This window comes from Arthrobacter sp. M2012083, assembly GCF_000281065.1.
Classification (GTDB): Bacteria; Actinomycetota; Actinomycetes; order Actinomycetales; family Micrococcaceae; genus Arthrobacter.
Genome location: NZ_AKKK01000062.1, coordinates 57,064 through 113,366 on the forward strand (window position 1 = coordinate 57,064; position 56,303 = coordinate 113,366).

At 61.9% G+C, this 56,303-nt stretch carries 55 protein-coding genes, 3 tRNA genes and 1 other RNA gene (2 of these 59 only partly in view); 24 read left to right on the forward strand and 35 right to left on the reverse strand.

What is annotated here, in order from left to right; all coding sequences use genetic code 11:
* Positions 1-138, forward strand: partial view of an OsmC family protein gene (locus tag A477_RS0119795; protein ID WP_017200598.1) — the end only. The gene continues 342 nt to the left of window position 1, outside the view; 138 of the gene's 480 nt are visible here — the last part of the coding sequence; its start codon lies beyond the left edge, outside the window; its stop codon occupies positions 136-138.
* Here A477_RS0119795 and A477_RS0119800 read toward each other — a convergent pair.
* A complete protein-coding gene (locus tag A477_RS0119800; RefSeq protein WP_017200599.1) occupies positions 135-1,127 on the reverse strand; it encodes an NAD-dependent epimerase/dehydratase family protein in 993 nt (330 codons plus the stop codon). The genes A477_RS0119795 and A477_RS0119800 overlap by 4 nt on opposite strands.
* 87 nt (positions 1,128-1,214) lie before the next feature.
* Between A477_RS0119800 and A477_RS0119805 the strand changes: the two genes are divergently transcribed.
* Both A477_RS0119805 and A477_RS0119810 read left to right on the forward strand, forming a co-directional pair.
* Positions 1,215-1,913, forward strand: coding sequence for a mechanosensitive ion channel family protein (locus tag A477_RS0119805; protein ID WP_017200600.1), 699 nt, complete (start codon positions 1,215-1,217; stop codon positions 1,911-1,913).
* Positions 1,906-2,388: a globin gene (locus A477_RS0119810; RefSeq protein ID WP_017200601.1), complete on the forward strand. Its 483-nt coding sequence runs from the start codon at positions 1,906-1,908 to the stop codon at positions 2,386-2,388. The genes A477_RS0119805 and A477_RS0119810 overlap by 8 nt, the downstream gene beginning before the upstream one ends.
* Positions 2,389-2,391: 3 nt before the next feature.
* Here the strand turns inward: A477_RS0119810 and A477_RS0119815 are convergent, their stop codons facing one another.
* Positions 2,392-3,063 carry a DUF8185 domain-containing protein gene (locus A477_RS0119815; protein WP_017200602.1) on the reverse strand — a complete coding sequence of 224 codons (672 nt, stop codon included), beginning with the start codon at positions 3,061-3,063 and terminating at the stop codon, positions 2,392-2,394.
* Between the two features lie 63 nt (positions 3,064-3,126).
* On the opposite strand from A477_RS0119815, the gene A477_RS0119820 reads away from it, so the two are divergent.
* On the forward strand, positions 3,127-4,032 hold the full coding sequence (locus A477_RS0119820; protein ID WP_017200603.1) for an acyl-CoA thioesterase: 906 nt from the start codon (positions 3,127-3,129) through the stop codon (positions 4,030-4,032).
* 63 nt (positions 4,033-4,095) lie between these two features.
* Here A477_RS0119820 and ettA read toward each other — a convergent pair whose 3' ends face one another.
* The 3 genes from ettA to A477_RS0119835 form a co-directional block, all read right to left on the reverse strand.
* Complete coding sequence (ettA, locus tag A477_RS0119825) at positions 4,096-5,778, reverse strand: energy-dependent translational throttle protein EttA (RefSeq protein WP_011775070.1); 1,683 nt, start codon at positions 5,776-5,778, stop codon at positions 4,096-4,098.
* Between the two features lie 56 nt (positions 5,779-5,834).
* Positions 5,835-6,323: a DUF6993 domain-containing protein gene (locus tag A477_RS23825; RefSeq protein ID WP_237715848.1), complete on the reverse strand. Its 489-nt coding sequence runs from the start codon at positions 6,321-6,323 to the stop codon at positions 5,835-5,837.
* A 67-nt stretch (positions 6,324-6,390) separates the two neighbouring features.
* Positions 6,391-6,463: transfer RNA gene (locus tag A477_RS0119835), tRNA-Arg, on the reverse strand.
* A gap of 207 nt (positions 6,464-6,670) precedes the next feature.
* On the opposite strand from A477_RS0119835, the gene A477_RS0119840 reads away from it, so the two are divergent.
* Positions 6,671-7,225, forward strand: coding sequence for a single-stranded DNA-binding protein (locus A477_RS0119840; protein ID WP_026005790.1), 555 nt, complete (start codon positions 6,671-6,673; stop codon positions 7,223-7,225).
* A gap of 139 nt (positions 7,226-7,364) precedes the next feature.
* On the opposite strand, the gene map is transcribed toward A477_RS0119840, so the two are convergent.
* Positions 7,365-8,132 carry a type I methionyl aminopeptidase gene (map, locus tag A477_RS0119845; RefSeq protein ID WP_017200606.1) on the reverse strand — a complete coding sequence of 256 codons (768 nt, stop codon included), beginning with the start codon at positions 8,130-8,132 and terminating at the stop codon, positions 7,365-7,367.
* Between the two features lie 181 nt (positions 8,133-8,313).
* Between map and A477_RS0119850 the strand changes: the two genes are divergently transcribed.
* The gene (locus A477_RS0119850; RefSeq protein WP_017200607.1) at positions 8,314-9,000 is read left to right on the forward strand and encodes a DNA alkylation repair protein; all 687 of its coding nucleotides are present in this window, start codon (positions 8,314-8,316) and stop codon (positions 8,998-9,000) included.
* Between the two features lie 59 nt (positions 9,001-9,059).
* Here the strand turns inward: A477_RS0119850 and mptB are convergent, their stop codons facing one another.
* Positions 9,060-10,616, reverse strand: coding sequence for a polyprenol phosphomannose-dependent alpha 1,6 mannosyltransferase MptB (mptB, locus tag A477_RS0119855; protein ID WP_026005791.1), 1,557 nt, complete (start codon positions 10,614-10,616; stop codon positions 9,060-9,062).
* Positions 10,617-10,762: 146 nt separating this feature from the next.
* Between mptB and orn the strand changes: the two genes are divergently transcribed.
* The 4 genes from orn to A477_RS0119875 all read left to right on the forward strand — a co-directional run bounded on the left by orn (position 10,763) and on the right by A477_RS0119875 (position 13,122).
* Positions 10,763-11,398, forward strand: a complete 636-nt coding sequence (gene orn, locus A477_RS0119860; RefSeq protein WP_083848079.1) for an oligoribonuclease — start codon at positions 10,763-10,765, stop codon at positions 11,396-11,398.
* Positions 11,399-11,530: 132 nt separating this feature from the next.
* A tRNA-His gene (locus A477_RS0119865) sits at positions 11,531-11,606 on the forward strand.
* A gap of 127 nt (positions 11,607-11,733) precedes the next feature.
* Entirely contained in the window at positions 11,734-12,306 is a 573-nt protein-coding gene (gene def / locus A477_RS0119870) for a peptide deformylase (RefSeq protein ID WP_017200610.1), read from the forward strand.
* Positions 12,307-12,309: 3 nt separating this feature from the next.
* Positions 12,310-13,122: an acyltransferase domain-containing protein gene (locus A477_RS0119875; RefSeq protein WP_017200611.1), complete on the forward strand. Its 813-nt coding sequence runs from the start codon at positions 12,310-12,312 to the stop codon at positions 13,120-13,122.
* Here the strand turns inward: A477_RS0119875 and A477_RS0119880 are convergent.
* The 4 genes from A477_RS0119880 to rnpB form a co-directional block, all read right to left on the reverse strand.
* The gene (locus A477_RS0119880) at positions 13,107-13,907 is read right to left on the reverse strand and encodes an HNH endonuclease family protein (protein ID WP_017200612.1); all 801 of its coding nucleotides are present in this window, start codon (positions 13,905-13,907) and stop codon (positions 13,107-13,109) included. The two genes, A477_RS0119875 and A477_RS0119880, sit on opposite strands and share 16 nt — an antisense overlap.
* 142 nt (positions 13,908-14,049) lie before the next feature.
* Complete coding sequence (locus A477_RS0119885) at positions 14,050-14,259, reverse strand: hypothetical protein (RefSeq protein WP_017200613.1); 210 nt, start codon at positions 14,257-14,259, stop codon at positions 14,050-14,052.
* A 73-nt stretch (positions 14,260-14,332) separates the two neighbouring features.
* Positions 14,333-15,820 carry a glyceraldehyde-3-phosphate dehydrogenase gene (locus tag A477_RS0119890; protein ID WP_083848080.1) on the reverse strand — a complete coding sequence of 496 codons (1,488 nt, stop codon included), beginning with the start codon at positions 15,818-15,820 and terminating at the stop codon, positions 14,333-14,335.
* A 263-nt stretch (positions 15,821-16,083) separates the two neighbouring features.
* An RNA gene (gene rnpB, locus A477_RS22815) (RNase P RNA component class A) lies at positions 16,084-16,476 on the reverse strand.
* A 57-nt stretch (positions 16,477-16,533) separates the two neighbouring features.
* Between rnpB and A477_RS0119895 the strand changes: the two genes are divergently transcribed.
* Positions 16,534-17,298, forward strand: coding sequence for a YaaA family protein (locus A477_RS0119895; RefSeq protein WP_017200615.1), 765 nt, complete (start codon positions 16,534-16,536; stop codon positions 17,296-17,298).
* 30 nt (positions 17,299-17,328) lie between these two features.
* On the opposite strand, the gene A477_RS0119900 is transcribed toward A477_RS0119895, so the two are convergent.
* The gene (locus A477_RS0119900) at positions 17,329-18,066 is read right to left on the reverse strand and encodes a zinc ribbon domain-containing protein (RefSeq protein ID WP_017200616.1); all 738 of its coding nucleotides are present in this window, start codon (positions 18,064-18,066) and stop codon (positions 17,329-17,331) included.
* An 89-nt stretch (positions 18,067-18,155) separates the two neighbouring features.
* Positions 18,156-19,067, reverse strand: a complete 912-nt coding sequence (locus A477_RS0119905; RefSeq protein ID WP_017200617.1) for a Nif3-like dinuclear metal center hexameric protein — start codon at positions 19,065-19,067, stop codon at positions 18,156-18,158.
* A gap of 145 nt (positions 19,068-19,212) precedes the next feature.
* Here A477_RS0119905 and msrA point away from each other — a divergent pair, with 145 nt between their 5' ends.
* From msrA to epsC, 3 genes are all read left to right on the forward strand, one after another.
* On the forward strand, positions 19,213-19,737 hold the full coding sequence (msrA, locus tag A477_RS0119910) for a peptide-methionine (S)-S-oxide reductase MsrA (RefSeq protein ID WP_011775087.1): 525 nt from the start codon (positions 19,213-19,215) through the stop codon (positions 19,735-19,737).
* Positions 19,738-19,803: 66 nt separating this feature from the next.
* Positions 19,804-20,739, forward strand: a complete 936-nt coding sequence (gene cysK / locus A477_RS0119915; protein ID WP_017200618.1) for a cysteine synthase A — start codon at positions 19,804-19,806, stop codon at positions 20,737-20,739.
* A gap of 41 nt (positions 20,740-20,780) precedes the next feature.
* Positions 20,781-21,365, forward strand: a complete 585-nt coding sequence (gene epsC, locus A477_RS0119920) for a serine O-acetyltransferase EpsC (RefSeq protein WP_017200619.1) — start codon at positions 20,781-20,783, stop codon at positions 21,363-21,365.
* Here the strand turns inward: epsC and A477_RS0119925 are convergent.
* Positions 21,362-22,201 (reverse strand): oxidoreductase, encoded by an 840-nt coding sequence (locus A477_RS0119925; protein ID WP_017200620.1) that lies wholly within the window; start codon positions 22,199-22,201, stop codon positions 21,362-21,364. The genes epsC and A477_RS0119925 overlap by 4 nt on opposite strands.
* A gap of 84 nt (positions 22,202-22,285) precedes the next feature.
* Positions 22,286-23,722, reverse strand: coding sequence for an NADP-dependent phosphogluconate dehydrogenase (gene gnd / locus A477_RS0119930; protein WP_014922062.1), 1,437 nt, complete (start codon positions 23,720-23,722; stop codon positions 22,286-22,288).
* A 210-nt stretch (positions 23,723-23,932) separates the two neighbouring features.
* On the opposite strand from gnd, the gene A477_RS0119935 reads away from it, so the two are divergent.
* A complete protein-coding gene (locus A477_RS0119935; RefSeq protein ID WP_026005792.1) occupies positions 23,933-24,661 on the forward strand; it encodes a FadR/GntR family transcriptional regulator in 729 nt (242 codons plus the stop codon).
* Positions 24,662-24,675: 14 nt separating this feature from the next.
* Here the strand turns inward: A477_RS0119935 and A477_RS0119940 are convergent, their stop codons facing one another.
* From A477_RS0119940 to A477_RS0119950, 3 genes are read right to left on the reverse strand one after another with little or no spacing between them, the layout of a single operon-like run.
* A complete protein-coding gene (locus A477_RS0119940) occupies positions 24,676-25,725 on the reverse strand; it encodes an L-idonate 5-dehydrogenase (RefSeq protein WP_017200621.1) in 1,050 nt (349 codons plus the stop codon).
* Positions 25,725-26,495: an SDR family oxidoreductase gene (locus A477_RS0119945; RefSeq protein ID WP_026005793.1), complete on the reverse strand. Its 771-nt coding sequence runs from the start codon at positions 26,493-26,495 to the stop codon at positions 25,725-25,727. Before A477_RS0119945 ends, A477_RS0119940 begins: the two co-directional genes overlap by 1 nt.
* A gap of 34 nt (positions 26,496-26,529) precedes the next feature.
* Positions 26,530-27,441, reverse strand: a complete 912-nt coding sequence (locus A477_RS0119950; RefSeq protein ID WP_017200623.1) for an NAD(P)-dependent oxidoreductase — start codon at positions 27,439-27,441, stop codon at positions 26,530-26,532.
* Between the two features lie 70 nt (positions 27,442-27,511).
* Between A477_RS0119950 and A477_RS0119955 the strand changes: the two genes are divergently transcribed.
* The gene (locus A477_RS0119955; protein WP_017200624.1) at positions 27,512-28,579 is read left to right on the forward strand and encodes a D-2-hydroxyacid dehydrogenase; all 1,068 of its coding nucleotides are present in this window, start codon (positions 27,512-27,514) and stop codon (positions 28,577-28,579) included.
* 8 nt (positions 28,580-28,587) lie between these two features.
* On the opposite strand, the gene A477_RS0119960 is transcribed toward A477_RS0119955, so the two are convergent.
* The 8 genes from A477_RS0119960 to A477_RS0119995 form a co-directional block, all read right to left on the reverse strand.
* A complete protein-coding gene (locus A477_RS0119960; protein ID WP_017200625.1) occupies positions 28,588-30,645 on the reverse strand; it encodes an acyltransferase family protein in 2,058 nt (685 codons plus the stop codon).
* Positions 30,646-30,816: 171 nt separating this feature from the next.
* Positions 30,817-32,175 (reverse strand): MFS transporter, encoded by a 1,359-nt coding sequence (locus A477_RS0119965; RefSeq protein WP_020372857.1) that lies wholly within the window; start codon positions 32,173-32,175, stop codon positions 30,817-30,819.
* 143 nt (positions 32,176-32,318) lie between these two features.
* On the reverse strand, positions 32,319-33,113 hold the full coding sequence (locus tag A477_RS0119970) for an IclR family transcriptional regulator (protein WP_017200627.1): 795 nt from the start codon (positions 33,111-33,113) through the stop codon (positions 32,319-32,321).
* A gap of 221 nt (positions 33,114-33,334) precedes the next feature.
* Positions 33,335-33,625 (reverse strand): hypothetical protein, encoded by a 291-nt coding sequence (locus A477_RS0119975; protein ID WP_017200628.1) that lies wholly within the window; start codon positions 33,623-33,625, stop codon positions 33,335-33,337.
* 107 nt (positions 33,626-33,732) lie between these two features.
* Positions 33,733-33,808, reverse strand: a tRNA-Val gene (locus tag A477_RS0119980).
* Between the two features lie 66 nt (positions 33,809-33,874).
* Positions 33,875-34,831 carry an NAD-dependent protein deacetylase gene (locus tag A477_RS0119985; RefSeq protein WP_017200629.1) on the reverse strand — a complete coding sequence of 319 codons (957 nt, stop codon included), beginning with the start codon at positions 34,829-34,831 and terminating at the stop codon, positions 33,875-33,877.
* On the reverse strand, positions 34,828-35,331 hold the full coding sequence (locus A477_RS0119990) for a peroxiredoxin (RefSeq protein WP_017200630.1): 504 nt from the start codon (positions 35,329-35,331) through the stop codon (positions 34,828-34,830). Before A477_RS0119990 ends, A477_RS0119985 begins: the two co-directional genes overlap by 4 nt.
* On the reverse strand, positions 35,328-35,747 hold the full coding sequence (locus A477_RS0119995) for a DUF3052 domain-containing protein (protein WP_026005795.1): 420 nt from the start codon (positions 35,745-35,747) through the stop codon (positions 35,328-35,330). The genes A477_RS0119990 and A477_RS0119995 overlap by 4 nt, the downstream gene beginning before the upstream one ends.
* Positions 35,748-36,127: 380 nt before the next feature.
* On the opposite strand from A477_RS0119995, the gene aceE reads away from it, so the two are divergent.
* Complete coding sequence (aceE, locus tag A477_RS0120000) at positions 36,128-38,905, forward strand: pyruvate dehydrogenase (acetyl-transferring), homodimeric type (RefSeq protein WP_017200631.1); 2,778 nt, start codon at positions 36,128-36,130, stop codon at positions 38,903-38,905.
* An 81-nt stretch (positions 38,906-38,986) separates the two neighbouring features.
* Here aceE and A477_RS0120005 read toward each other — a convergent pair whose 3' ends face one another.
* Complete coding sequence (locus A477_RS0120005; protein ID WP_044569301.1) at positions 38,987-39,178, reverse strand: YegP family protein; 192 nt, start codon at positions 39,176-39,178, stop codon at positions 38,987-38,989.
* Positions 39,179-39,337: 159 nt separating this feature from the next.
* Here A477_RS0120005 and nboR point away from each other — a divergent pair, with 159 nt between their 5' ends.
* Both nboR and A477_RS0120015 read left to right on the forward strand, forming a co-directional pair.
* The gene (nboR, locus tag A477_RS0120010; protein ID WP_017200633.1) at positions 39,338-39,976 is read left to right on the forward strand and encodes a nicotine blue oxidoreductase; all 639 of its coding nucleotides are present in this window, start codon (positions 39,338-39,340) and stop codon (positions 39,974-39,976) included.
* A 49-nt stretch (positions 39,977-40,025) separates the two neighbouring features.
* A complete protein-coding gene (locus tag A477_RS0120015) occupies positions 40,026-40,493 on the forward strand; it encodes a GNAT family N-acetyltransferase (protein WP_017200634.1) in 468 nt (155 codons plus the stop codon).
* 62 nt (positions 40,494-40,555) lie between these two features.
* Here the strand turns inward: A477_RS0120015 and A477_RS0120020 are convergent, their stop codons facing one another.
* From A477_RS0120020 to A477_RS0120040, 5 genes are all read right to left on the reverse strand, one after another.
* Positions 40,556-43,393 (reverse strand): molybdopterin-dependent oxidoreductase, encoded by a 2,838-nt coding sequence (locus tag A477_RS0120020; protein ID WP_017200635.1) that lies wholly within the window; start codon positions 43,391-43,393, stop codon positions 40,556-40,558.
* Positions 43,383-44,321: an FAD binding domain-containing protein gene (locus A477_RS0120025; RefSeq protein ID WP_017200636.1), complete on the reverse strand. Its 939-nt coding sequence runs from the start codon at positions 44,319-44,321 to the stop codon at positions 43,383-43,385. The genes A477_RS0120020 and A477_RS0120025 overlap by 11 nt, the downstream gene beginning before the upstream one ends.
* A complete protein-coding gene (locus A477_RS0120030) occupies positions 44,312-45,559 on the reverse strand; it encodes an XdhC family protein (protein WP_017200637.1) in 1,248 nt (415 codons plus the stop codon). Before A477_RS0120030 ends, A477_RS0120025 begins: the two co-directional genes overlap by 10 nt.
* 338 nt (positions 45,560-45,897) lie before the next feature.
* On the reverse strand, positions 45,898-47,478 hold the full coding sequence (locus A477_RS0120035) for an NCS2 family permease (protein WP_017200638.1): 1,581 nt from the start codon (positions 47,476-47,478) through the stop codon (positions 45,898-45,900).
* A 6-nt stretch (positions 47,479-47,484) separates the two neighbouring features.
* The gene (locus A477_RS0120040; protein WP_017200639.1) at positions 47,485-47,979 is read right to left on the reverse strand and encodes a nucleoside deaminase; all 495 of its coding nucleotides are present in this window, start codon (positions 47,977-47,979) and stop codon (positions 47,485-47,487) included.
* Positions 47,980-48,405: 426 nt separating this feature from the next.
* Between A477_RS0120040 and A477_RS0120045 the strand changes: the two genes are divergently transcribed.
* Positions 48,406-49,758: an 8-oxoguanine deaminase gene (locus A477_RS0120045; protein ID WP_017200640.1), complete on the forward strand. Its 1,353-nt coding sequence runs from the start codon at positions 48,406-48,408 to the stop codon at positions 49,756-49,758.
* An 81-nt stretch (positions 49,759-49,839) separates the two neighbouring features.
* Here A477_RS0120045 and A477_RS0120050 read toward each other — a convergent pair whose 3' ends face one another.
* Entirely contained in the window at positions 49,840-50,775 is a 936-nt protein-coding gene (locus A477_RS0120050; protein WP_017200641.1) for a putative endonuclease domain-containing protein, read from the reverse strand.
* Positions 50,776-51,039: 264 nt separating this feature from the next.
* Entirely contained in the window at positions 51,040-51,216 is a 177-nt protein-coding gene (locus tag A477_RS23560) for a hypothetical protein (RefSeq protein ID WP_014922716.1), read from the reverse strand.
* 370 nt (positions 51,217-51,586) lie between these two features.
* On the opposite strand from A477_RS23560, the gene pucL reads away from it, so the two are divergent.
* The 3 genes from pucL to A477_RS0120070 all read left to right on the forward strand — a co-directional run bounded on the left by pucL (position 51,587) and on the right by A477_RS0120070 (position 54,794).
* Positions 51,587-52,501, forward strand: a complete 915-nt coding sequence (gene pucL / locus A477_RS0120060; RefSeq protein ID WP_017200642.1) for a factor-independent urate hydroxylase — start codon at positions 51,587-51,589, stop codon at positions 52,499-52,501.
* 176 nt (positions 52,502-52,677) lie between these two features.
* Entirely contained in the window at positions 52,678-54,183 is a 1,506-nt protein-coding gene (locus A477_RS0120065; protein ID WP_017200643.1) for a nucleobase:cation symporter-2 family protein, read from the forward strand.
* Between the two features lie 143 nt (positions 54,184-54,326).
* Entirely contained in the window at positions 54,327-54,794 is a 468-nt protein-coding gene (locus A477_RS0120070; RefSeq protein ID WP_017200644.1) for a DUF2867 domain-containing protein, read from the forward strand.
* A gap of 60 nt (positions 54,795-54,854) precedes the next feature.
* Here the strand turns inward: A477_RS0120070 and A477_RS0120075 are convergent, their stop codons facing one another.
* Positions 54,855-55,610 carry an IclR family transcriptional regulator gene (locus A477_RS0120075; protein WP_011776026.1) on the reverse strand — a complete coding sequence of 252 codons (756 nt, stop codon included), beginning with the start codon at positions 55,608-55,610 and terminating at the stop codon, positions 54,855-54,857.
* A gap of 221 nt (positions 55,611-55,831) precedes the next feature.
* Here A477_RS0120075 and A477_RS0120080 point away from each other — a divergent pair, with 221 nt between their 5' ends.
* Positions 55,832-56,303 carry the 5' portion of an NAD-dependent malic enzyme gene (locus A477_RS0120080; RefSeq protein ID WP_017200645.1) on the forward strand. 929 nt of this gene lie beyond the right edge of the window, so 472 of the gene's 1,401 nt are visible here — the first part of the coding sequence; the start codon lies at positions 55,832-55,834; its stop codon lies off the right edge, out of view.

Sequence of the window (56,303 nt, forward strand, 5' to 3'; positions counted from 1 at the left end):
CACGTCATCATTGCCGATCCCGCCCACGAAAGCTTGGTCCCGCAGCTTCACCATGAAGCCAACCAGGTCTGCTTCATCGCCCGCAGCGTCAACTTCCCGGTACTCCACGAACCAATCACGACGGCGGCAGCAACCTAGCGCTGTTCGAACTGCCAGAGTGCCACGAGCCTTTGTTCCGTTTCACGGCTCAGGCCGGCCTTTCGGTCCCGGTCCAGGCCTCGCGCCCGTTCATCCTCGAGAGTGGCCGCCAGGGTTTCCTGCCACGGCCGCAGGATCATTCCGCGCTCACGTGCGGCGCGGTTTGTCCGCGCCTGAAAGCCGTCGTGACCAGCGGGGAGCCACAGGGGCAGGGAATCCGGCCCCGCCCAGTAATCGACGCCGTGCTGCACGAGCCAATCCTCATCAGGCCTCATAACGTCCTGGGTTCCGGCCGCCCGCTGGGACTCGGAGATGTAGTCCTCGAACCGCACTACGTCTCCCAAGGCGTTGTAAGTACCCGTCAGCCCTTCCTCCGCGGATTGCAGGATCCATGCCGCGAGGTCCCGGACATCAATGATCTGCGTGGCGGCGTCCGGGATGTCCGGGACCAGAACCGTGTCCGTGTTCGCAGCGAATCTGGCAGGCCAATAACCGTATCTATCGGTGCCGTCCCCGGGTCCGCCAATGAGTCCCGCCCGGACGATATGCGCCTTCTCCCCCACAGCGGCAAGAGTCATCTGCTCGATCGCCGATTTGGACTCTCCATAGGTTTCCGGAGTGCCTGACCGGCCTTCCGGCAAGGGCTCCACAAGGGCCGCACTCTCATCCGCGTCAGGTATCGAGTGGTCCGCATACACGGAGCAGCTTGAGACGAAGGTCCAGTGAGCGGTGGAGGGGCCCAGTACGTCCAGCGCCACACGCGCCTGTAAGGGATCCCTGGAGACATCCACCACTTCGTCCCAGCGTCCGTCGATCTCTTCGAAGGCCGCTGCACCCGCCGCGCGGTCGCTCCGTACCCAAGCGACGCCGTCGGGCGGGGTTGCTGAACTGCCGCGCGCCAGGCAGGTGACCTCATGTCCGGCTTCAACAGCCTGCCGGGCGATTTCTGCTGACAGGAAGGCGGTACCGCCCAAGACCAGGATGCGCATACCGTCACGCTACGGCGCTAGGGTTGTAGGTGGACAGAGTGTTCCGCGCCCGGCGAACACGGGCCGACGACAAGGAGCTATTCCACCTTGACCTCCATCCCCTTGGCGGAAACCATCAACATCGAACCCGAAAAAATCGACCTCATGTCGATCCTCATCACGGTAGGCGTAGGCCTGGCTGTGTGGATCGTGGCACGGTTCATCATCCTGCGCATTACGCGACGGGTCTCGGCGGGCAGTTCTTTCTTCAAGAAGCCGCACTTCAAGTGGGTGCAACCCGCAATCCGCGCATTGGACCATGAACGGCGTTCCCAGCGTGCCGAGACCATCGGCTCGCTGCTGACAAGCCTGGTAAGCGTTGTAGTGGTGGTGATCGTGATCATCTACGTCCTCAAATACATGAACGTGGACGTGGCACCGCTCCTGACCAGCGTGGGCATTCTCGGTGTTGCCATCGGTTTCGGCGCCCAGCAGTTGATCCGCGACTTCCTCGCGGGAATCTTCATCACCATCGAGGACCAATACGGTATCGGCGACGTCATCGTTACCAGCGAAGTCATTGGTACCGTTGAATCGGTGGGCCTGCGCATTACTCGGGTTCGCGCTGAAGACGGCGCCATCTGGTACCTTCGCAACGGCGAAATCCTCCGCGTGGGCAACCGATCGCAGGGCGACTACGTGCCGCTGGAAACACCTGACACCAGCGACGAACCAGGCGCTGCAGCTGCGCCCGTCACAGCAGGCGCACCGCGCGTCACCAAAGCCGAGGAGAAGTCCAATGAGTAACACTGCAGGTGGGCAACCGCCAGCGCCGCAGGCAGGCCCCCGACGCCAGCTGATGCAGAACGATCCGTTCAGCCAGCCCGCCTACACGGATAGCTTCTACGCGGCAGTCGGCGGCCATGAGACGTTCGTCAAGCTCATCGACGTTTTCTACGACGGCGTGGCCACGGACCCGTTGCTGCGGCCCATGTATCCCGAAGAGGACCTCGAGCCAGCAAAGCGCCGCTTCCTCATGTTCCTGGAGCAATACTGGGGCGGACCAACCACCTACGGCGAAGAACGCGGCCACCCACGGTTGCGCATGCGCCATATGCCGTTCCGGGTAACGCCGGAAGCCAAGGACCGCTGGTTGTTCCATATGCGCACGGCAGTGGACTCGTTGGAGCTCTCCCCGTTGCATGAGGGCACGTTGTGGGACTACATGGAGCGCGCAGCACTGACCATGGTCAATAGCCCGTCGGCCGGCCCTGAAGCCTAGGTCCTAGAAACCGAGCCCCAAGCCTGCTCCGGTTCGGACCAGCACATGGCCGCGTGGGCCGCTCAGGCGGAACCAGCGGCCATTGCGGAAGATTTTCTGCTCGGACTCACCCAGGAAACCCAAAGCGAAAGCGGCGAAAGCCGCACCTGCCGGCAGCCCGTCCAGACCGGGCAGCTCCCGGCCCCACACTGCAGCCCTGGCTGTGTTGACCACCGCGGCTCCCGCCAAAGCCGGAACGACGCCCGCCACCTCCGCAATGCCGGCCTCCGCCGCGGACTTGAGGTCGGCGTCGCGAACTGTTCCTTGGGCTTCCCAGCCGGTCCGGGGCGCGCCAACGCCCGCCCAGGATTCGGAAACGGTCGACGGCGGGATGGGCAGTTCCACATCTTCGGCACCTGATCGGGCCAAGCGGTCCATGACGGACGCGAGCGTCACGGTGACGTCGGCTTGGGCAGGCTCGGCCAGGGCCATGGTGCGCAGGCCAAGAATTGTAGGGGTTGATTCGCCCAGGATGCGGGGCCTCAGGACACACACATAGGCAGCCAGGACATTGCCCGCGGCCTGAAGGCGGATGGCGCCGTCGTCGATGCTCTTTGCTCGCGTAACGAAGGTTCGCAGGTCGGCGAGGTCACGGGGATCGGCGAAGCGGAAGGACTGGGTCAAGACGTCTGTCACATCATCGACTCTACCGGCATGTCCCCGGTTGAGAGGGGTTGGGGTGCCGTCTAAAGTCGAACCATGACTGACACGAACGCTGGCCTCGAGGTGGAAGCACCCGTAGAAGACCCCATGGAAGTGCTGATTGGCCTGCTGGATCTTGGTGACTTTGACGGAGCACGGACCAACGAGGATATTTTCCTGGGACCGTCCCAAAAGCAGCCCCGGCACCGTGTTTTTGGTGGCCAAGTGTTGGCGCAGTCCATGATGGCCGGCATGAGGACCGTTGAGCCGGACAGGGTGGCGCACTCCATGCACGGTTACTTTCTCCGTCCGGGTGACGCCAACAAGCCGATCACTTTTGGTGTGGAGAGGCTGCGGGATGGCCGGTCCTTCTCGGCCCGCCGCGTACATGCCTATCAGGACGGCGTGCCGATTCTCTCAATGATCGCGTCCTTCCAAGTGGAAGACAGCGGTTTGGACCATCAGGCACAGATGCCCGAAGGCATCCCTGATCCTGAAACCCTGCCCAGCACCGCCGAGCTGTTGTCCCACTACGATCACCCCATGGCACGGCACATGTCCTCAGAGCGGCCCTTCGACGTCCGACACATCGACCCCGCGCTCTACGTGTCCCCACCCACCGATCACGTAGCTACCAACGCTGTCTGGATGAAGACCATGGGGCCCCTTCCCGATGACCCCAACCTCCACCGGGCCGCCTTGGCGTACGCGAGCGATTACACGCTGCTGGAACCTATCCTCCGGAAGCACGGCCTGGCCTGGATGACTCCCGGCATGAGTGTTGCCAGCCTAGATCACGCCATGTGGTGGCACCGCCCCGTGCGTGTGGACGAATGGATGCTGTACGTGCAGGAATCCCCCAGCGCCCAAGGCGCCAGGGGACTCTCCACAGGACGTATCTTCAACCGCGAAGGCCAGCATGTTGCCACTGTGGCGCAAGAGGGCATGGTCCGGATTCCGTAGCCTTGCCTTAAAGCCAAGAGGCCGGTCCCTGCCGGGACCGGCCTCTTGTATTGCGTCTAACTACTAGTCGCGGGTCAGGCGGCGGTGGGTTACACGATGCGGCTTTGCGGCATCGGGGCCGAGGCGCTCCACCTTGTTCTCCTCGTAGGAGTCGAAGTTGCCCTCGAACCAGTACCACTTGGAGGGGTTCTCGTCGTCACCTTCGTAGGCGAGGATGTGGGTCGCAACCCGGTCCAGGAACCAACGGTCGTGCGATACCACTACGGCGCAGCCCGGGAATTCGAGAAGGGCGTTCTCCAGGCTGCTCAGGGTTTCGACGTCGAGGTCGTTAGTAGGTTCGTCAAGGAGCAGGAGGTTGCCACCCTGCTTGAGCGTCAGTGCCAGGTTCAGTCGGTTGCGCTCACCACCGGAGAGGACACCCGCCTTCTTCTGCTGGTCCGGTCCCTTGAAACCAAACGCCGAAACGTAGGCCCGCGAAGGCATTTCAACCTGGCCGACCTGGATGAAGTCATGGCCTTCGGAGACAACTTCCCAGAGGGACTTGTTGGGATCGATGCCGCCACGGGACTGGTCCACGTAGGAGATCTTCACGGACTCGCCGATCTTGAGCTCACCATCGTCCAAAGGTTCCATACCGACGATCGTCTTGAACAGCGTGGACTTACCCACACCGTTGGGTCCAATAACGCCGACGATGCCGTTGCGGGGCAGCGAGAAGGAAAGGTCTTCGATCAGCACTCGATCGTCGAAGCCCTTCTTCAGGTTTTTGGCCTCGATGACCAAAGAACCCAGTCGCGGTCCCGGCGGAATCTGGATCTCTTCGAAGTCCAGCTTCCGGGTGCGCTCGGCCTCGGCAGCCATTTCCTCGTAGCGGGCGAGACGAGCCTTTGACTTGGTCTGGCGGCCCTTGGCGTTGGAGCGCACCCACTCAAGCTCTTCGGTGAGGCGCTTGGACAGCTTTGCGTCCTTCTTGCCTTGGACCTCAAGGCGGGCTTTCTTCTTCTCCAGGTAGGTGGAGTAGTTGCCCTCGTACGGGTAGAGGTGGCCGCGGTCGACTTCGGCGATCCACTCAGCCACGTGGTCCAGGAAGTAACGGTCGTGAGTCACGGCAAGAACGGCGCCCGGGTATTGAGCAAGGTGCTGCTCGAGCCAAAGTACGCTCTCGGCGTCCAGGTGGTTGGTGGGCTCGTCAAGGAGCAGGAGGTCGGGCTTCTGCAGGAGAAGCTTGCACAGCGCTACGCGGCGGCGCTCACCACCGGAAAGGACTGTGACATCCGAGTCGGCCGGCGGGCAGCGCAGCGCGTCCATGGCCTGCTCAAGCTGGGAATCGATATCCCAGGCATCCGCCGCATCAATGGCTTCCTGGAGCTTGCCCATTTCGTCCAGGAGCGTCTCATAGTCAGCATCCGGGTTGGCCATTTCTTCGGAGATCTCATTGAAACGCTGGATCTTGCCGTAGATCTCGCCAACACCCTCCTGGACGTTGCCCAGGACGGTCTTTTCCTCGTTCAGCGGCGGTTCCTGCAGGAGGATGCCCACGGTGTAGCCGGGGCTCAGGCGGGCCTCGCCGTTTGACGGGGTGTCCAGTCCGGCCATGATCTTCAGGATGGTGGACTTACCAGCACCGTTCGGACCCACAACGCCGATCTTCGCGCCAGGGAAGAACGACATGCTGACGTCGTCCAGAATAAGTTTGTCGCCAACGGCCTTGCGAGCCTTGGTCATCGTGTAAATGAATTCCGCCATGCTCTTAAATCTAATGGGTAGGCGTACATAACTCACATTCGAGCCCCGCGATGGAGCTAGCGGGCGTCTCCCACGAAGCATTTTCCGGTGGCCAGCACAGGCAGCACCGTAACCACGACGCCGCCGTCGCGGATTTGCCCCATGACGCAGCTGTCCCCCGTCAGCGCTGCGGCTTCCATCGCGTCCACGTCAAGGCCCGTCGGCGTACGACTCACGGACACCTCTACGTTGGCGTTGGGGATGCCTGCAGAAACCAAGGCCGCACGCAGGGTTTCGCGGTCGGGCTTCGGGTTGCCGGCTACCAAGGTTTTAAGCGTTGACTCCACGGCCGAAGTTGTTGCGGCAACGGCGGGATCGACGGTGGATGTGGCCTGCGGACTGGCGGACGATGACGGAGTGGCCGCGGGCTGAACGGCGGATGGCGCAGGCGTTGGAGTGCAAGCGGAGACCGTCAATGCCGCGGCGATGACCAGCGACACCCCAGCTCTCCGGAAAGTCGATGCGTCTGCTGCCCTGCCATACGTCTGCGCGGTTCTCCTGCTCATCACCTAGCCATTCTGCCCTAAAAAAGTGACATCCCCCTTGGACGCTGTTCCAAGGGGGATGTTTCGGTGCCCCAGGAGGGAATCGAACCCCCGACCGGCGGATTAGAAGGCCGCTGCTCTATCCCCTGAGCTACTGGGGCGCACCCGCGTCATGGCCATATGGGCCGCTGGCGCCACAAAGAGTTTACAGTGCGATCAGCTAACTGCTTGACATCCCATGCAGCGTGCTTCTGCTCCTCCACAGCCGCCGTTATTCACATAGGCGTATGAGGCACTCCCCTCCCTGCCGTCCCTGGATGAAGCTGAAAGAGCCGGACAGGCACTTCACCAAACCGAGAAGGACCACCATGAATGACATGATCACCGTCCGGGGCTTCGTGGCCTCTGAGGTCAAGAGCTCCACCACTGCACGGGGCACGTCCACGGCATCGTTTCGCCTGGGCACCACGGAACGCCGCTACGACCGCGCCACCAACACCTGGGTGGACGGAAACACCAACTGGTACACGGTTCAGTCGTTCCGATACCTCGCCGGACACGTTGGATGCAGTGTGAAGAAGGGACAGCGCGTCCTCGTCGTTGGGAAGCTCCGGTTGCGGCAATGGGAACATGAGGGCCGTGTCTACCACGTAGCCGAAATCGACGCCGAATCAGTGGGACATGACCTCATGTGGGGCTCTGCCAACTTCACCCGGATGAGCGGCGCCTCAGCCCCTGCCGATGCAGCACCTGCTGTTGAGGTACCCGGTACACCTGACCGCAGCAATGACTGGGACTCGGACGACCATGAACAAGTTCCGCCGGAAGACGAGTCCATCGCGGCGGACGTCGACGGTCCTGATGGCACCGGTCCCCTACTCGTGAACACCACAACAGGCGAACTGGTGGGTGCCGGCGTGTAACCGTTGCACCACGATTCTGTTGAGGAATTGTTCGGAACCAAGGGCGAACCCTCCCGGTGCTGGTGCCGGTGGTTCGCCCTTCGGCAAGACTGGGCCGGAACATCGCCCGGGGGTCGGCGAAACTACGGCAAAGTGAGGATCACGGCAAAGTGAGGATCACCGGGCCGTCAGCCGTGACGGCTACAGTGTGTTCGCTGTGGGCGGCGCGTCGCCCGTTTGCCGAACGAAGAGTCCATTCGTCCTCGTCGTGGTAGTAGTCGTCCTTGCCGCCCAGGATCAACATGGGCTCAATGGCAATGACCAGGCCTTCTTCGAGCTTCATGCCCCGGCCAGGCCGTCCGAGGTTGGGGACGGGAGGTTCGGCGTGCATTGTCCGTCCTATGCCATGGCCGCCATGATCAGCCAACAGTCCGTATCCTGCACGTTTCGCCTCGCCACCAATCGCATAGGCAAGGTCACCCATCTTGTTTCCTACGCGGGCTGCTTCGATGCCGCGGGCAAGTGCGTCTTCTGTCGCCTTCACCAACTCATGGTCTGCAGGGTCTCCGGCCCCTACGACGAAGCTGACTGCCGCATCACCGCACCAGCCTTCCACGAAAGCACCACAATCGACGCTGAGCAGATCGCCGTCCTCCAGGACGTATCCATTGGGGATCCCGTGCACCACGGCGTCGTTGACGCTGGTACAAATGACGCCGGGGAACGGCACAGCCGCCCAGCGTGGGTGGTAGTCCAGGAAGGCAGGTTTCGCGCCGGCATCGGAGATTACGGCGGCAGCGACGTCGTCGAGTTCCTTAAGCGAAACACCCACTTCGGCTTGCTCCCGGACTGCGGAAAGTGCATTGGCAACTACGCGACCGGCCTCGCGCATCATCGCGATTTGGTCCGGTGATTTCAGCATTGACATCGAGATTCCTTTGTTGTGGCCGATGTGAAGTTGGTTGTTGCCGACATTTGTTAGGGAGCTGCTGGCCATGCAAGGGAACAGCGGGCCGGTACGCCCACTCTACGGTGACCGAACAGCGGGGACCACAGTTCTTGAGCAGCGGCTCACACCCCTTCGTACATCACCGACCTAGAGTTATGGCATGAGCCCCAATGTCCTCGTGGAGTCGATCCGATCAACACTCCGATCAGCCGCCGATGCGGAACGGGGTGCCGGAGCTCAGGCTTATTTGAAGTCCGACATGCCTTCTTGGGGTGTCCGGGTTCCCGCGGTTCGCAAGATAGTGAAGGAAGCAGTCAAGCAGTTCCCGGTGACCTCGCCAGCTGAGCTGCAGAAAGCGGTTCTTGAGCTGTGGCGCAACGCGGAGGCCCGTGAAGAGCGATACGCAGCCATCGACCTGACGGGCCTGCGAATGGTCAAAGGAGACCTGCGGATGCTCCCCCTATATGAGGAAATGATCCGGACGGGTGCTTGGTGGGACCTCGTTGACGGGGTTGCGCATCGGATCTGCGCGCTCCTTCTTGCGCACAGGCCCACCATGACGCCGGTGCTGCTGCAGTGGTCCACGGACCACGACATGTGGATTCGGCGGGCAGCGATCACTGCACAGCTAGGGGCCAAGTCAAAGACTGATCCCGGCCTCCTGGCAGCGGTCATCTCCGCGAACCTCGCCGACAATGAATTCTTCATCCGCAAGGCCATCGGGTGGGCGCTCCGTGAGTACAGCAAAACAGATCCCGAATCGGTCAAGGCGTTCGCTGCCAACAACGCGGCAGCTTTGAGTCCACTGTCCACCCGCGAGGCATTGCGGCTGTTGCCGTCCGACTGACGCGGGAGGCAGCGGGCCCTCAGCCACCAGTCAACAGCAGGCCCGACCCAGCGGAGACTTCAGATAATGGGACGCACACCGAATTCGTCGCGCACCCGGAACAAACCCTTTGTCTTCGGATCCACAAAAATCAGGTAGATCGCGAACAGGAGTGCAATAAGGGCTGCAGCGTAACGGGCGAGGATGAGGGCAAGTCCCAGGTCTTCGCTTTGAAGGTAAGGGAACACGTCCAACTGGTCGGAGATCGCGTAGACCATAAAGAACGACACGATGAAGTAGAGAGCCTTGACCTGCCAGTCGTTGCGGATGCCGGTCACAGCGAACAGCGGAATCAGCCACACGACGTACCACGACTGAATCATGGGCGCCAACAGGACAATGGTGGCAAAGGCCAAGGTCAACCGGCGCATCAGGCGATCGTAGTCGCCCCTGAAGATCAGCCAAGCCACCGCTACAACCATCAGTACCTTGCCGGCGTCGTAAACCCATTTCGCCAAGGCCCAGCCGTCCAGGCCAAAGGCATTGAAGATCAGGGCAACAACCATTCCGATGAGACCCACAGGCGCGTACCAGATCCAAACGCTGCCGGGGGCTGACAGGCCGTTGATCCAACCGAATCCGAAGCCGTTCACCAGGCTCAGGGCGTAGAGAAGTCCGAAGCTCAGAGCTGCTGTCAGGAACCAATAGAGGAACTTGCGCGGCCAGGAGGCATCCTTGCCGGCCCACAGAAGTCCAATGAAGGGCAGGAATACCACCGTGATCGGTTTGATCGAGATGGAGAGCGTGACCAGCACCAGTCCGCGAATGACACGGCGGGTTGCGCAGTAGTACAGGCCCGCCAATGCCAGCCCAATCATCAAGGCATCGTTATGGACACTGGCGATGAAGTTAGTGAGAAAAAGCGGGTTGGCCGCCGTCAGCCATAGCGCCCTGTGAGGATTCACACCGTGGAGTTCGGCCAGTTTCGGTACGTAGATGATGCAGAGAACTACACCCACTGCAGCGACGAGGCGGAAGAGCATGATGCTCGCTTCCGGCTGCACGTTGGTTACCCAGACAACAAACTGCTCAATCCACAAGAACAACTGACCGTAGGGAACCGGCGCTTCGGTCCACATCTTGTCCGCGCCCAGCTGGAAGTAGTTGGGCAGGGCCGAAATCCCGTTCTCATAAGGATTTATGCCTTCCACCATCAACCGGCCCTGGCCGATATACGCGTACACGTCCCTGCTGAAGAGGGGAACGGTGAACATCATGGGCAGCCCCCAGGCCGCTACAGCCTGCAGCGTCGCTTTTCGGGCTTCCAACCCCCACACGCGGACGCGCTGGCCCAGACGAAGCCAGGCGCGGACGAGCAACATGCCGCCGATGGCCAGCAAAACAATGGAAAGTCCGACACCCACACCTTCAGTGCGCATCCAGATGAAAAGCGGGAGGCGGCGAAGTTCCGAAACCGGAGCAAGCCACCCAACCCCCAGTGAGCCAAACACCATGAACATGGAACCAACGAACCCGGCGATCAGCGGCGAGCGTGCGTTATCTACCTCGCCGGCAACGGCGCCAGCCGACGGCGTCGCTGTCCCTGCCAACTGGGCGGCGGGTACTGGCACCGTCATGTAGTCGTCATCCAATCGTTCACCCGCTGTATTCGGGTCAAAATTCTGCGTCATGGGGGCTTTCGGCAACAGGAAGAAACGACACTGCCGCGCTCAAAATCGTACCATCGGAGCACTTGGAAGCCACTGAAGGATAGGCTTGGCGCGTGCCTATTACTAATGAACGCATCGTCTGGATCGACTGCGAAATGACCGGCCTGGACCTTAAGAACGACGCCTTGATCGAGGTTGCAGCGTTGGTGACGGATTCCGAGCTCAACATTCTGGGCGACGGCGTAGACGTCGTCATCAAGCCGGATGACGCAGCACTGGAACAAATGAACGACTTCGTGCGGGACATGCACACCCGCTCCAAGCTCCTGGACGAGCTCCCCCACGGGAAGACCATGGCAGAGGCAGAAGCACAGGTCCTTGAATACATTGAGAAGTGGGTCCCGGATCCCCGCAAAGCTCCCCTGGGTGGTAACTCTGTGGGAACAGACCGCATGTTCCTTGCCAGGGACATGCCCAACATCGTGGAGCACCTCCACTACCGCGTGATCGACGTCAGCACCATCAAAGAGCTCTCACGCCGCTGGTTCCCGCGCGCGTACTTCCAGTCCCCGGCCAAGCATGGCGGTCACCGCGCCTTGGGCGACATCAAGGACTCCATTGATGAGCTCCGCTACTACCGCCAGGCTGTGTTTGTTCCAGCGCCGGGACCGGACACGGCAACGGCTCAGCGCATTTCCAAGGACATCATGGCTACCGCAGAGACCCTGGGGTCCAGCGAAAAGGTGTGATCTGCACCATTTTTCGAGGTTTTTTCGCCAAAAGCGGCAAAAGTGGACTTTGCACCCCAAAACAGCAGGTAAGCTATTTGTCGTTGCCTTGAAGGAAAGCCGGTCAAACGGTTCAGCCCCAAAAGGCACATGGTGGGCTTAGCTCAGTTGGCAGAGCGCCTGGTTGTGGTCCAGGAGGTCGCGGGTTCAACCCCCGTAGCTCACCCCACCGAGATTGGCTCCAGAGCCGGTTTCCACAAAGGCCGCACCGGTTATCCGGTGCGGCCTTTGCTTTTAACCTCAAAGCGGACCAAGGCCGCTTCCGGATCACAGTGCTAGACGAAGGAAGAACTGAGATGACCGTCCTGCCAGTCACCATTTGGGGCGAACCTGTTTTGCACCGCCGGGCAAGTGAAGTCGAAGTTTTCGACGACGAACTCCGCGCCTTGATCGCGGACATGTTCGAGACCAATGACGCTGCCAACGGGGTGGGGCTCGCGGCGCCTCAGATCGGCGTGGGCAAGCGCCTTTTTGTCTACAAGTACGCCAACGATGACGACGTCCCCGAGCAGGGCGTGGTAGTCAATCCGGTGCTGACACTGTCCAAGGTCTCCGGCGCCCTTCCGGATCCCGATGAACACGTTGAGGGCTGCTTGTCCTTCCCCGGGGAGTACTACCCGCTGCAGCGCGCTGAATGGACACGGGTTCAGGGCTTTGACGGCGATGGCCATCCCCTGGACTTCGAAGCGACAGGCTGGTTCGCCAGAATCCTGCAACACGAGTTCGACCATTTGGACGGCAAACTGTACGTCAACCGCCTCGTGGACCGGTACTCAAAGAAGGCGCTCAAGCAAGCCAAGAAGAACGGCTGGGGCGTGCCGGGCCTGACCTGGATGCCCGGCGTCGATCCCGATCCGTTCGGGCACTAAGCCATGGCCGCCAGCCCCCACGCAGAGCTTTTTGAGCTCTTGGACATCACCGGCGAGGACGCCACTGAATGTGCGCACCTTCTGGGCACGCCACCGGATGAGCCTGTTCTGCAGGCCATGAAGGCGATGCAGGAGAGGCTTGGTACCTTTCCAGCAGACAGCATCCGGGCCGACGGCGCCGAGGAGACGGTCTGGATCGAAGCACTCCTCCGCTTCGCTCCCTCAGTTCACGCCTACCATCTGGAACTCGGAATCAGTCGGGCTGTTTCGGCTGCATCCTTGGCGGACGTTGGTTTGCAGCTTCGTATCAACAGGCGGGTCCACGGCCGATTTGGGCTGGACACCTGGAGCTGGCTGACGTTGCACATGGCTGGCAATCTGTTCAGGCTGGGCCGGCTGCAGTTCCATGTGGTTCCCGCCGATGGTCAGGACCCAGGCTGGGTTCTTGGTGTCCATATACCCGAAGATGGAGGCCTCTCCCCTGCGCTGGTGGATGCCAGTTTGGCGGAGGCAAGAACTTTCTTCCCCCGGTATTTTCCCGACAAGCCTGCGCTCAAAGCCACGTGTGATTCATGGATGCTGGACCCGTACCTCGTCGATCGCCTACCGGACAGCAACATTGCGTCGTTTGCACGACGTTTCACGCTCGACCGCTGCACTGATGCCCCTACGGATGCCATCTATTTCACTTTCAGGCAGCGGGGACTCCATGACTTGGATAGGCTCCCACGGGAGACCTCACTCCAGCGCGTGGTCCTGGAGCGGATCGACGACGGCGGCATCTGGCAACTGGGGCACGGTCACCTGGCACTGTAGATGGTTTGCTGTTCCGGGCACGAGGACAAAACCCGCTTCATGGCGTCCTTTTCGGCCTGCGTAATCCAAAGCTTATAGGCCGCTTTCACGGAGACCTGCCGGGCGACATAGTGGCAGCGAAAATTCTTGTTATCCGGCAGCCACGTGGCCGCGTCACCTGCACCCTTCTTAACATTGGCGGGACCGTCGGCGGCGATCAGGTTCAGCGGATCGTTTGCGAATATTTGCCGCTGCTGCACACTGAGCTGCTGGGCGCCTTTTTGCCAGGCGTCGGCGAGGGCCACCACATGATCGATTTGAACTGCAGCGCTGGTGTCCTGGCCTCGCCGAAAAGTCACCTGCGTCCCCGTGTAAGGTTCGTGAAAGCCACCACCGGCAACCCTGCACGATGAACCTTCCGTGAATTCGACCGCCGAAAGGTCCCGCCGGAGAATGTCGTTTCTGGTGTCGCACCCATTGCGGTCAGCGTCCGCCCAGGCTTGCCCGAATGCGTCCCTATCGTAGTCCGCCTTGGCCGCGCGCCCTTTGACCGGGAGTCGCTCCAAGGCGTCGCTCGCCTTTTCCGGGGCAACGGGCACCCCACCACGAAGGGGTTTCATCCAGCCTGGATTGAAGACGGGTGCTTCACTGGGGCCAGTCGCCCATGGTTCAGCGGCACTGAATTGCCCTGTAGTGAAATACCACGAAAGCCCTGCCACCGTGGTTGCGGCGGCCAGTGCCAGAATGGCCCACGCCTGACGTGACCGTCGCCGTGCGCGTTTGTAGGCAGACCAAGTGATGCTCAAGGGACTCCGTCCAGTGGGGAAATGCAATGCCCTACGAGCGTAGGACAAGGCCCCGACAGTCAGAGTCGATATCCACAGTGTGCAGGAGAAGTCACGCTGCGGAGATCACTGCGGAGGTGGGTGCCACAGTGGGCGGAGACGTTTATTGCTCACGCATTACGCGCTGCAGGTCCTCTGTGGCCAGCGCCAGGAGGCCACGTAGTTGTTCCACGCGCTGATCCGGGACGTCACCGGCGGCGTTGGCCGCTATGGCTTGGTCCAGAAGCTTCTGGGCCTGCTTGTGATTGGCCTTAGCGACGTCCAGGGCGTGTTCCAGGGTGGTCTCATGCTCCAACGTTGATTCGTTTTCCATGAACCCATTTTGGTCAGGTTTCCCGGCTGATACCAGTGACTCAGCCGGGAAACCCGTGAATACTTCGGAGTGCTTAGGCGCCAGCGCCTTCAAGCACTGCGATGGGAGCAACCACGTCGCGTGCGGGGAACGACGGCGGGTTCACGCCGGCCATTTCTTCCATCACGCGGACGACCTGGCAGGAGTAGCCGAACTCGTTGTCGTACCAGACGTAGAGCACAAGGTTCTTGTCGTTGGAGATGGTCGCAAGGCCGTCAACAATGCCGGCGCGGCGAGAGCCAACGAAGTCAGTGGAAACCACATCGGGGGAATCGATGTAGTCGATCTGCTTGCGAAGATCCGAGTGGAGTGACATTTCGCGGAGGAAGTCGTTGACTTCGTCGCGGGTGGTGCCCTTCTCGAGGTTGAGGTTCAGGATGGCCATGGAGACATCCGGTGTAGGTACGCGGATGGCGTTGCCCGTGAGCTTGCCCTGCAGTTCCGGCAGCGCCTTTGCTACAGCCTTGGCGGCACCAGTCTCCGTGATGACCATGTTCAATGCTGCCGAACGTCCGCGACGGTCACCCTTGTGGAAGTTATCGATGAGGTTCTGGTCATTCGTGAACGAGTGCACTGTTTCCACGTGGCCGTGAATGATGCCGAACTTGTCGTTGATGGCTTTCAGTACCGGCGTGATGGCGTTGGTGGTGCAGGATGCCGCGGTAACGATCTTGTCGTCGTCGGAAATGTCGCGGTGGTTGATGCCATGGACGATGTTCTTGAGCTCACCCTTCCCCGGCGCGGTGAGCAGAACGCGGGCAACACCCTTGCTCTGCAGGTGCTGGGAAAGACCGTCGGCGTCGCGCCACCGGCCGGTGTTGTCCACTACCAGGGCATCTTTGATGCCAAAGGCGGTGTAGTCCACAGTGGCGGGGTTGTCCGAGTAGATGACCTGGATTTGCACACCGTTGGCGGTGATGGTGTTAGCTTCCTCGTCCACGCGAATGGTGCCTTCGAAGGAACCGTGCACGGAGTCGCGGCGCAGCAGGCTCGCCCGCTTGACGAGGTCGTTCTCGGCGCCCTTGCGAACCACGATGGCGCGCAGCCGCAGGCCGTGTCCGCCGCCGGCCTTTTCGATGAGGATGCGGGCCAACAGGCGTCCAATGCGGCCAAAGCCGTAGAGAACGACGTCGGTGCTGGTGCGGTCGTCCGCGCCACGCTTTCCGACGATCTCGGCGAGCTCGGCACGCAGGTACTCATCCAGCGAGGCGCCATTGCCTTCGGCCCGGAACTTTTCGGTCAAACGTGCAATGTCGATGGCCGCTGCGCCGAGTTCCAACTCGGACAGGGCGTTGAGCAGCGGTGCGGTCTCTTCGAGCAGCAGCTCGTGGTTGCTCATCCGGCGCGCAAAGCGGTGGGCCTTCAGGATGTTCATGGTGGACTTGTTGATCAGGCTCCGGCCGTGGATGCTCGTGACCACGTTGTTTTCCCGGTACAACCGGCCGATCACCGGAATCATGGCCTCGGCGAGAGCCTCCCGGCCCATCCACTTATCAAGACAAGAATCTGACGTCTGGCTCACAGAACTACCTTCCTTGGGTCAACCACATACGTCCTCGTATGCAGATGGCAGCGGCCGCCCGGAGTAGTCCTGCGGCTCATGCGCCGGCGGGCTTCGGTCCACCCACAGCGCCTTGAACGAGAGCAAAGAAAATCCGCCGGCTGCGAACGCAGTCCCGGCGGCAGAACATCTACGTTCAGTAACCATTCTAGGGCGGATGGAAGGGGGGAAGGCCGTCCCGCGGCGTGAAATCACTCACACGGCGGAAATCCGGGAGTAATAAATGGATGGGTCGACCGATACGCCGGGTTCTGTCATCCCCTGCCGTTACCGGAAAGGGAGTGGCGGCCATCCATCTACGAACGCCGTTGCCGACGCCCTCCAGCAGCCTACCCGGACACTCGGGCGAGCAGCCCTCAAGCGTGTCCTGTCTGGCCTTGCTCCGGGTGGGGTTTACCTAGCCTCCCCGGTCACCCGGGGAGCTGGTGGTCTCTTACACCACCGTTTCACCCTTACCTGCTGCCCCGCGATGCATAACATCGCGACGCGCGGGCGGTCTGTTCTCTGTGGCACTGGCCTGCGGGTTACCCCGAGTGGGCGTTACCCACCACCCTGCTCTGCGGAGCCCGGACGTTCCTCGAGTCACTTTCGTGACGCGCGACCGCCTGGTCGACCCATCCGCTGACCAGTCTACCGGCGTTGGGACCGGCCAAAGTCCCCGGTAATATCGACTGGTGCTGATTCTGCTGCCGCCTTCCGAAGGCAAGACCCCTGCTGCCAACGGTCCCTCCATCGATTGGGAATCGCTCAGCTTTCCGGAACTGAACCCGTACCGGGCAAAGGTGCTCGAAGCGCTGGGTACGGTGAGCGCGCACGAGGATGCTCTCGCCCTGTTGGGGGTCGGCGCGTCGCTGCGTGATGACGTCGAACGTAATACGCGGCTGCATGCCGAACCGGCCGCCCCAGCGCATCAGGTCTATTCCGGGGTTCTGTATGACGCCCTTGGCTACAACAGCATGACGCCGACGCAGCGCCGCAAGGCGAACGAATCCATCCTGGTGGTGTCCGCCCTGTGGGGCGCCATCGGCTTTGGCGACCGTGTGCCCGCCTATCGGCTGTCCATGGGAACTGCACTGCCCGACGTCGGCCGCCTCGCCTCCTACTGGAAGCCGCAGCTCAACGCCGCCCTCGCCTCACGTGCCGGGAACGAGCTTGTGGTGGATTGCCGCTCGAGCACGTACGCCGCAGCCTGGGCTCCCCCGGCGACGCACACAGTTAACGTCAACGTCTTCAACGAGGCCAACGGCAAGCGCACAGTAGTCAGCCACTTCGCAAAACACACCCGCGGGGAACTGGCGCGACACTTGCTGACCCGGCGTGGCAAGGCGCCGGCAACCCCGGATCAGCTCCTGAAGGCCGCACGGGAGATCTGGACAACGGAACTTGTTGAGGGAACGGCCCGAAAGCCGCACGCGCTCAACATCATCCTGTCCAAGTGACTGTTCCTGCGCAGCTGAGGTCGGGCTGCGTCAGTTCCACTCCGCCGAACGGACCAGGATGACACCCGAGTCCGGGCAGAAAACAATATCGTCCTCAGCGGCTGCTTTGACTTCGGCAAGGTCGCCGGGGCTGAGCATCATGCCGGAGCCTTCGGACTTACCGTGGAACAGCCGGGCTGCACCGACTCCCCGCTTGGCAATGGTCTTCTCGTAGATGGCCAGCACTCCCGCGTCCAGGGATTCCGCGAAAACGGCACGCTGCCCGCGGACCACCGTTTCTTCGGCCGCAATTTCCGCAATGGCCTCGTCCAGCTCAGCCCGGATGCTGCCGAACGAGCCCTGGATGTCGTCCACGATCGCCTGCTGGGCAGCCTGGCGCTCCCGCAACGCATCCAAGCGCTCCAGGATTTCGAGCTCCACGTCTTCGAGGTCCGAACGGCGCTTGTTGAGTGAGGCAATGTCGCTCTGCAGCGCCACCAGGTCCTTGGACAGGCCGGTGCCGCTGTTCAGCCGGGTTTCGTCGCGTTCAATGCGGGTAGCTACCTGCTCGACGTCGGCTTCCGCCCGGCGAAGTTCGGCTTCGGCATCGTGGACGGCCACCTTGGCCGCACCAAGTTCCCCGTTGGCCACGTTCAACGCATCCGTCAGGTCGGTGATGCGTGGATCTGTTTCCAAAACCTTCCGGCGGCCGGCAAGCGACCTGAGCTTGGCGTCCAGTCCCTGCAGTTCAAGCAATTTCAATTGTTCTGCCGGTGCTGCTTTCGCCACGCTTACCTCCGCTAATTGCCACCGGCCCTGGGGATCAGGTCCGGCCGGACCGCCACTATCTGTCAGGGCTGCCCGTATCTTTCTAGACTCTAGTCCCCGCCGGGAGTGAGTATGAAGTCCCAGGGGTCGCTGTTGGTGCCGCTGACGCGGATCCCGACGTCGTAGCCCTGGTCTGCGAGCACGTTGCCCAGCGCTTCAGCCGCTGCAGGCAGCCACAGCCATTCACTGGCAAAGTGCGAAACATCAATCAGGTAGGGCCGGCCGTTAGTGGCACCTTCGCGGGCCTCCGATGCTGGGTGATGACGCATATCAGCCGTGACGTACACATCCGCATGGCTGGCGCGAACGGCGTCGAACAAGCTGTCGCCCGCACCACCGCAGACTGCGACGCGCCGGACCAGGCCGTCTTTGTCTCCAGCCACCCGGACTCCCCCGGCAACAGCGGGCAACATCTCAAACACGCGCGCTGCGAAATCACCAAGCGTCTCAAGTTCAGGGAGGTCCCCTACCCTGCCGATGCCCTCCTCCGGCAGGCCGTTGCTTGCAGCCGTCAGCGGTGTGACGTTCTCCAGTCCGAAAGCGTCGGCAAGGACATCGGAAACCCCGCCCACTGCTGAATCACCATTGGTGTGCACGGTCAAAAGGCCCGTACCGGCCTCTATCAACCGGTGGACAGCCAGGCCCTTTGCGGACGTGGCTGCCACAGAGTTCACCCCTTTGAGAAGCAAGGGGTGGTGGGTGATGAGCAGTTCGGCCCCCCACTCCACGGCTTCATCGATCACGGCCAGCGTGGGATCAACAGCAAAGAGGATTTTGGTGACGGGGGCGTTGGGCCGGCCGACAACAAGGCCCACCTCATCCCAGTCTTCAGCCAGGGACTCCGGCCAGAGTTCCTCGACAGCCAGCAACACCTGACCGAGCGTAGGATCACCGCTGGCGTCAACTGTTTCGTCTTCTTCGACGGAATCCGCATCAGAAATGTCGGTGTTTACTGCTTCCATGCTCTTATTCTTCCCTACTGGGCCCGATTTCTTTCTTACCGGGCCCGATCGGGCGGTTGCCGCACCGGCAAGACCTCCCTGGTGCCGTAATTCTCCCGTAAGGTGAAGCGGGAATCATCAGGCCCTCCGATCCATTGAAGAGAACATGAAAACTTTCGTACTTGGCGGTGGCTGCTTCTGGTGCCTTGATGCCGTATACCAGAAGACCCGCGGCGTCAGCTCGGTTGTATCCGGCTACACCGGCGGTCACGTCCGCAATCCCGATTACTACGAGGTGTGCTCCGGAACTACGGGCCACGCAGAAGTTGTCGCGGTGACATTCGATGAAACCGTGGTTCCGGAGGAAGTCATCCTGGACATGTTCTTCGCCCTGCACGACCCCACAACGCTGAACCGTCAGGGCTATGACGTAGGAACCCAGTACCGATCATCGATGTTCTACACAACGACGGAAGAGAAGGTGCTGTTCGAGGAAGCCATTGAACGAGCCCAAGCCCTCTGGTCCGATCCGATTGTGACTGAGGTCAGCCGCCTTCCAGAGTTCCATGAGGCCGAGGAAGTCCACCAGAATTACTATGCGAAGTTCCCGTACCAGGGGTACTGCCAGGTGATTATTAACCCGAAATTGGCCAAGGCCCGGAAATATTACTCTGCGTGGCTTACTGCTTAGCAGGGTTTCGATCCCGCTGGTTAGGCTGACCTCAGCATTCCCTCTTCAGAGATAGGCGTAATTTTCATGGCAAGGATCTACGACGACGTCACGCAGCTTGTCGGCCGCACCCCGCTGGTCCGTCTGAACCGGCTGACCGAAGGCCTCGACGCCACCGTGGCAGTCAAGCTTGAGTTCTACAACCCGGCCAACAGCGTCAAGGACCGCATCGGCGTGGCCATCATTGATGCTGCCGAGAAGTCCGGTGCCCTGAAGCCCGGTGGCACCATCGTCGAAGGTACCTCGGGCAACACCGGCATCGCACTGGCTCTGGTGGGTGCAGCCCGCGGTTACAAGGTCATCCTGACCATGCCTGAGACCATGTCCACTGAGCGCCGGGTCATGCTGCGTGCGTATGGTGCGGAAATTGTCCTGACCCCCGGTTCCGAGGGCATGCGTGGTGCCGTCGAGAAGGCACAGGAAATCGTCGCCAACACGGAGAACTCCATCTGGGCCCAGCAGTTCGCCAACGAGGCCAACCCGGCGATCCACCGCACCACTACCGCCGAGGAAGTCTGGGAAGACACCGATGGCGAAGTGGACATTTTTGTTGCTGGCGTAGGTACCGGCGGCACCATCACAGGTGTTGGCCAGGTCCTCAAGGAACGCAAGCCCGGCGTGCAGATTGTCGCCATCGAACCCAAGGACTCCGCGATCCTCAACGGTGGAGCGCCCGGTCCGCACAAGATCCAGGGAATCGGTGCCAACTTTGTTCCGGAAATCCTGGACACCAACGTTTACGACGAAGTCCTGGACGCCACGCTGGAAGATTCAGTCCGCGTAGCCCGTGAACTCGGCGCGCGTGAAGGCATCCTCGGCGGCATCTCCTCCGGCGCCATCGTGTGGGGTGCACTGGAACTGGCCAAGCGTCCCGAGAACGCAGGCAAACTGATCGTCGCCGTCGTCTGTGACTTTGGAGAGCGTTACATCTCCACGGTGCTGTTCGACGACATCCGCGGCTAAGACTTCGCCCGCACGCCTTCATTTCCTGTAGAAAGGTCTTTGTGAGCTTCTTCGCAAGGCTTAAGGAAGACCTCGATGCCGCCCGGTCCCATGACCCGGCGGCTCGAGGCTCTTTTGAGAACTTTTTCGCATACTCCGGCCTGCACGCCATCTGGGCACACCGCGTGACGCACCGGCTGTGGCAGAATCCGGCGCTCCGTTTTCCTGCGCGCCTGATCTCCCAGCTGGCCAGGTTCCTTACCGGAATCGAAATCCATCCCGGTGCCACCATAGGCCGCCGCTTCTTCATCGACCACGGCATGGGGGTGGTGATCGGTGAGACCGCGGAAATCGGCGAGGACGTGATGATTTATCACGGAGTGACGCTCGGCGGACGTTCGCTGGCCAAGGTCAAGCGGCACCCCACTATCGGCGACGGCGTGACCATCGGCGCAGGTGCAAAGGTCCTAGGGCCCATCACCATCGGCGCCGGCAGCGCCATCGGTGCCAATGCCGTGGTAGTAAAGGACGCGCCCCCGGAATCCATCATCACCGGCATTCCGGCCACGTGGCGACACCGCGACGCCAGGTCCGAAACGAAGCCCGCGGTGGACCCTGCTGAGTACTACATCGAGTACCGGATCTAGCCGGCGAGCCTTCTGTAGAAATTCCAGAAGACAGCGTCGAAGGCGCGGTCCGGAAGAACCCTTCGCAGTGCCAGAACGCTCCAGGCTCCCCTACCCACCGGGTAGCGGGTCCTGGGGCGTTTTGCCGTTGCGGCCCGGACTATGGTTTTTGCCACAACCCGCGCCGGCGTCGACACCACGTGACCGGTTCCGGATGTTGATGCCAGTGCGGCAGCGACAATGTGCGCTTGCCCGCTGTAGGGCCCTCCGCCGGAGGCAGCCAACAGGCCCTCGCCCGCGATGGTGCCCCATTCACTGTCCGTTCCCGACGGCTCAATAATGACGACGTCGATGCCGTGCGGCCCCAGCTCCAGGCGCAGGCAATCACTCATTCCCTCAACCGCAAATTTAGTGCCGTGGTACCAAGCGCCCAAGGGCTCATGGATCTTGCCGCCAATGGACGCCACATTGATGATCCGGCCTGACCGCGAACGGCGCATGCCGGGAATGACGAGTTGGGTCATCCTCGCCAGGCCCATGACGTTGACTTCGAACTGGCGCCTGCCTTCAGCCAGCGGCACTTCCTCGAGTGAGCCATAGGAACCGTAGCCGGCATTGTTGACCAGCAGGTCGATCCGCCCATGGGCCGCTTCAACCAACCTCACCGCGGACTCCATCGATTCCTCCGAAGTGACGTCCAAGGACAGAACGGTGATGCCGTGCTGCTTCAACGGCTCCATCTTGTCCACACGGCGTGCCCCTGCGTAGACAGTGAAGCCGGCTGCCCGGAGGGCAATGGCGGTATCGAAGCCGATTCCGGTGGAAGCACCGGTGACAAACGCGATACGGGATGCCATGGCTGGTCTCCTTCAGTTGGGTACGGCAAAGGCCGGTCCCCACAGCGTAACTGGGAGGAACCGGCCTCTGACGGGAAGCTGCTGCTAGTGGGTGTCGACGGCCGAGATCTCGGACTTGTCTTCGCCCCACAGGGTGTGGAATGTACCCTCGGTGTCCACGCGACCGTAGGTGTGGGCACCGAAGAGGTCGCGCTGGCCCTGGATCAGGGCAGCGGCAACGCGCTTGCGGCGCAGGCCGTCATAGTAGGCCAGCGAGGAGGAGAACACCGGTACCGGGATGCCCAACTGGACGGCGGTGGCTACCACGCGGCGCCATGCCGGGAGTGCCTCCGCGATGGCCTTGGTGAAGGCCGGCGCGAACAGCAGGTTGGCGGGCTTCTCTTCGGCGGCGTAGGCCTTGGTGATGTCCTTGAGCAGTTCTGCCCGGATGATGCAGCCTGCGCGCCAGAGCGAAGCGATCTCGTCCAGCTTGAGGTCCCAGCCGTATTCCTTGGCAGCGGAAGTGAGCATGTCCAGTCCCTGGGCGTAGGAGACCAGCTTGGAGGCATACAGTGCCTGGCGGACATCCTCGACAAAGGTCTCGGGAATTTCCACGGAGGCTTCTTCGCCGGCCAGCAGTTCCTGGCCAAGCTTGCGCTGCTCGGTCTGCGAGGACAGTGCGCGGGCAAAGACGGACTCGGCGATGCCGGAGACCGGGGAGCCGAGTTCCAGGGCGGAGATGACCGTCCAGCGGCCCGTGCCCTTCTGGCCTGCAGCGTCCACGACGACGTCCACGAACGGCTTGCCCGTCTTGGCGTCAACGTGTCCCAGGACCTCGGCGGAAATTTCGATCAGGAAGGAGGACAGATCGCCCTTGTTCCATTCAGCGAAGATCTTGGACTGCTCGGCGGGCTCGATGCCGGCGCCGGAGCGGAGGAGGTCGAATGCTTCGCCGATGACCTGCATGTCGGCGTATTCGATGCCGTTGTGGACCATCTTGACGAAGTGGCCGGCGCCATCGGTGCCGATCCAAGCACAGCACGGTTCGCCGTCGACCTTCGCGGAGATTTTCTCCAGGAGCGGGCCGAGGGCGTCGTAGGACTCACGCGAGCCGCCGGGCATGATGGACGGGCCGTTCAGTGCACCTTCCTCGCCGCCGGATACACCGACGCCGACGAAGTGGAGGTCCTTCTTGGCCAGCGCGGCTTCGCGGCGGCGGGTGTCCTCGTAGTGCGAGTTACCGGCGTCGATGATGATGTCACCGGCTTCGAGCAGCGGTTCGAGCTGCTCGATCACGTTGTCAACAGGAGCGCCTGCCTTGACCATGATGAGGACGCGACGGGGCTTTTCGAGGGAGTCGACGAGTTCCTGCAGGGTTTCCGTACGGATGAAGTCGCCGTCCGTGCCGTGCTTTTCGAGCAGGGCGTCAGTCTTTTCCACGGAGCGGTTGTGGAGAGCCACGGTGAAGCCGTTGCGGGCGAGGTTGCGGGCCAGGTTGGCGCCCATCACCGCAAGGCCGGTGACACCGATGTGTGCTGACATCAAAACTCCAATTCGTTCGTGTACAAACAGTCCTGCGGACACGCAGGAAGCGATTTCAAAACCAGGGGCTGTAATAAACCATACGTATTTAAGCCTTGGGCGGGAAAGCGGCGCCCACGTTTTGGAACGGTGCCGCGTCATAAACAGTCTATGATGCCGGCCCGGATCCGGCTGCGCACGGGACGTCCCCGCGCCACTATGCTTACCTCTATGTCAACCAGCCTCCACCACCGCGCCGTAGAGCATTTGGGCACCAGGATCGTCGGTGGCGCCCTTCCTACAGGCCACGTCATGCTGGCCGAGCATCTGGAGGACGAACTCAAAGTGTCGCGCTCCGTTGTCCGTGAAGCTGTCCGTGTACTGCAGTCGCTGGGGCTGGTGGAGACCATAAAGCGCGTGGGTATCCGGGTCCTCCCGGCCCACCGCTGGAATCCATTCGATCCGCTGGTGATCCGTTGGCGGCTTGCCGGCGACGGGCGTGGCGCCCAGTTGCGGTCGCTGGCCGAACTCCGATCCGCCGTCGAGCCTGTTGCAGCAGAGCTGGCTGCAGGGAACGCACCCGAGAGTCTTCGGCAGGAGCTGGTGGGCATCTCACTGGCCATGAAGGAAGCCGGTGATGCCGGCGATATGGCGCGCTTCCTTGACCTCGATATCCGGTTCCATGCGCTGGTCCTCTCCGGCTCCGGGAACGAGATGTTTGCCAACCTTATTGGCCAGGTCACTGAAACCCTCACCGGCCGCACCGTCCATGGGCTCATGCCGGAACACCCCCAGAAGCAGGCGCTTCAGTGGCACATGGACGTTGCCCACGCGATCGACGCCGGCGACGGTTCCGTCGCGCGAGACGCCGCCGCCAAGATCATGCGGCAGACCATCGCGGAGCTGGCACCCAGCTGGAATGACCAGCCCCGCGTCTTCGTCCCTGTCGCAAAGAACTAGTCGCCACAAACCAGCTACTGCTGAAAGTTCAGCAGGACCTTTCCGGATTCGGCGGAGTTCTTCGCCACTTCAAAGGCCTCCAGGCCTTGGGTCAGGCCAAACTCGTGTGTCACCACCGGATCGACAAACAGCGAGCCATCAGCCAGGGCATCAATGACCAGGTCGATTTCGTCATTGAAGCGGAACGAGCCAATCAGTTCCAATTCGCGGGTGATGGCCAGTGAGATGAACACCGGCTGGGGTCCGGACGGCAGGAGGCCCACCATCACCACTTTGCCGCCCCGGGTTGCACCCTTGATGGCCGAGGCCAGTCCGAAATGGCTTCCCGAGGATTCAATAACCACGTCCGCATCCACCGCCGCGATGGCTTCCGCATCATCACCTTTGAGGACCTCGTCGGCGCCCACGGCCCGGGCGATTTCCAAGGGCTTGTCGTGCATGTCGACGGCGACGATCCTGGCCGCGCCGGCACGCTTGAGAACGGCGATCACAAGCGCACCAATGGGGCCGCTACCGATCACGAGCGTGCTCTTACCCTTGACGTCTCCTGCGCGCCCTGCCGCATGCCAGGCAACACTGGCTGGTTCCACCAGGGCGGCGGTGCGGAGGTCCAGGGTCTCCGGCAGCCGACGCAGCATCCTTGTGGGCAGGTTGGCGTAGCGGCTGAATGCGCCGTTCGTGTGGGGGTACCGTGCGGCGCTGCCCAAATAGGTGCATCCCGGGGAGAGGTTCGGGCGGTCTTCGGGGTATTTGACGTCGCCAGGTGCAGGGCTGGCTGGATGGACAGCCACAGGCGTTCCCACTCCGGGGCCGGAACCATCAACAGCTTGCTGGACCACCACGCCAACGATTTCGTGTCCAAGGACCAGGGGCTCCTTAAGGATGGACTCCCCCGCCGCACCATGCAGCCAGTAATGCAGGTCCGACCCGCAGATCCCGCCGAAGGCGATCTCCACCACGGCTTCATGGGTCGCCGGTGCCGTCAGCGGGACGTCTTCGATCCTGAGATCGCCCCTGCCGTGGGCGACTACGGCGGGGCCGGAAGCCGGAAGATGAATGCTCATTAGACCACCACCGTCATTCCACCGTCGACGAAGATTGTCTGGCCGTTCACGAAATTGGATGCCTGTGAGGCCAGCCAGACAGTGGGACCGGCAAGATCGGCTACCGTCCCCCACCGGTTGGCCGGGGTCCGCCCGAGGATCCAAGAGTTGAAATCAGCATCATCCACCAGCTTTTGAGTCATTTCCGTGTGGATGTACCCCGGCGCGATGCCATTGATCTGCAATCCGGAGGAAGCCCATTCTGCCGTCATGGCGCGGGTCAGGTTGCGAAGTCCACCCTTGGCCGCCACGTACGGTGCAATGGTGGGACGGGCAAGGTCCGTTTGGACAGAGCAGATATTGATGATCTTCCCCTGTCCCCGGGGGATCATGTGCCGGGCCGCTTCCCGGCCCACAAGGAAGGCGCTGGTGAGATTCGTGGTGATTACGCGGTCCCAGTCCTCCACATCAAGGTCCAGCATGGGAACACGGTGCTGGATTCCGGCATTGTTCACCAGGACGTCAAGTGGGCCCACGTTCTTCTCTACCCAGGCTATTCCTTCAGCGGCGGCCGTGGCGTCGGTGACGTCGAAGGCCAGGCTGTGGACCTTTCCCTCCGTGTAGTCAGCAGCAGCGGCCTGCCGGGCTGCTTCCAGCCGTTCGGCATTGATGCCGTTAAGCACCACGGTTGCTCCGGCATCCGCCAGCCCCCTGGCCAGGGCGTTACCGATCCCCCGGCTTGAGCCAGTGACCAACGCAACCCGCCCGGTCAGATCAAAAAGTCCACTCATGGTTTGCACGTCATTTCTTCTTCAGTTGCGCCGGTCAGTTGCTGTTCGATGTGGAGGCTGCTGCCGAGCTCAGGTTTGCGATGGCCTGGCGGACCACAGCGAGGTCTTTGTCTCCGAGTCCCTGGCGCTTGATTTCGGCGTACAGATCGATTGCCGCCGCTGCCATGGGTACGGCAGAGCCAACGGCTTCAGCGCTGGCGACCACGAAGCCCAGGTCCTTGTGCATGAACTTGGCCGGCCCGGTTGGGGCGTATTCCTTGGCGGCCAGCCGGGGGCCAACGTTGTCCAGCACCCGGCTTCCGGCCAGCCCTCCCGAGAGGACCTCGTAAAGTGCCCGCACATCCATGCCGGAGCGTTCCGCGAGTTCGGCCGCTTCGGCCAGCGCCGCCGTCGTTGTTCCGACGATGAGTTGATTGCAGGCTTTGGCGAGCGACCCCGATCCAAGAGGCCCCATGCGCTTCACGGTGGTCCCCATGGTTTTCAGGAGCGGCTCGAGCGTTTCGAACTGGCCTTCGGTCGCTCCCACCATGATGGCCAGGCTTCCGCTTTGGGCCCCGGAGGTGCCACCGCTGACCGGGGCATCGACCACGGCCGCGTTACCACTGGACGCCTGGTGAACAGCCTCGCCAAACAGCTGGACTGCGGTTGGCGAGACGCTGCTCATAATGACGACGGCGGTGCCCGGCTCGGGTGGCTCGTTCCGCCATGACTGGAGCAAGTCCGCGGCCGCTTCCTCAATGAAGGGTAGATCAGGGAGCATGAAAATGATGGCGTCTTCATTGCGCAGCTCCGCGACGTCGGCTGCGCGGCGGACGCCGGAGAGGCGCTCGAAAACGGTGTCTGAGCGATTCCAGGCGGTGACATTCCATCCGGCACCGGCAATGTTGGAGGCCATGGGCGCTCCCATGAGTCCTAAGCCGACAAAGCCCACGCGCTGACTGGTCATGGTAGGTAACACCTCACTTCTTTGTGGTCATCCAGGAGATTTCTGTTCAATATCCTAGCCTCCATTCAGTATGATGAACACCATGACGACTGACGAACTCACCATCGCCATCGCTGTGCCGCTCGATGCAGAGCATGTAGAGCTGATCCGCGCTGTAGATCCCTCCGTAACAGTTCTTTACGACCCCGAACTTCTTCCGCCGGAACGGTTTCCAGCCGATCACGCCGGCGATCCCGCGTTCAAGCGCACGCCGGAGCAGGAGGAACGCTATTGGGCCATGCTGAACAGGGCCCAGGTCATTTACGGTTTCCCCAACGAGAGTCCGGCCGGACTAGCGCGCGTTGCCGGCAGCAACCCCCACTTGCAATGGATCCATGCCATGGCGGCCGGAGCCGGTGGCGCCGTCAAGGCTTCCGGACTGGACACGGAAACCCTCCGAAAATTCCACGTGACGACATCCGCAGGTGTCCACGCGCTGCCCTTGGCAGAGTTCTCAGCCTTCGGCATCCTCAGCGGCTTCAAGCGCAGCGCTGAGATGGCACAGGACCAGGCCGCCAGAATCTGGCCCGAGCTGAGGACGCCTACCAAGCTGGTCAACGGCTCCAAAGTGGTCATTGCAGGCCTCGGCGAGATTGGCATGGAGACGGCTCGAATCGCCCGGGCCATGGGGATGAAAGTCAGCGGAACCAAGCGCACTGTGGAACCCATGGAGGGGATCGACCAGGTCACCACCAATGCGGGCCTCTCCAGCCTGCTGGTGGACGCCGACGCAGTGGTGAACACACTGCCCGGCACCCCGTATACGGAGAAGCTGTTCAACAGGGACATTTTCTCCGCCATGAAGCAGGGAACCGTATTCGTCAACGTCGGCCGTGGCACCGTAGTGGATGAGGTCGCTTTGCTGGAAGCCCTGAACAACGGTCAGGTCTCATACGCCTGCCTCGACGTATTCGCGGTGGAGCCGCTTCCGCAGGACAGTCCTTTGTGGAATCATCCCAAGGTCCTGGTTTCACCGCATACCTCGGCATTAAGCGCGGCCGAAAACCGGCTCATCACGGAACGTTTCTGCAGCAACCTGCGCACATTCCTCGACGGCGGTGAACTCCCCCACCTGGTTGATCCGGTCCACTTCTATTAGGCCGCGAACTACCATCCCGTGGCGTCAAACCACCTCTCGGACAGCGTCTCGGTCATGGTCCTGACGTAAGTGCTCGAGAGGTGGTTGTCGTCAAGGTAGACATATACGTTGCCCACAATGCCGGGGCAAGACGTGCCGTCGCAGACCAGGTCCGTCATGTCCAGGATGGACAGCCCGGTGAAAGTACCCTCCAACTGATCCAAGGGATTGCTTTCGGCAAGCACGGATGACTGGGCCGGACGGCAGCGCGGGTCCTCCACGCCGGACGCCATCGCGCACTCGCTGGGGCTGAATGAGAAGCGTGGGTTGTCCCTCATGGCGATGACCTCAATACCCTGGTCAGTGATCTCGCCAACCAGTTCGTCAAGACCCCACGTGAGTTCCTCATCGGGCGAGTCCGGAACTGCTGCCGTCCCCACAAGGAAGACAGCATCGGGCTGATGAATACGGATGTGCTCCCGGACGTTTCGGTTGAAGGCGTTGCATTCGTCCCCCACCTCGTCCGTTTCGGTCATGAACGGGCAGGCTCCGAACGTGATGGCTTGGACACGCCACTGGTGCTCCTTGGCCAGGGGGCCGATGGCTCCAAGCCACTGCAGCGAATGGGACTGACCCACCACAAATACGGTCCAGTCGGCGTCAGCACCGACGTCGTTCTGCTGGCACTCTGCAAACAGCAGCGGATCCGTTGGGCGAAGGTCTCCGGTACATGCGCCGTCGAGCCTTCCCCAATCTTCCGGCAGCTGCTCAGGGGTGGGCAGCGTCCGCGCACCCTCCCTGACAAGGTCGACGTAGCCGGGTAACAACGCCCGCGCCCCCGGGTTATCGTCAGCATTCTGAGAACCGATAATGTTCTTCTCCATTTGCTGCTGGTATCCGAACTGCAGCATCGGAGCGGCAGCGACCGCAAGGCAAACAAGTACAGCCAAGGCCAGACGCCGGCGCTTGGCCTCCGGCCATCGCCATGCACGCAGGGGCTGCTCCACGAACCGGGTGGTAAGGAACGCCAGGAGGAGGGATGCACCCACGATCAGGGTACCGGTCAGCGCATCAGCATGGTCTTGGCCAATCCACACCAGAGTAATTACCAGCAGAGGCCAATGCCACAAGTAGAGGGCATACGACGTTGATCCCAGACCCACCAACACCTTGGACGAAAGAATGCGGTCCACACCGAAGCGGCTTCCCGACTGCCCTGCGATGATCACGGCCACCGCCGCGAGGGTTGGCCACAAGGCCACGAAGCCAGGAAACGCGGTCTGCACCTGGAGAAGGGCGCCACAGCTCAGCATGGCGGCCACCCCCACCCAGCCAAGCACGCTTCGCACTCCCCGCCCGGGATGAAGATACGGAAGCAACAGCGCCACCAGCGTGCCCAGGGCAAACTCCCACAGCCGGGCAAAGGTATCGAAGTAGGCCAACTCCTGGTTGGTCGCCGTGAAGGAGACCGAATAAGTCAGCGAAACTGCGAAGATCAGCCCGAAGACTCCAAGCAACACGGCCCTATAGCCCAGACCCAAGCGGCGGCAGACCAAGGCCGCTGCAACAAAGATGGCGGGCCAGAGGATGAATACCTGCCCTTGAATGGATAGCGACCAGAAATGTTGAAAAGGGCTTGCCAAGCTGTGGTCTGCCGCGTAGTAGTTGACCACCTGCCGTTGGAGCAGCCAATTTTGCACATAGAACAGCGAAGCCCACCCTTGGCTGACTATTTCGATCCAGCGCGTGCGGGGAATGATCACGTACGTGGCCGCCAGAGTGCCAAGGATTACTACGACGACGGCAGGCAAGAGCCGCCAGAAAAGGTGCAACCAATGACGCACCAATGACACTGGGCGGGCATCCTCATAGCGGTTGACGAATTGCAACGTCATCAGGAACGCCGAAATCAGCAGGAAGACGTCCACTCCACCGGAAACGCGGCCGAACCAAATGTGGTACGAGACAACCATGAGTACGGCCAAGGAACGCAGGCCTTGGATCTCAGGCCGAAACGCGGTCTTCCCTTCCCCGGCCCGGGCCTTCCCCGTACTTTCCGGTGACGCAAGGCCCTTGGTTGCCGTCATCGACACACTCCTCTTTCGCTGCACCAATTCTGCACTGCCACCCGCGAATTTCCACCACACTCTGAGCGACTCATTTTGTGTTCAGACGTAAAGCAGCGCGGCACCCTCTGGAACGAGGGTGCCGCGCTGATCAGTGGCTGTGCAATCCTTGTGCAGGTGCTTCTGTGGGAGCTACTTTGCGTCCTCGGTACTGACGAGATCCCTGCCCGCCGTCTCAGGGGTAAAGAACGTGGTCACGAACGAGATGAGCGCCAGGACCAGGGAGTAGATGGCCAGGACCAACCATGAGTGGTTGGTGGCGGCCAACATAAGCGCTCCGAGCAGCGGCGCAAGACCGCCAGCCAGAACCGCTGAGATCTCGCGACTCATGGCCACGCCGGTGAAGCGGTACTGGGATCCGAACAGTTCGGGCAAAAGCGGGCACTGCGGGCCCAGCATCGACTGAACGCCGATTGCAATGCCTACCGCCATGACAACCCACACCAACGTGACGTTGCCCAAGGTGACCAAGTAGAAGGCAGGAACCGCGATGATTGCCTGAAAAAGTGCGCCGTAGCGGTAGACGGGGACACGGCCGAACCTGTCTGACAACGCACCGAAGGTGACCACCATAACGGCGGCGAACCCGGCGGCGATCAACAAGCCCACAGGACCGATGGAGTTGTTACCAGCGAAGACGCCCGCCGGCATGCTCATGAAGGACACCAACAGTGCGGAGTAGATCGAAGAGTTGCCGTTCTCGCCCATGCGGAGGCCGATGCCGAGCAGCACGTTCTTTTTGGAGTGCTTCCAGAGAGCGCCAATGGGGTTCTTGACAACGTTCTTGTGCTTCTCCAACTCCTGGAACGCGGGAGTTTCCTTGAGCTTGAGGCGGATGAAGATAGCCACAGCGATCAGAATGAAACTGGCCAGGAATGGTACGCGCCACAGCCACCCTTGAAGGACCGACTTGTCCGCCATGGCGATGAGCGCGAAGGTTCCCGCGCCGAGGAGCGTGCCTAACTGAATGCCGACAAACGGCAATGAAGCGAAGAACCCACGACGGCGGCGCGGAGCCACTTCCGAAATCAGGGTCGTGGCGCCAGCCTGCTCGGCGCCGGCGCCGAGTCCCTGGATGATCCGCAGCGTAACCAGCAGTACGGCGCCGAGCATTCCTGCTTGTTCGAAGGTGGGGAGAAGGCCAATGGCAAAACTTGCTGTTCCCATCAGCGCAATGGTCAGGATGAGGACCATCTTCCTCCCGAACCTGTCCCCGATGTAGCCGAAGATCAAGCCGCCGAATGGCCGCGCGGCGAAGCCGACGCCATAGGTGGCAAAGGACGCAATCAACGCACCGTCGGGGCCGAGCGGTGAAAAGAACAGCGGACCGAAGATCAGAGCCGAAGCCAAGCCGTAAATGTAGAAGTCGTAGTACTCCAGCGCTGAACCTACAGAGCTGGCCAGCGTAGCCCGCCGGAGTTGTTCCGGTTCAACGACAGCGTCCTCTGTCCCGGCTGCGAGCTTTTCATTTGCACGAGTTATCACAAGCACTCCCTCAAAATCACCCCGGGCCCCCGTTGGCCCAGTGAGATAGTGATGGCATCACCGCCAAGATCACTATGATGAACAGCGTACAGCTTGGTGAACGCGCTGCCAAGGTTGTAATCAGATTTATTTGCGTCCGGCGGGTTGCCCTACCCCATAGGGTTACCCAAGGACCGTGCCAGCTCCTTGAGTTCCTTGACCATAAGGGCGCCCTGCTCCTCAGAGTAAGTAGCCTTCAGCGCGGTCACAGATAGGCCGAGGCTAGGGCCATGGGCTCCATGGGTAGGGACCGGCACGGCAAGGCAGACCACACCAACCGTGGACTCTTCATCCTCGAAGGCGTACCCCTGTTTGCGGATGGTGGAAATCTGGGCCTTGAGTTCCGCGGCTGTCTTGAGGGAGTTTGGGGTCATGGTGGGCAACTCCATGCCATCCGGGAACATTGCGTCGATGTCGTGATCGTGCAACTGGGCAATCAGGGCCTTGCCGACACTGCAGAGCGAGACAGGCATCTTGTCACCGATGTTGGACGTCAGCCTGACCGCTGGATGGCCCTCATACCGCGCCAAATAGATGACATGGTCGCCGTCGAGCATCGCGATTCTCACAGTCTCTCCGGAGAGCGTGGGCGCTTGCTCGCAGTACTTGTAGAACTCTTGCACCTCATCCAGGCGACTGAGATATGCAGCTCCCAGTTCAACGAGCTTCCTCCCCAAGGCGAAGTCGGCACCTTGGCGGGTTATGAGCCGTGCTTCTTCCAGCGCCAATAGCAGGTTGGACGTCGAGGACTTGGGAATTCCGAGTTCACGCGAGAGATCGCTCAGCGTCAGACGACCCGTCGGTGATTCAGCCAGCACCTCCAACACGGCTGCAGCGCGCGTGACAGCAGGCGCCGGCGACGAAGCGCCCAGCCCTTCGGGACGGGAGGTGCGGGAATCGGCCATGATTCTCCTTCGACATCGCAATTCGACTGTTCATTCTGCTGAACACTACTCATCATAATGGAACGCTGATGCCTCAGCAGGGTGAGTCGCGCACCGCACTGCACCTCCGGTGAGACCGTACTTTCCAAACCCAAAAGTTCGCTGTATATTCATTTTCGAGCTCTCCACCGCGGCATCCCCCAATAGTCGTGGTGGAGAGCTCATCCATTTCCGGCATCAGCCTAAGCAGCAGCGAGATCCTCGCCCCGGAGGCACCAGCCCCCACCAGTTCCGTCCCTCACCAGTTCCCAGGTAGCGATGCCGGACCGTGGGTTGTTCCCTGGACGGACTTGGACCTGCCAGACTTCAACATCGACCCGCCCCTGCCCCCTGGGCATCCTCCGGGACTGCTCCCACCATGCAACCCGCTCAAACCACCGGACCGGTTCCACCACCATGCGCCACTCCCGGCCGCCCCTCATGATGACCGCCGGGGCGCCTGGCTCAACTGTGAGGATGTGTACGTGCTCCATGGAAGAAACCGTAGGATGAGGGTCTGACAAGAAAGAGCATCGGACGAAAACGGGACACAAAAAAACCCCGCCTTCCAAGCCTTGCGACTCGAATGACGGGGTTTTGCTGGTGGGTCCTACCGGGATCGAACCGATGACATCCACGGTGTAAACGTGGCGCTCTACCAGCTGAGCTAAAGACCCAAATTGCTGCTTCCACGCTTTGTAACTTCCTCGGCGCTTCAACCAACGAACAATGACTCTACATGATCAACCGCCTGAAACACCAATCGGCGGAAAAGCCTCCGGAAGATCCGGCAAAGTGCGTGCAAGATAGTCCAAAGCACCGCTGACTCCGAGCTCCAGTTTCAGCTCTGCGAACTCATCCCCCCGGGTAGTTCCCCGGTTGATGATGACCACCGGCTTCCCCGCTTTTGCTGAGTGGCGCACGAACCGCAGTCCGCTCTGAACCGTCAACGACGATCCCGCAACCAAGAGGGCATCCGCGTTATCCACCATCTCGTAGGCGCGGGCCACCCTATCCTTGGGGACATTCTCGCCGAAGTAGACAAAGTCCGGCTTCAACGTCCCACCACAAACGGGACAAACCGCCATCACGAACGAGGTGATGAGCTGGTGGTCCTCTACTGTTGCATCAGCGTCCGGAGCCATCTCTACCACTCCGGACTCCAGCGCCGCCTCCAAGAAACCAGGATTGATTTCTTCAAGGATCGCCGCAATCAAGCGCCTGGTGAAGGTGTGTCCATTGCTGAGGCAAACTACTTGGTCGAAGCGGCCGTGCAGGTCCACCACATTGATGCTTCCGGCGTCCTCATGGAGCCTGTCAACATTTTGTGTAATAAGGCCGGACAAAAGGCCACGACGTTCCAGAACCGCGATTGCCACATGGCCGGCGTTTGGATCGGCATGCCTGAGGTGGGACCAACCGATGTGGTTCCGCGCCCAGTAGCGCCGCCGGTTTGCCTCACTTCCCACGAATTCCTGGTAGGTCATGGGGTTGCGGGGCGAAGAACCCGGCCCACGGTAATCAGGAATCCCTGAATCGGTACTCAACCCGGCGCCGGTGAGTACAGCCAAGCGCTTCCCGCTGATGAGATCAACGGCAACCTCGAGTGCTTGCAACTCCTCGGGGTCCAGTTGCGCTGCCGGCGCGGATGGCATGCTGGCAAATCCAGTCATGCCAATTCCGGGCCTGGGATGGTTCATGACTGCTGAACCGCCAATGACGACAACGCCCGGCGATACTCGGCAAAGTCCCTTGCTTGGCCCCGGGGATTGACAACGACGTAACGGATAATGCCTGCAGCATCGATGATGAACGTCCCCCTTAAGGCCATTCCACTCGCTTCATCAAAGACTCCGTAGTTCCGTGCCACGGCTCCATGGGGCCAGAAGTCCGCCAAGAGGTCAAAGCCAAAGTTCTCCTGCTCGGCATAGGCCCGCTGTACGAACTTACTGTCGACGGACACCGCCAGTACCGTGGCATTCGAATCCTTGAAGGCGGCGATGTTGTCGCGAATCTCACAGAGTTCGCCGGTACAAATGCCGGAAAAAGCAAAGGGAAAGAACACGACAACAACGTTGCGGCCCCGATAGTCCGCCAAACGGACGGGCTCGCCGTACTGATTCAGCAGTTCAAAATCCGGTGCAAGCTGCCCCGCTTCAGGAACGAGCACCTGGGCCGGGGCTTGTTGGACTGCCGTCACTTGTTCTTCTTGGGCACCAAACGCGTGGCGCTCCAGTCCTTCGAAACCCCTGCCGATGTGGTCAGGTGTAGTCCTGAAGTGGGGGCGGCATCCTGGATGTCCGCAGGAGAAACGTAGTTGTCACGGCCTGACTTAGGGGTCAGTACCCAGACAACCCCGCCTTCCTTCAGGTTGGTAAGCGAATCCATGAGGGCATCAACAAGGTCACCGTCGCCATCCCGCCACCAGAAAACAACAGCATCCACGACGTCATGATCATCTTCATCCAACAACTCGGAGCCTGTGACATCTTCGATGTCGTCACGCAAGTCGAAATCGACGTCGTCGTCGTAGCCGCGTTCCTGAATCAGATCCCCATCTTTGAAACCCATTCTTTCCGCCACATTTACCGATGTGGCGGCGTCGGCCTCGCTCACGTTTCCTCCTTTTGCAGTGACTTCCATTACTAACAGCCAACACCCTTTGGGCGTGTGCTTCAAGCTATTGTCCCAGCCAGCGGCCATATTCCGCATTCCACACGGTGTTTCGACGCCAGGAGGATTGCGTGCTTTGCGTCACGGAGGCCGCGGGAGTGTGACATACAACGCCCCCGGGTGCCCACAGCTACGCATCGCGACGCCGCGAAAGCTAGAGTGGCCATGAGCGCTACGGCTGCAGGGCGACCGCCCCGACAAGTTCCATACGCAGCCAAGCGCTCACAAGACCTGCCCGGCGCATCCGACCGGGCTGTTGAAACAGAGATGTCGCACACGACGCGTTCACGACGGGCAGTTACCCTGCCGGACTTGAGGCGCCGATGCATGCGCCTAAAGGAAGGTTGGACGTGGCTGCAGGAGAAGAGACCTCACACATCCTCAGCGGGTTGACTGCCCAGCTGCCTGATCGTGATCCGGAAGAGACCGCGGAGTGGATTGAGTCCCTTGATGCGTTGATCGCGGAGCAGGGTACCGAGCGTGCCCAGTACATTATGCGTTCGTTGTTGCAGCGTGCCGGTGCCAGGTCGGTGGGTGTGCCGATGGTGACGACCACTGATTATGTGAACACGATCCCGGTGGACCAGGAGGCCCGGTTCCCGGGGAACGAGGAGTTCGAGCGCCGGTACCGGGCGTACATGCGGTGGAACGCCGCGGTGATGGTTCACCGTGCGCAGCGTTCCGATATCGGTGTCGGCGGGCATATTTCCACCTATGCCGGTGCTGCGACGTTGTATGAGGTGGGTTTCAACCACTTCTTCCGCGGCAAGGACCACCCCTCGGGTGGGGATCAGGTGTTCTTCCAGGGCCATGCCTCGCCGGGCATGTACGCCAGGGCGTTCATGGAAGGCCGCCTCACGGAAGAGGATCTGGACGGGTTCCGTCAGGAAAAGTCCAAGGCCGGTCATGCCCTGTCTTCGTACCCGCACCCGCGTCTGATGCCGGATTTCTGGGAGTTCCCGACCGTGTCGATGGGTATCGGCCCGATGAACGCGATCTACCAGGCCCAGTCCAACCGGTACCTGCAGAACCGTGGCATCAAGGACACCTCCGACCAGCAGGTCTGGGCGTTCCTGGGCGACGGGGAAATGGACGAGCCCGAGTCCCGTGGCTTGCTCCAGCTCGCCGCGAACGAGAACCTGGACAACCTGAACTTCGTGATCAACTGCAACCTCCAGCGCCTGGACGGACCGGTCCGCGGTAACGGCAAGATCATGCAGGAGCTCGAGGCGTTCTTCCGCGGTGCGGGCTGGAACGTGATCAAGGTCGTCTGGGGCCGTGAGTGGGACTCCCTCCTGGAAGCGGATAAGGACGGGGCGTTGGTGAAGATCATGAACGAAACCCCCGATGGTGACTACCAGACCTACAAGGCCGAGTCCGGCGGGTTCGTCCGGGAACACTTCTTCGGCAAGTCCCCGCAGACCAAGGACATGGTCGCGGACCTGGACGACGAACAGATCTGGGGCCTCAAACGCGGCGGCCACGACTACCGCAAGGTCTACGCCGCGTACAAGGCAGCGACCGAGTTCAAGGGCAAACCCACCGTGATCCTGGCCAAAACGGTCAAGGGCTACGGCCTGGGCCCGCACTTCGAAGGCCGCAACGCCACCCACCAGATGAAGAAACTGACCATGGAAGACCTCAAAGCCTTCCGTGACCACCTCCGCATCCCCATCAGCGATGACCAACTCGACGCCGACCTCTACCGGCCCCCGTACTACCACCCCGGCATGGACGCCCCGGAAATCAAATACATGATGGAACGCCGTGCCGAGCTCGGCGGGTTCGTGCCCGAACGACGCCGCACCCACACCCCCGTGACCCTCCCGGAGCCCAAATCCTACGAAGTGGCCAAACGCGGGTCCGGGAAACAACAAGCCGCCACCACCATGGCCTTCGTCCGGCTCCTCAAAGACCTCATGCGCGACAAAAACTTCGGCGCCCGGTTCGTGCCCGTCGTCCCCGACGAATCCCGGACCTTCGGCATGGACGCGTTCTTCCCGACCGCGAAAATCTACAACCCCAAAGGCCAGAACTACCTCTCCGTGGACCGCGACCTCGTCCTGGCCTACAAAGAATCACCCGCAGGCCAACTGATCCACCCCGGCATCAACGAAGCCGGCGCCGTCGCAGCGTTCACCGCCGCCGGCACCGCGTACGCCACCCACGGCGAACCACTGGTCCCGATCTACGTGTTCTACTCCATGTTCGGCTTCCAACGCACCGGCGACTCCTTCTGGGCCGCCGCGGACCAAATGACCCGCGGCTTCATCATCGGCGCCACCGCAGGACGAACCACCCTCACCGGCGAAGGACTCCAACACGCCGACGGGCACTCCCCCCTCCTGGCCTCCACCAACCCCGCCGTGAAAACCTACGACCCCGCCTACGGCTACGAAATCGGCCACATCATCCGCCACGGCCTCGAAGAAATGTACGGCGACAACAGTGACGACAAAAACGTGATGTACTACCTCACCGTCTACAACGAACCCATCACCCAACCCGCCGAACCCGAAAACCTCGACATCAACGGGCTCCTCAAAGGCATCTACCACCTCGCCGAAGCCCCCGCAGGACAGAACAACCGCCCCACCGCGAACATCCTCGCCTCCGGCGTCTCCGTCCCCTGGGCCCTCGAAGCCCAACGGATCCTCGCCGAAGACTGGGGAGTCGCCGCCAACGTCTTCTCCGTAACCTCCTGGAACGAACTCAGACGCGACGGACTCGCCGCCGAAGAACACGCCTTCCTCAACCCCGGCCAACCCGCCCGCACCCCGTTCATCACCGAACAACTCGCCGGCACCACCGGACCGGTCATCGCCGTGTCCGACTACATGAAAGCCGTCCCCGACCAAATCCGCCAATTCATCCCCAACGACTTCGCCTCCCTCGGAGCAGACGGCTTCGGCTTCTCCGACACCCGCCAAGCCGCACGCCGCTACTTCAAAAACGACACCCACTCCATCGTCGCCAAAACCCTCCAACTCCTGGCGGCGAGGGGTGAAGTGGAGGAGGGCGCGCCGTCGTACGCCATTGACCGCTACAAACTGCTGGACGTCAACGCGGGCACCACTGGCGGAGCAGGCGGCGACGCCTAACAACCCGCACGACAAATTGGCGGCAGCGTTCGTGGAGAACGCTGCCGCCATTGTCGTTTTGCGGGTTTCGTTGAACCGGGCCTAGGTGCCCAGGTTCCTTCTATCGACCACGAAGCCGGTTGCCGCGTTCTCGCGAACGGCGTTGATACCTGCCACTACCGCCTTCAGGTTCGGGAACTGTGGCGACACTGCCACAACGGTTCCATCCTCCGCGGTGAGCCGGAACCGGAATGAGTTGGTTCCTGCTTTGAGAATTTCAAAACTGCCAGCCATTTTCCCCTGTTCTTTCACGCGTCATTGCGTATCCGAGCTGACTTCATAACCCTCATCGACCATATCGGCCATTTCAGACCGCCAAAAGCCCTACTGATCGGTAATTTACAACCGATATTGGTAGATCTCTTGGAAAGAACCCAAGGAGCTAGAGACCGCATGCAGCCCCGCGCGTATCGTGAGGATATGACTGACACCGGCACGGCCCCCACCACGGGCGTGCTCCTCGCTGCAGGCGCCGGAACGCGGCTGGGTCGCGGCCCCAAGGCGCTGCTCCCCTTCCGGGGCAGGACACTGGTGGAGGTACTCGCCGACACACTGTTCGACGGCGGGTGCCGCGAGGTTGTGGTGGTGCTCGGCGCTGAGGCCGACCATGTCCGGCGAAGCACGGATTTGGGTTCGTACGTGGTGGTTGAGAACGAGAATTGGGCCAAGGGGATGGCCGGCTCCTTCCGCGCCGGCATTGACGCGGCCACGGCAGGCAACAGCATCATGGTGGCGTTGGTGGACCAGCCCGGATTAACCCCGACGGCGGTGAGCAGGTTGCTGGGCAGCCACCGTCCCGGCAGGGTCACCGCAGCCGCCTACCCGGACGAGTCCGGCCACCTGAAGCGTCGGCACCCGGTGATTTTCGACGTCGGACTCCGCTCCGAAGCGGCGGCAGCCGCTAATGGCGACACGGGGGCGCGTTCGTTCCTGAAGGCGCATCCGGGACTCGTCGACTTGGTGGACTGCAGCGACCTGTGCTCCGGCGAGGACCTGGACACGAAGGACCAGCTGCATCTGTTGGACGGGTAGCGGCGGGTAGCGGCGGGCTGGACAGGTAGCGGCGGGTAAATTTAGGGACATGATCCGCATCGCAATTGATGATCCCGCACGACCGGATGTCCACCAGCTCCTCAGCGAGCACCTGGCCGATATGTTCGCCACGTCTCCTGCGGAAAGCGTTCATGCACTGGACCACTCGGCGTTGAAGCACGAGTCGGTTACGTTCTGGACAGCCCGCGAGGACGGCACCCTGCTGGGGTGCGGAGCGCTGAAGGTGCTGTCACCCGGGCATGCAGAGATCAAGTCAATGCGCACGACGTCCATCGCCCGCGGACGCGGAGTGGCCACCCAAATGCTGGAACACATCGTGGCCGAAGCTGCCCGCTTGGGTTACGGGCGCGTGAGCCTGGAAACGGGAACCGAGGACTACTTCGCCCCAGCCCGTCGTCTGTATGCCCGGCACGGATTCACGGAGTGCCCGCCCTTCGGGGATTACACCCTGGACCCGGACAGCGTGTTCATGGAGCTCGCCGTCTCCCCCAAGTAAGGAGCAGTTGTGGTCGTTTTGAACGCTCAGAACGACCTCAACTGCGACTCAGCTGGGTTGGGTTAGACGGGTGCAGTGGTGCGGTCGCGGAGCGCCAAGTAGATCTTGTCCCGCGCGATGGGCAGCTCGCCGAAGCGGATCCCGGTGGCGTTCCGGATCGCGTTGGCCAAGGCGGGAGCCACTGGATTGAACGGACTCTCGCTCATGGACTTGGCGCCGAGAGGGCCTGTGGAGTCGTTGGTGGTGGCGAAATAGACCTCGCTCCGGGGCACGTCCGCAAACGACGGAATGTGGTACTGCCGCAGGATGTCCGTGGTGACCCGTCCGGCGTCGTCCACTTTCACTTCCTCGTAAAGCACCGCACCCAGGGCCTGCGCAATGCCGCCCTCGATCTGGCCACGACACTGCCGCGGATTCACCACCACACCGGCGTCGGCTGCCTGGACACTCTGCAGGATCCGCAGCTCACCGGTTCCCGTATTAACAGCAACCCGGAAGCCGTGAACGTTGAACGCCACCGAGCGCGGCGTCCCTCCCCAGTTGCCATCCGTGGCGAGCCGAACGCCCTGCAACCGGGCGGCGTCGACGATTTCCGTCAGCGGTACCGTGCGATCTCCGCATTCAACGGCGCCGTCCACCAAGCGGCAATCAGTCAGGGCGGCTCCGGTCAGTGATGCCGCGACCGTCTGAATTCGGGTGGCGAGTTCCAGCGCCGCACCCAATGTCGCCTTTCCGGCCACCACGGTTCCGGCCGAACCGAACGCGCCGGTGTCATGCTCCACGAGGTCGGTATCGGACTGCCGCACCGTCACTTTGGACGCCGTCGTAGCCAAGGCCGTGGCAGCCAGTTGGGCATGGACGGTTGTGGTGCCGTTCCCGAATTCCGCAGTACCGACGTCGACGGCGAACCTACCGTTCGCTTCCAAGCTCACCCGGGTGTGGGCGAAGTGGCCGCGGGGCGGGACGGTGTCGATCATGGAGAGGGCTGAACCTTCCCCGACCACCCAGTCCGGCCCGAGGTCATCCAGACCGGCCGCCCGGTAGCGTTCCTTGCCGCGGTCCAGAGCGTCCCGCACCAAGGAAACGCACTGGTCCAGGCCATAGCTTCCGTAGTGGACGTCTTCCTCGGGCTCCGGTGTTGTGGAGAGCATGTGATCGCCTGGCCGGACCATGTTCTTGAGCCGGAACTCGAGCGGATCCATGCCAATGCCGATGGCGAGTTCGTCAATGGCCGACTCGATTGCGAAGATCATCTGGCTCAACCCATAACCCCGGAAAGCACCCGCGGGGACGGTGTTGGTGTACACGGCGTGGGCATCCACTTTCTTGTTCACGCACTTGTAGACCGCCAAAGACTCTCCACAGCCGTGGAACATGACGCCGGGAGCATGGTTTCCGTAGGCGCCGGTGTTGGTGAGGACGTTCAACTGCAGCGCAGTGAGCGACCCATCGCGGCTGGCGCCGGCCTTGAGGTGGATGGTGAAGGGGTGCCGGGTGGTGGTCGCCGTGAACTGCTCGGTACGGGTGAATTCCAGCTGCACGGGCCTCCGCAGTGCAAGGGCTGCGAGGGCCACCAGGTCTTCAGTGAGGACTTCCTGCTTTCCGCCGAAGCCACCGCCCACCCGTCCGGCCACTACCCGGATACTCTCAGGTGCCAGGTTGAACACCCGGCTCAGCGTCCGCTTCACCAGGAATGGCACCTGGGTGGAGGAACGGATCATCAAGCGGCCGTCGTTATCCAACCAGGCGATGGACGCGTGGGTTTCCATCGCCACGTGCTGCACACGCTGCGTCTGGTACGTGTGCTCGTGAATGAAGTCGGCGGCCGCAAAGCCGTCGGCCACGCTGCCCAGTTCGGCATGGACCTCGGCCACCACATTCTGGAGCGGGCGGGAGATCCGCGAGAAAACGCCATCCTTTTCCCCATGAATCGCCGGGGCTCCGGGGAGGATGGCCTCCTGTGGAGTGAACACCGGCTCCAGGAGTTCGTACTGCACCGCCAGTGCCCGGGCCCCGGCCTCGGCAGCGCCCACGGATTCGGCTACGACAGCGGCAACCCGTTGCCCAATGAACCGCACCACGTTGTCCAGAACGCGCGAGTCGTCCGGGTCGTCGGTGTAATTTTCGTGTTGGGCACTGGAAAACAGCAGCTGCGGTGCGTCTTCGTGGGTGAAAACCGCGACGACGCCAGGAACAGCCAAAGCCGGAGCCTTGTCGATGGACACGATCCGGGCATGCGGATACGGCGAACGCAGGAGCTTCATGTGCAGCAGCCCTGGGAGTTGTTCAGCCGGAACATCCAAGGCATAGCGGGCGGTTCCTGTCACCACGGCTTGACCGGCGGGTGCGGGAACGTTGTCCCCGAGCTGGCCGGGCGTGGCTGGGACAGCGGCGGGAGGCTGCGCCCCCGGCACCGAATGTGCTCCCGAAACGTCAGCTCCGGCGTCGTGCTGATGTTCGCCAGCGTGATCGCCGCTGTGACCGCAGACCGCGTCCGCGATGGAGCGGTAGCCGGTGCAGCGGCAAAGGTTTCCCTTGAGGTTGCGGGGCAGGTTGGCGCGTTGCTCGTCGTCGAACGTCGCGGCCGTCATCATCATGCCCGCAGTGCAGAAACCGCATTGGAAGCCCTGGGCTTCAAGGAACTGCTCCTGCACAGGGTGTAGTTCACCATCCTTGGACAGGCCCTCGATGGTGGTGACCGTTTTGCCTTCGGCGCGGACTGCCGGGTAGATGCAGCTGTGGACGGGGGTGCCATCGACGTGCACGGTGCAGGCACCGCAGTCGCCGCCATCGCAGCCCTTCTTCACGCCGAAGTTGCCCTCCTCGCGAAGGAAAGTGCGGAGGCATTGACCTGGGCGGGGTGTGGCCTGTGAGGCAGCACCGTTGATCTCAATTGCCATTGCGGGCCTCCTTCTGCTGGGTGCTTGGTACGGCTGGCTGGGTGGACGGCTGGGGCGAGGTGTTGTGCGGCGGCCAGAAATCGCCGGAAACGGTCATCGATTCGCCCAGCAGCTCGGCCCGGATTTCCTCGGCCAGCTTGAAGGTCATGTCGCGCCGCCATGCAGGCAGCCCGTGGATGTCGTCGTGGTACAGCGGCCACGGTATGGAATCGCCGACGGCGTCAGCCAGCGTCCCGGCGTCAGGAACCTGCCCGGCGGGGAACCTCAGTTGCACCGGCCTTTTGGTGGACGCTGTCACCGTGATGACCAAACCGCCGTCGGGGTCGAGCCGCCCGATCAGCAGCACGCCCGAGCGGCCCAGGTTGCTGAGCGACAAGCGCCGGAAGGCAACCCTTGCGGAGAGTGCGCTGGCGGGCAGGTGGATGCTGCGGAGCAACTCCCCCGGCGCCAGGACCGTCTGCATATCGCCGGTGACGACGTCGGCCACCGGAACCTTGCGGCAGGTGCCGTCCGGGCTGAGGATGGTGGCTTCGCCGTCAAGTCCCGCGCACAGTGAAGTCATGGGTCCTGCCGGAAGGCCGGTGCAAATGTTGCCGCCCACCGTGGACATGTTCCAGATCTTGAACGAGGCCACGAACGAGTCGCAGCACGGGCGGATCAGCGCCAATCCGGGCCATTCACGGTTTGCTGTTTCCGCCGACCGCGGCAGGGCGTAGAGCTCGGCGACGGTGCAGGTGGCGGCAAGTTCGATGCCTTCGTCTGAGATGGAGATGGCGGGCCACTCTGCGTTGCCGAGGTCGAGGAGCCGTTTGAGGACGGTGCTGCCGTAGGAGAAAAGGACAGTGCCTCCGGCGAGCCAGGCATCGCCGTCGCGCCATTGCGCCGGGTCCGTGGTGGGGACCACAGCCTCGATGGTGTTCATGTCCATGGGTCCTCCTGAGTGAGGTGTTGAGGTGATGTGTGAGTTGGTGCCGGGTGGATCGGGCCAGTGCTGTCCTTGAGCGACGGGAACCCGGGTGCCTTGGAAGTCTTCTGGCCAGCACCACGCTCAGCGATGATTTCTGCCGTGATGGAAACCGCCACTTCGGCAGGGGTCACGGCGCCGAGGTTCAACCCGATGGGTGAATGCAGCCGTTCCAGGGACTCCGGTGGAGTGCCTGCCTCGAGCAAGGCGTCGATCCGTTGGCGGTGGCTGCGACGGGAACCCATCGCACCGACGTACGCCAGGTTCAACCGGAGGGCTCCCTCAAGCAAGGGGATGTCGAACTTGGGGTCGTGAGTCAGGACGCACACCACAGTGCGGGAATCGATGCGACCCGCCGCTGCCTCGGCTTCCAGGTAACGATGCGGCCACTCGGTGACCACGTGGTCTGCGCCTGCGAAGCGGCTTTGCGTCGCGAAAGCTGGCCGGGCGTCGCACAGCGCGACGTTGTAGCCGAGGAGTTGCCCGGCCGGGAGCAGGGCAGCTCCGAAGTCGTTGGCACCGAAGATCAGCATCCGGGCTGCCGGCAACCGGCTTTCCACGAACAAGGTGATGGGCTCGGGCTGCGTTTCCTCTTGTGGGGGCAAAGCCAGCCTCTCAGTGGTGACCCAGCCATCGATGCAACCCTCGGGCGGGGCCAAGCGGACCAAGCCGGCGCGGCCACCTTGGAGCAGGGGTTCAACCTGGGCGGCGGCGGCGAAAAGTGTGGAGGGGTGGTCACCCAGCAGCTTGGCCAGTTCCTCGGATTCCATGGCCCGGAACCGCACGGGATCATGGACCACCATGACTCCGCCGTGGGCATCGAGGCGGCGGATCAGGGCTGCAGGACGCTGGGTTTCAGCAAAAACAGAAAGTTCAGGTGATCCGGCCCGGAGCGGCTGGATGTGGACTTCCAGTTCCCCTCCACAGGTTAGTCCGACGGCGAACGCATCCTCGGAACTGTAGCCAAAGGATTCAAGGCGAGGGCCGCCGTCGCGCATTGCTTCCAGGGCCGCCTCCACCACGGCGCCTTCCACGCAACCTCCGGACAAGCTGCCCAGGATTTCACCGTTTTCGGAGACCATCATGGAGGTCCCCATAGGCCGCGGCACCGAGCCGCCGGTCCCTACGATCGTGGCCACAGCACACAGTTGGCCGGAGACCGCAGGCCGCCAGCTGCCCAGTGAAGGCATCAGATCCAGCATGGCAACACATCCTTATTCCAGGTGTCCCGGCCAGATGGCCCGGTCGGAGCAGTGCGCGATCTTGCCTCATATTCTCATTTCCAGAGGGTGTTGAGGGGTAGTCGCGGTTAATCAGTAAAAGTGGGAGTTCATAGGAACGGGGGCAAGGGCTTCATCTCCCTGCCCCCGTTCCCTGACGGAGCGTCGGTGCCCGTCCCTGAATCATCAGGGCCGCCGCCCGCCGTCGTGCCTGTTACAGAGGGACGACGACGGCGGACGCCTATTCGTGCGGTGGGTACCGGCGGACCGCCGATCGGAGTGCCGGAAGGTGTACCCGCCGGCGCGGGTGCGGCTCCGGGCTAGACGCCCATCAGTGCGTTGATCGGGCCGCGGGCGAAGTAGATGATGAAGCCTGCCGTGACCACCCACATGAGCGGGTGGACCTTCTTGGCTTTGCCCGACGCCGCGCTGATCACCGCGAAGGAGATGAAGCCGACGCCGATGCCGTTGGCGATGGAGTACGTCAGCGGCATGGTCACGATGGTCAGGAACGCCGGGAGCGCGATGGAGAACTTGGTGAACTTGATCTCGCGGATCTGCGCCATCATCATCGCACCCACTACCACCAGGGCTGCTGCTGCTACTTCCAGCGGGACCACCGAGGTGAGCGGCGTGAAGAACATGGAGCCCAGGAACAGCAGGCCGGTGACCACAGAGGCCAAGCCGGTCCGCGCGCCTTCGCCGATGCCCGCCGCCGAGTCGATGTACACGGTGTTGGACGAACCGGACGTGGCACCGCCCACCACTGCACCCATGCCTTCAACAATGAAGGCTGACTTCAGTTTGGGGAACGTGCCGTCTTTGTGTGCCACGCCTGCACTCTTGGCCAGGCCCGTCATGGTGCCCATGGCGTCAAAGAAGTTGGTGAACACCAGGGTGAAGACCAACATCGTCGCAGCCAATCCGCCGATTCTGGCAAAGGAGCCGAAGAGATCGAACTGGCCAACGAGGCTGAGGTCCGGGACGGACACCAGCTGGCTCGACAGGATGGGCACGTTGAGGTGCCAGCCGCCCGGGTTGTCAGCGCTGCCCGGGCCGATGTGGAACACGGCCTCGGCAACAGCGGCGAGGATGGTGGTGGCGACGATGCCGATCAGCAAGCCGCCCTGGATTTTGCGTGCCACGAGGATGCCCATGGTCAGCAGTCCAATAATAAAGACGAGGGTGGGGATGGACGTGATGGAGCCGTTGTCGCCGAGCTGGACCGGTGGGCCGCCCGTGGTTGCTCGAACGAACCCGGAATCCACGAAGCCGATGAAGGCGATGAAGAGGCCAATGCCAACGGTGATGGCGGCCTTGAGTTCCTTCGGGACTGCCTTGAAGATCGCCGTCCGGGCGCCGGTAGCACCGAAGAGAACGATCAGGATGCCGTTGATGACCACCAGGCCCATGGCTTCTGGCCACGTGACTTCCTGGATGACCGCGACGGCGAGGAACGAGTTGATGCCCAAACCGGCTGCGAGGCCGAAGGGCAGGTTGGCGACGAGACCGAAAATGATGGTCATGACGCCGGCGGTCAGTCCGGTGACGGCGCCAACCTGCGCAGCTGAGAGCCAGCCGCCGGCGACGTCGGTAGGAGCGTTTTCCGCCGAGAAGCCACCCAGGATGAGCGGATTCAGGATGACGATGTACGCCATGGTGAAGAAGGTGACCAAGCCGCCGCGGAATTCGCGGGCCAGCGTTGAGCCACGCTTCGAGATCTGGAAGAACTTGTCCAGGAAGGAATTCGACACCGGGGGCTTCTTGTTTCCATCTGCCAGGCCGGTTGCCGTGTGCTTTGCCGCTGTGGGCTCTGCGCCGTCTCCTTGGGGAAAGAGCGCAGCCTGCTTCTCAGCCGCTGTCTGCATTTCTGCGTTATCCAGGATATTCATGTCAGCCACCGGGCCCTAGTAATCAATCCTGGAATCAAGCGTGTTCCATGTGTTGAACGGCTGGAGGGCCGCCGGAGCCTGGGGGTCGCCCAGTTCCAGCTTGGCTACCGGCATCAGCGCGTCCCGGTTGTCGTTCTCGAAGTACTCGTAGAAGACAGCGTCGTCGAAGCCGACGGATGCGGCGTCGTGACGGTCTGCGGCAAAGAACACGCGGTCAACGCGTGCCCAGAGTGCGGAGGCCAAGCACATGGGGCATGGCTCGCAACTGGTGTAGAGGGTTGCTCCGCTGAGATCGAAGGTTCCGAGTTCGCGGCAGGCGTTACGGATGGCCGTGACTTCTGCGTGTGCGGTGGGATCGTTCGTGGCGGTAACGCGGTTGACGCCTTCGAAGGCTCGTCCGTCCGCGGTGACAATGACGGCGCCGAAGGGGCCCCCACTGTTGAGGACATTGGCTGTTGCCAGCTCAATGGATGTGGCCAGGAATTGCTCGGCCGTGACGGTTGTACTCATGTTGCGACTTCCTTAGTGCTGAGGAAGCCAGGTGACCTGTTTGGGGGCGCTACAGAGAGGAGCTCCAGTTAGCTTGGTTACCAGGCTTCAGCATGTGCGATGAAGGTTAAGTTGCGCCTGGTAGATAGCTTCCCGAGGTCCGGGTGCCCGCCTTTGGCAGTTAGAGCGTAGCACCGGGCTTGTGAGCCGCGCCATAGTTTTTTGAAAATTTAATTTCGTGATGCGAAATTACTTAGTGCTCTGGGCTGGTGCCGGGCTCGTACCCGAATGTGACCGCAAGCACCATCCCGCAGGCGTTGACTGCCGCCGTCGAGCATTCTACGCTTTTCGGACTGGCCCGCATTCTGACGGCCCAGTAACCTGGATCAGCAGACAGGGCCTAACTGAGCTGGAACGCGTACACGCCGACCAGACAAGGAACCCGCCATGTCACACTCCCCCACCCGGCTTTGGATCAAGAACCCCCTGGGTATCTTCACTGCAAACGACCTCGATGCCGGCGGCGGCCTGGTGGTTTCTGATGGAAAAATCGTGGAGTTGGTGCCTTCGGGAGGACAGCCGTCTGTTGATTCCGTTTTTGACGCGTCCGGGCACGTCATTCTTCCCGGGCTCATCAACACGCACCACCACTTCTACCAAACCCTCACCCGCGCATGGGGCCCCGTGGCCAACGCGCCGTTGTTCCCGTGGCTGCAAAACCTGTACCCGGTGTGGGCTCGGCTGACCCCGCGCAGCCTGGAGCTCGCAGTGCAGGTTGCGCTTGCCGAGTTGCTGCTCTCCGGCTGCACCACTGCCGCCGACCACCACTATCTTTTCCCCGAAGGCATGGAAGACGCCATCGACATCGAAGTAGCCGCAGTTCGCGCCATGGGGATGCGCGCCACGTTGACCCGTGGATCCATGACTTTGGGAGAGGACGACGGCGGGCTGCCGCCCAGGACCACGGTCCAGTCGCCTGAAGCGATCCTTGCGGACAGCGAACGGCTGATTCGCCAGTACCACGAGACCGGCGATGGGGCTGTTGTGCAGATCGCGCTTGCCCCGTGCTCGCCCTTCTCGGTGACCAAGGAGATCATGGCCGAATCTGCTGCGATGGCCGAACGCTTCGATGTCCGGCTGCACACGCACCTTGCCGAGACCATTGACGAGGAAGATTTCTGCCGCTCCATGTTCGGGCTGCGGACCGTGGACTACTTGGAATCCGTGGGCTGGTTGGGATCCCGCACCTGGCTTGGGCACGGCATCCATTTCAACGACGACGAGATCGCCAGGCTGGGAGCCGCGGGCACCGCCGTCGCGCATTGTCCCACTTCCAACATGCGCCTCGCCTCCGGGACTGCGCGGGTCTTGGAACTTGAATCGGCGGGCGTGCCCGTGGGGCTGGGGGTGGATGGGTCGGCGTCGAACGATGCTTCCAACATGATCCTCGAAGCTCGGCAAGCCCTGTATCTGCAGCGGCTCCGCTACGGCGCTTCCGTTCCCGTGGAGCGGGCGCTGGGGTGGGCCACTCGTGGATCCGCTGCCGTTCTGGGGCGCTCCGACATTGGGCAGCTGGCTCCCGGATTTCAGGCGGACTTGGCCCTGTTCAAGCCCGACGAGCTGCGGTTCTCCGGAAGCCATGATCCCGTGGCCGCGTTGTTGCTTTGCGGGGCCGACCGTGCCGACCGCGTGATGGTGGGCGGTGCTTGGCGAGTTGTGGATGGTGCGATTCCCGGGCTGGACGTGGCCGGGCTCATCGCTGAGCACTCGGCCGCGGCGCGGAAGTTGGTTGCGGGGTAGGTTCTGGCTCTCCTGGGCCGCCCGCCTCGATGGTTACCTGCGCATTAGACGGCAGGAGTCGTCTAATGCGCAGGGAGCCGTCTATCCGGCCGCATGGAGAGCACGAAGAACACGATTCTTGAACTCGTGCTCCTGGAACAGATCCCGCCATTTGATCCGAATGAAGGTCCAGCCGAGCTCAGTCAGGGCCTTTTCGCGTTGCCTCTCCTTAAAGATCACCTCATCCGTTGGCTCGTAATCGAAGTATTTGGTGCGCCCGTCGAACTCCATGGCCACTTTCTTGCTGCGCCATGCGAAGTCGAGGCGATGACTGCCTTCAACCGTGCGGACTTCCACTTGAAGTTCGGGTTGTTCAATCCGGAGACGCAGGAGTAGCTCGCGGGTCAGGGTTTCCCCGGGAGACTCGGAACGAGGGTCCGCATTTTGGCGGACTCGGCGCAGCGTCAGCACGCCGCCTCTTCCAGCCAGCGCAACGCACATTTTCTCCATCCGGGCGAAATCCGCACCAATGCGGAGTGCATGATCCATCAAGATCAAGGCTTGCCTGGAGTTCAAGGCCAGGCAGCAATCCACGACGGTAACCTCCAGGGATGTGCACTGCAGCCCGTCCACGAGAACCACGTCGGCCTCGTTGAGCCCTCTGGAATGGGCGACTACATCGCGTCCATGCGAGATAGGCGACGGCGTCTTCTTCTGCGTTATGTGCACGCGGTCGTCAACGTCCCACAGAAACAATCGATGGAGACGTGCCGCGGAAGTGTGGCTATAGACCAAGCCGCCGCCCGACGTCGTAAGTGTCCCATGTGCGTGTGCAGCGATCAGCTGTCGGCTTCTCATCCAAGGTTTTTGCCCCGCCCAGATGCTTCCACGGATGTAGCAACCTCGGCGGAGCCTTACCAGCACTCCCCTCCGCACAAGGGCCGCTATGGCGCGGGCATTGAATCCTGCCTCGTTTAGTTCGCTCGTTCGCCATAGATCCATGCCCGGCGGGAGCTCCCTGAGGTGTGCCTTGGTCATGAACCAAGCTTGGCCAGACCCCGCAAGCCTGGGCCAGGCGGGCTTGGTCCTATGTGGAAAAGTCCGCTTAGACGGCTTGCTGCGGGTCAGACGACTCCTCCCGTCTAACCCGCAGCCGGACGTCTAAATGGGCAGACGGGCAGGCGTAGGGCAGGTCGGGCAGGCGTAGGGCAGCACACGGAAAAGCGGGCGATACCTCCCCAGGTATCACCCGCCTCGTTGGCTCTGTTGCGCAGAGTCCGCGCCCCGCTGATGCAGGAGATCTCAGGGGCGCTGCCGGCCGAACACAGGGAGCGCGCGCAGCCAACGGGAGAACCCGCCGGCCTTGCGGTCACAGTCGGCCGGAATGTAGAAGTCGGGATCTGTCGCACCGAAGGGCAGGTACAGCTCCTGACCCGGCGCCGGGAATTCCACGACGTTGTTCGTATCCTTCGAGTCCATCTGTTCCTCCTCTTTCTCATGCCAGCAGTTTCCGCTCTTCGGAAAACTTTTATTGTTATGTGGAAAGTGTAGGCAGCGATGAAAGCAGGCGTCAAGACCCCTTGGGAGGCGAAGTGAGTTGCTCCGGTCACATTTGGATGGTTCATAACGATCCTTCGAAACCCGTATACACAAGACGAATTAGTGCGCTACTCTCGAATCAGTTCGTGGCGTAGGTCACGTAACCTGAGAGCAGCAGGCAGGGTCGTAATGAGCTGGCATCCATGGATGCTGGCTCTTTTTTGTTGGGTCGGCTCCACCAGAAACGCAGTGGAAACACGCGCTTAATTTCATTGATGGAACCTAGGTTCCACCTCACAGAAGTTGGGATATGACCATGAGCAACAACATCGTCCTCGGCGAAAACCAGTACGGCAAGGCAGAAGTCCGCGTCGTCAAGGTCACCCGGGATACCGACCGCCACCACATTGAAGACTTGAACGTCACCTCGCAGCTGCGCGGCGATTTCCAGGCGGCCCACCTCGAAGGCGACAACGGCCACGTCGTTGCCACCGACACCCAGAAGAACACGGTCTACGCCTTTGCCCGTGAAGGCGTAGGCTCACCTGAGTCCTTCCTGCTTCGCCTCGCTAACCACTTCACCGGCGGATTCGACTGGGTTACCGGTGGCCGCTGGGAAGCCGAAGCGTACAGCTGGGATCGCATCCAGGCCCACGGAGAGGGACACGACCACAGCTTTGTCCGCAACGGGCAAGAGGTGCGTACCGCCGTCGTCGTCCGTGATGGCGCAACCACCCACGTGATTTCCGGCCTCAAGGACCTGACCGTCCTGAAGACCACGCAGTCCGGTTTTGTCGGCTACCCGCGCGACAAGTACACCACCCTGCCGGAAACCACCGACCGCATCCTGGCCACCGATGTATCCGCCCGCTGGCGCTACAACACGAACTTGGACTTCGCCGGCACGGACTTCAACAAGAGCTACGAGGACATCAAAGCCCTCCTGCTCGAAGGCTTTACCGAAAACTACTCCCACGCCCTGCAGCAGACGCTGTTCGACATGGGCAAGAAGGTCCTGGAAGCACACAGCGAAGTGGACGAGATCAAGTTCTCCATGCCCAACAAGCACCACTTCCTGGTTGACCTGAGCCCGTTCGGCCTGGACAACCCCAACGAGGTCTTCTTCGCCGCGGACCGCCCGTATGGCCTTATCGAAGCAACTGTCCAGCGCGAGAACATCGAAGCTGCACCCGTTGCCTGGAGCGGCATCGCCGGCTTCTGCTAAGCCCGCACCAAACCAGCACTAAAAACGCACCTCCCAAGGGTTTGCGTGCAGGCCCCACAACGGCACCCCGCAAGGCCGGGCCTGCACGCAAACCCAACCCCAAACAACCCAAGATTTTGTTAGCCAGACACAGTTAGCCAGACGAAGACGTCTGCCATGAACCCAGGAAGTCTGCCATGAACATCAAGAAGAAATCCCGCCCTGCGAATACCGCTTCGCAGGCGCACAAGCCGGAACGTCCCGAGGACAAGCGGCTCTCCATCGGAAGCACCTTCGCTTACGGCTTCCAGCACGTCCTCACCATGTATGGGGGAATCATTGCCCCGCCGCTGATCATCGGCGCGGCTGCCGGCATGTCCTCGCAGGACATCGGCCTCCTCATCGCCGCTTGTTTGTTCGTTGGCGGCCTGGCCACCATCCTGCAGACCGTCGGCATTCCGTTCTTCGGCTCGCAGTTGCCGCTGGTACAGGGTGTTTCCTTCGCCGGTGTTTCCACCATGGTGGCGATCGTCCAAGGTGGTGGCGGGATCCAGGCGGTGTTCGGCTCGGTCATTGTGGCCTCGCTGATTGGCTTGGCGATCACTCCCCTGTTCTCCAAGATCATCAAGTTCTTCCCACCGGTGGTTACCGGAACCGTGATCACCACTATCGGCCTCACACTGATGCCGGTGGCAGCAAACTGGGCCATGGGCGGCAACGCCAAGGCCGATAACTACGGCAGCATGGCCAACATCGGGCTCGCAGCAGCAACCATGGGCGTGGTCCTGCTCCTCAGCAAGGTGGGCAATGCCGCCATCTCCCGGCTCTCCATTCTGCTGGCCATGGTCATCGGCACCATCATCGCTTTCGTGGCAGGCATGGCAGACTTCTCCAAGGTTGGGCAGGGCGACATCGTCGCATTCCCCACGCCGTTTGCTTTCGGAGCTCCCACCTTTGAAATCGCCGCTATCATTTCCATGCTTATCGTCATCCTGGTGACCCTGACCGAAACTTCGGCAGACATCATCGCAGTGGGCGAGATCGTGGACACCAAGGTGGACTCCCGCCGCATCGGCGACGGCCTCCGCGCCGACATGCTCTCCAGCGCCATCTCCCCGCTGTTCAACTCCTTCACGCAGAGCGCCTTCGCCCAGAACGTCGGCCTCGTTGCCATCACGGGTATCAAGAGCCGCTTTGTGGTCAGCGCCGGCGGCCTCATCCTGGTGATCCTGGGCCTCCTGCCGATCCTGGGCCGCGTTGTCGCAGCGGTTCCAACCCCAGTCCTGGGCGGCGCCGGCGTCGTACTGTTCGGTACCGTTGCAGCCAGCGGTATCCGTACCCTGGCCAAGGTTGAGTACAAGAACAACATGAACCTGATCATCGTGGCGGCGTCCATCGGCTTCGGCATGATCCCCATCGCCGCGCCTTCCTTCTACGACGCCTTCCCGTCCTGGTTCTCCACGATCTTCCACTCCGGCATCAGCTCGGCAGCCGTCATGGCCATCCTGCTGAACATCCTCTTCAACCACCTCAAGGCCGGCAACTCGGACAACCAGTCAGTGTTCGTCGCGGGCACCGACCGGATCGTCAGCGAAGAGGACATCAAGTGCCTCAGCGAAGGCGACCGCTTCGAGAACGGCAAGCTCATCGACGCGGACGGCAAGGAAGTCCCGCTCAAGACGTCCAGCGCGTCGGAGCACTAACTCCAACCCGCCCAGATGACAGCAGGCGGCAGTGTTTCCTTGGGGGACACTGCCGCCTTTTGTCGGCTTACGTGGAATGTACGACGGCGGCATTCACTCGCGTGGGGAGGTCACCTGCACGCTTCGCACCGTAGGATCAGGCCATGACTGAACAGGCTCCCTGCTTCCGCTCCCTTGCCTTTCGCGAAATTCCGAAGCCGGACTACGCCGATGTTTGCCTGGCCCCGCTCCCGGACGGAGCCGGGACGGACCCCGGAGAGTGGGCGGGGCGGCTGTTCTCCTTGGAGTCCATGCCGCGTTGGGTTGCCGCCGCAATGGGTATGCGTCAGGCATTGGTGCCCTTGATCGGCATTCCCAAGGCCCCGCAGGACACGTTCAAGGTGACGGACCAGGCGGGCGAAGAAGCCCTGATCTACGTCCGGGACAGGCACTTGAACTTCGCGGCCGCCATCGGGGTGGATCCGGTGAGCCGACTCATCAGGGTGACTACCGCCGTCGAGCTTAAAGGGTGGCGGGGCAAGCTGTACTTCGGCGTGGTCCGGCCGGTTCACCCAATGGTGGTGAACTCCATGCTGAGGAAAGCCACCCGCTCAACACCCGCGCCGAGATGACAGATAATGCCCATGTTTTTGGAAAACATGGGCATTATCTGGCAACTCGGCGAAAGAAAATCAGTTCTGGTTCAGCTCCGCGGAGATCGCCATGGCAGCCTCGCGAAGCATGGGCACGGCGCGGTCGGCGAAGCTCTGGTCAACGCGGGTGATGGGGCCGGAGACGGAGATCGCCGTGGGCGTGGGCGCATTGGGCACGGCCATGGCGAAGCAGCGCACGCCGAGCTCCTGCTCTTCCTCGTCAATGGAGTAGCCGCGTTCGCGGATGAGCTTGAGGTCCGCGAGCAAGGAGTCGATGTCACCGATGCTCTTGGCCGTGGGAGTGGGCATGCCGGTGCGGGCCACGATGCCACGGACAACCTCGTCGTCCAACTGGGCGAGGATGGCTTTGCCCACGCCGGTGTCGTGCGTGTGGGCGCGGCGGCCGACCTCGGTGAACATGCGCATGGAGTGCATGGACGGGACCTGGGCCACGTAAATGACCATGTCCGAATCCAACACCGCCATGTTGGAGGTCTCGCCGAGGCGTTCCACCAGCGTCTTCAGCTGCGGACGGGCCACGGCGCCGAGTTGCTTGCTTGCACCTTCGCCGAGCCGGATGAGCCGGGGGCCCAGCGCGTAGCGGCGGTTGGGCAGCTGACGGATGTAGCCGAGGGACACCAGCGTGCGGAGCAGGCGGTGGATGGTGGGCAGGGGCAGGTCAGTGGACGACGAAAGTTCGCTCAGGGTGACGTCGCCGCCCGCGTCCGTGATCAGTTCCAGCAGTTCAAAGACGCGCTCAACGGACTGCACGCCTCCGGAGGCTTTTTCAGCCATTCCCTTGTCTCCAATGACTCAGATTCCGACAACTCTTATCCGCATCGTGAAAAGAATTGCTTAGAACACCCAACATACAGCACAGCGCCCACCTGCGCGACGACACCGAACATGACCAAGCAGGGGGTTGTGTTTCCACTTTGTAGATAATAATATCCATAATACGAAAACATTCAGTTTGGAACGGCGGCCCGGGAACGGGCCTTACAGGAGGAATTTCAATGGCGAATCCGAGCCCCGGAAACTCGATCACCCTGCGCGTCGCCGCACCGTCGAGCTTCACAGCTACCAGCGAACTGGCAGCAGCCGTCGGCGCAGCCGGTGCAGCGATCACCGCGCTGGATGTCACGGAATCCCACCACGAGACGATCGTTGTTGACGTCACCTGCAACACCACCGACGACGACCACGCAGCCCGCGTGAAGGACGCCCTGAATGCCCTCGACGGCGTCACCGTCCAGCACGTCTCCGACCGCACCTTCCTCATGCACCTCGGTGGCAAGCTCGAAGTCGTCCCCAAGGTCGCCCTGCGCAACCGCGACGATCTGTCCCGTGCCTACACTCCCGGCGTCGCCCGCGTTTGCATGGCCATTGCAGAAGACCCGGCCGCAGCCCGCAACCTGACGGTCAAGCGCAACACCATCGCAGTCCTCACCGACGGCTCCGCCGTGCTGGGCCTTGGCAACATCGGCC

Coding starts and splice junctions, on each gene's coding strand:
- A477_RS0119800 (WP_017200599.1), bottom strand. CDS start 1,127: ATGCGCATCCTGGTCTTGGGCGGTACCGCCTTCCTGTCAGCAGAAATC.
- A477_RS0119810 (WP_017200601.1), top strand. CDS start 1,906: ATGAGTAACACTGCAGGTGGGCAACCGCCAGCGCCGCAGGCAGGCCCC.
- A477_RS0119820 (WP_017200603.1), top strand. CDS start 3,127: ATGACTGACACGAACGCTGGCCTCGAGGTGGAAGCACCCGTAGAAGAC.
- ettA (WP_011775070.1), bottom strand. CDS start 5,778: ATGGCGGAATTCATTTACACGATGACCAAGGCTCGCAAGGCCGTTGGC.
- A477_RS23825 (WP_237715848.1), bottom strand. CDS start 6,323: ATGAGCAGGAGAACCGCGCAGACGTATGGCAGGGCAGCAGACGCATCG.
- A477_RS0119840 (WP_026005790.1), top strand. CDS start 6,671: ATGAATGACATGATCACCGTCCGGGGCTTCGTGGCCTCTGAGGTCAAG.
- map (WP_017200606.1), bottom strand. CDS start 8,132: ATGTCAATGCTGAAATCACCGGACCAAATCGCGATGATGCGCGAGGCC.
- A477_RS0119850 (WP_017200607.1), top strand. CDS start 8,314: ATGAGCCCCAATGTCCTCGTGGAGTCGATCCGATCAACACTCCGATCA.
- mptB (WP_026005791.1), bottom strand. CDS start 10,616: ATGACGGTGCCAGTACCCGCCGCCCAGTTGGCAGGGACAGCGACGCCG.
- def (WP_017200610.1), top strand. CDS start 11,734: ATGACCGTCCTGCCAGTCACCATTTGGGGCGAACCTGTTTTGCACCGC.
- A477_RS0119875 (WP_017200611.1), top strand. CDS start 12,310: ATGGCCGCCAGCCCCCACGCAGAGCTTTTTGAGCTCTTGGACATCACC.
- A477_RS0119885 (WP_017200613.1), bottom strand. CDS start 14,259: ATGGAAAACGAATCAACGTTGGAGCATGAGACCACCCTGGAACACGCC.
- A477_RS0119905 (WP_017200617.1), bottom strand. CDS start 19,067: ATGGAAGCAGTAAACACCGACATTTCTGATGCGGATTCCGTCGAAGAA.
- msrA (WP_011775087.1), top strand. CDS start 19,213: ATGAAAACTTTCGTACTTGGCGGTGGCTGCTTCTGGTGCCTTGATGCC.
- cysK (WP_017200618.1), top strand. CDS start 19,804: ATGGCAAGGATCTACGACGACGTCACGCAGCTTGTCGGCCGCACCCCG.
- A477_RS0119925 (WP_017200620.1), bottom strand. CDS start 22,201: ATGGCATCCCGTATCGCGTTTGTCACCGGTGCTTCCACCGGAATCGGC.
- gnd (WP_014922062.1), bottom strand. CDS start 23,722: ATGTCAGCACACATCGGTGTCACCGGCCTTGCGGTGATGGGCGCCAAC.
- A477_RS0119935 (WP_026005792.1), top strand. CDS start 23,933: ATGTCAACCAGCCTCCACCACCGCGCCGTAGAGCATTTGGGCACCAGG.
- A477_RS0119940 (WP_017200621.1), bottom strand. CDS start 25,725: ATGAGCATTCATCTTCCGGCTTCCGGCCCCGCCGTAGTCGCCCACGGC.
- A477_RS0119945 (WP_026005793.1), bottom strand. CDS start 26,495: ATGAGTGGACTTTTTGATCTGACCGGGCGGGTTGCGTTGGTCACTGGC.
- A477_RS0119950 (WP_017200623.1), bottom strand. CDS start 27,441: ATGACCAGTCAGCGCGTGGGCTTTGTCGGCTTAGGACTCATGGGAGCG.
- A477_RS0119955 (WP_017200624.1), top strand. CDS start 27,512: ATGATGAACACCATGACGACTGACGAACTCACCATCGCCATCGCTGTG.
- A477_RS0119960 (WP_017200625.1), bottom strand. CDS start 30,645: ATGACGGCAACCAAGGGCCTTGCGTCACCGGAAAGTACGGGGAAGGCC.
- A477_RS0119970 (WP_017200627.1), bottom strand. CDS start 33,113: ATGGCCGATTCCCGCACCTCCCGTCCCGAAGGGCTGGGCGCTTCGTCG.
- A477_RS0119975 (WP_017200628.1), bottom strand. CDS start 33,625: ATGGAGCACGTACACATCCTCACAGTTGAGCCAGGCGCCCCGGCGGTC.
- A477_RS0119985 (WP_017200629.1), bottom strand. CDS start 34,831: ATGAACCATCCCAGGCCCGGAATTGGCATGACTGGATTTGCCAGCATG.
- aceE (WP_017200631.1), top strand. CDS start 36,128: ATGCATGCGCCTAAAGGAAGGTTGGACGTGGCTGCAGGAGAAGAGACC.
- A477_RS0120005 (WP_044569301.1), bottom strand. CDS start 39,178: ATGGCTGGCAGTTTTGAAATTCTCAAAGCAGGAACCAACTCATTCCGG.
- nboR (WP_017200633.1), top strand. CDS start 39,338: ATGCAGCCCCGCGCGTATCGTGAGGATATGACTGACACCGGCACGGCC.
- A477_RS0120015 (WP_017200634.1), top strand. CDS start 40,026: ATGATCCGCATCGCAATTGATGATCCCGCACGACCGGATGTCCACCAG.
- A477_RS0120020 (WP_017200635.1), bottom strand. CDS start 43,393: ATGGCAATTGAGATCAACGGTGCTGCCTCACAGGCCACACCCCGCCCA.
- A477_RS0120025 (WP_017200636.1), bottom strand. CDS start 44,321: ATGGACATGAACACCATCGAGGCTGTGGTCCCCACCACGGACCCGGCG.
- A477_RS0120030 (WP_017200637.1), bottom strand. CDS start 45,559: ATGCTGGATCTGATGCCTTCACTGGGCAGCTGGCGGCCTGCGGTCTCC.
- A477_RS0120040 (WP_017200639.1), bottom strand. CDS start 47,979: ATGAGTACAACCGTCACGGCCGAGCAATTCCTGGCCACATCCATTGAG.
- A477_RS0120045 (WP_017200640.1), top strand. CDS start 48,406: ATGTCACACTCCCCCACCCGGCTTTGGATCAAGAACCCCCTGGGTATC.
- A477_RS0120050 (WP_017200641.1), bottom strand. CDS start 50,775: ATGACCAAGGCACACCTCAGGGAGCTCCCGCCGGGCATGGATCTATGG.
- A477_RS23560 (WP_014922716.1), bottom strand. CDS start 51,216: ATGGACTCGAAGGATACGAACAACGTCGTGGAATTCCCGGCGCCGGGT.
- pucL (WP_017200642.1), top strand. CDS start 51,587: ATGACCATGAGCAACAACATCGTCCTCGGCGAAAACCAGTACGGCAAG.
- A477_RS0120065 (WP_017200643.1), top strand. CDS start 52,678: ATGAACATCAAGAAGAAATCCCGCCCTGCGAATACCGCTTCGCAGGCG.
- A477_RS0120070 (WP_017200644.1), top strand. CDS start 54,327: ATGACTGAACAGGCTCCCTGCTTCCGCTCCCTTGCCTTTCGCGAAATT.
- A477_RS0120075 (WP_011776026.1), bottom strand. CDS start 55,610: ATGGCTGAAAAAGCCTCCGGAGGCGTGCAGTCCGTTGAGCGCGTCTTT.